Source organism: Allorhizobium borbori, from assembly GCF_014196535.1.
GTDB classification, from domain to species: Bacteria; Pseudomonadota; Alphaproteobacteria; order Rhizobiales; family Rhizobiaceae; genus Ectorhizobium; species Ectorhizobium borbori.
Map to the genome: position 1 here is coordinate 1 of NZ_JACIDU010000007.1, position 53870 is coordinate 53870.

The following is a 53870-nucleotide window of genomic DNA, read 5'->3' on the forward strand; positions in this document are numbered from 1 at the left end:
CGAGCGCACGTCTTTCGGACCGGTTGGCAGGTCCTTCACCGCCGTGCGCCGCTTCCACTTAGCTACTGTCTTCTGGTTAATCCCATAGCGCTTCGCCAGAACCCTCAGGCTCTCTTGACTATGTTGTATCGCTCGACGGACTGCCTCTGTCGTGCGGGCGCTCCCGTGTAGAATTTGACCCATAGCGCATCCCTCCATTCATGGCTGAATAATGCACCATCAAATGCCGGGACTAAACACCTAGCAGGGGAATGCCCCTGGGTGCGTCAAGCAGCGTCACGCGCAAGGCTGAGGTCCATACGAAAGCCATGGCGGTGAGGCAAAGGCCGACGGCGATAGCCAGGCTGAGGCCGTATTTCCGGTAAAGCCGCAGTGTTTCCGGTGCGACGAGGACCACGGCTCCAAGGAGCGGCAGGCCGAAATGGAGAAGCTGGGCGGCAGTGTGCCCGGTGTCCATACAATCGCCTTCCTTCTAACCCTGACGGTTCCCTTGAGCTCAGTCTGACGTGGGAGCGCCTTTTCGTCGTTTCAACCATGCTTTACGCGTTATCGCGTAGAAGACGTGACGTTTCAGGTGCGGGTGTGTGTCGGGCACGCGGGGATGGTCGAAATCCATGGCCGGCATGCGTGTGAGGCCAAGGCGTTCCATGACCGCCGTCGAGCGGCGATTTGCCGGAACGGCGAAGGAAACGACGGCGTCGAGCTTCTTCACATCGAAGGCGTAATCCAGAAGGGTGCGGGCTGCTTCGGTCACATAGCCCTTGCCCCAGAAGCGGACGGCCAGCCGCCAGCCGATTTCGATGGTTTCTTCCGGAAAAAGGCCGGGCATGGCGGCGGGCATCAGCGCGCAGAAGCCGATGGGCTCGTCGGTATCCTTTAGCGCCAGTGCATAGGCGCCATAACCGGTGGTAGCGATCTCGCTTGCCACCTTGCCCATGAAGGCATCGGCCTCTTCTACGGAGCGCCGATGCGGGAAGAATTCCATCACCTTCGGATCGCTGTTGATTTCGTAAAACAGCGGCCTATCGCTTTCCTGCCAGTTTCGAACCCGCAGACGCTCGGTCTCCAGGATGTCACCGGTGTTGCTCATGCCGTCGCGAAATCGGACTTGCGGTAGCCCTGGATGTAAAGGAGTGCGGTGAGGTCGCCGTGATCGACGCGGATCTTCGCCTGGGCGGCGACAGAGGGCTTGGCATGCAGCGCCACACCGGAGCCGGCCAGATGCAGCATGCCGAGGTCGTTGGCGCCGTCGCCCACCGCAATCGCTTCGTCCGGAGAAATGCCGAGGGTGGCTGCAATATCGTTCAGCGCATCGACCTTGGCTTCGCGCCCCAGAATGGGGTCGGCGACGATGCCGGCCAGCTTGCCGTCATCCTCGATCAACAGATTGGCGCGGTTTTCATGGAAGCCGAGGATTTCCGCCACGCGGCTGGTGAAGGCGGTGAAGCCGCCGGAGACCAGTGCGGTGTAATGACCCTTCGCCTTCATGGTAGCGATGAGTTCGCGGCCGCCCGGCGTCAGTGTGATGCGCTTTTCGATAACCTCGCCGATGACGGAGACCGGCAGCCCCTTTAGAAGGGCGACGCGCTCGCGCAGCGCCGGTTCAAAGGCGATTTCACCGTTCATGGCCCGGGCGGTGATTTCCGACACCTTTTCCTTGAGACCGGCTTCGGCGGCCAGTTCATCGATGCATTCCTGCTCGATCATGGTCGAATCCATATCGGCGATCAGGAGCTTCTTGCGGCGGGTTTCCGCCTGCTGGATGACGAGGTCGACAGGGTCGGTGCCGATCAGCGCCCGGATGGCGGCCTCGGCCTTGTCCGGATCAATGAAATCGGGCAGGGGAATATCGCAGGCCACACCATTGGCCAGCCAGTAAAGCGATTTCGAACCGGCGGTCTCCGCAGCCTTCTCACCGAATGCCGGCGTAAGAACGGGATTTGACGGATTGGCGATCAGCGTGGCAACTAGGCCCATGACGATAAACCTTGACGACGATTTGGATGCCGTTCTGATAACCGGGCCGACGGCCAGCGGCAAGTCCGCTTTGGCGCTTGATCTGGCCTGTCGGTATAATGGCACGGTCATCAATGCAGACAGCATGCAGGTCTACGATACATTGCGGGTGTTGACGGCCCGCCCCCCCGTGGAGGAAGAGGCCGCCGCACCGCACCGGCTTTACGGCCATGTATCCGCCAGCCGTTCCTATTCCACAGGTGAATGGTTGCGTGATGTGGAGACGTTGCTGCGCGCATTGAAAGCCGAAGGCCGGTTGCCGGTCTTTGTCGGCGGCACCGGACTTTACTTCAGGGCGTTGACCGGCGGACTTTCGGACATGCCGGAGATCGATCAGGACATTCGCTGCCGGGTGCGGCTTCGCCTGAAGGAAGAAGGGCCGGAGGCTCTTCATGCCGAACTTGGCGCCCGCGACGCAGAAACGGCAGCGGTGCTTCAGCCGGCGGACGGTCAGCGTATCGTGCGGGCGCTGGAGGTGCTGGAGGCAACGGGTCGTTCGATCCGTACCTTTCAGGGCAAGGCCGGGCCGATGCTGGTCGATCCGGCGCGGGCGGCGAAATTCGTGGTTCTTCCGGAGCGAGAGGTGCTGCACGAGCGGATCAACCGGCGCTTCGGCCTGATGCTCGATCAGGGCGCGCAAGACGAGGTGCAGGCGCTTCTGGCGCTGAAGCTCGCTGACGATCTGCCGGTGATGAAGGCCATTGGCGTGCGAGACATTGCCGCCCTCATCGATGGCACGATGAGCCGCGCCGAGGTCGAGGAGCGCGGCGCGGCCGCTACTCGGCAATACGCCAAGCGGCAGATGACCTGGTTCCGCAACCAGATGGACGAGAGCTGGCAGCGGATCGCGCCCCCGCCGTAAACCCGTCAGTCGGGATCGCGCAGGCTGCTGAGCGGCTTCTTGAGAATGCTTTCGCGCAGCGAGGGGCGTGGTGCATCCCTGCGCAGCGACGACGCGCCGCCCATCGAGGGATCGAGTGGCGGTGACGCGCGATAGAGCGATGACGGGGGCGTCTTGAAATCATCACGCGGGGCAACCGGCTCGCGGCGTAGTTCATCCTGCCAGGCAGTCACATCGCGTTCGCTGTTGGCGCTGAAGATATCGCCTTCGCTTCGGGTATCGGCGGCACCCTGTTCGCGTTCGCTCATATATTGGGAATAGGAGGCCTGGAAGGCGCTGATATCCGGGCCGGACGATACGCCGCGCATGCGACCGACGATCCGGCGCAGATCGACCTGATCGGACATTTCCTCGATGTCGCGATGGACGGCGCTGTTGGCCTTGGGCAGATTGTCTTCCTTCACGCGCTCGAAGCGCATGCGCATGGGAATGGCGATGGCCTCCCCGAAGGCGATGGCTTCACCGTTGCCGATGGAGGAGAGGAAGTTCGTGGTCGAGATGGAGGAGTTCGGGATGGCCGAACGGATGATGTCCTTGTCGAGATCGTTGGCCAGCCGCATGGCAAACAGCGTCGAACACTGGGAAAGAATCGTCTGGTCCAGTTCGTTCGGGCGCTGGGTGATGACACCGAGCGACACGCCGTATTTGCGGCCTTCCTTGGCAATGCGGGCAATGGCCTGACGCGTGGGGAAGAAGCCGAGATTGGGATCGGCGGGCACATAGCGGTGCGCTTCCTCGCACACAACCAGCATGTGGATTGCGCCATTCGACCAGAGCGCCAGTTCAAACGCCATGCGGCACAGAACGGAAGCCACCGAGTTCACGACTTCGGAGGGAATGCCGGCGAGCTGGAAGGTGGAGATCGGGCGGTCATCGCCGGGAATACGGAAGATCTGCGCGATGGTCTCCATGATCGTGTCGCTGATCGTGTTGTTGGAGAACATGAAGTGGTAGCGCGGATCGTTGATCGCGGAGATGATGCGCATCTTCAGCGAACGCAGGAACGGCTTTTCGCTGCGGCCTTCGAGGCGGCCAATGCGATCATCGATCAACGCCAGCAGGTCCGCCATGCGATATGGTACCGGCGTATCGGCGGAGATGGTCGCGGTCTTTTCGCTCTGGCGGCGCATGAGTGCGGAATCGCCGCCCCGGAAAGCCTTCTTGGCCTCGGGCAGCAGATCGCGCAGGAAGTCGAGTTCTTCCGGCACGGCCGGCCGGCCACGGAACAGAACTTCGGCGAATTCCTCAAGCCGCATCAGCCAGAAGGGCAGGTCGAGATTGTCCGTGTCGATGACGACGGAATGGTTGGGAAAGGCGGCAGCAAATTCATTGTGCGGATCAAGAATGAGGACACGCAGCTTGGGGTCGGACTGGATGGCCTTGTGCAGCAGAAGCGAGACGGCGGTGGACTTGCCGACACCTGTGGAGCCAACAATGGCGAAGTGTTTGGATAGCATCGAGGGGATATGAATGGTCGCCTCGATGGATTCGTCCTGCGACAGGCGACCCACGCAACAGTTTTCGCGTTTGTTGGCGTCGTAGATGCAGCGCAGATCGGCCGCGCGAATGCGATGGGCGACAGCACCGAGATAGGGATAGCGCGAAATGCCGGTCGAGAAGGTGGACTGCCCATCCGGACCCGGACGGATCTCGCCCAGAATTTCGACTTCGATCTCGAAGGGAATGTCGACGGCTTCCTCCCATCCGCCCTGTTGGGTGCGCATGGAATAGGCCAGCGCCACGACGCGGTTGTCGCCAACGGAAATGGAAATCAAACGACCGACGGACCAGAGTTCGGTCAGATCCGTGCCGCCCTTTTCCGCAATGGCGGCGATCGTTGCCCGCGCGCCGTTGCATGAGACGATGCGCCCCAGAAGCCGATTGCCCGGTCGGTCAACACGGCGCTCTGAGTCGTCGTTAGGTGCGGGCATATCGTAGCCGTCTCCGAACAATTGAATGCTCCTCATCATGAGAAATGCTGGGCGGGCTTCATGCAACCGTCCAAACCCAATGTTGCGAGATCATTACCCCGGCTCATTTAATAACTGGTGTAGCTATTGCGCGCTTGTGGCGAAAACGGTGGCAGATAATGCTTTGGTCGCCTGTTTTTCAGGCTGGCAGGCGTTGACGGAAGCGGTGTTTGCGTCTAACAAAACACCCATGAAAAATTTCGCAAACCTTATCGTAGTGGGACGGCGCATGGGCAGGATGGTGTAACCATCCGGCGGTAGCCACCCATGCGCTAAACGAGGCTCCTCCAGGGGGCCTTTTTTTATGCCCGCAACGATCCCAAACTTCGAGAAGAAACGGACAAAGGCATGACAGCGACAGAGAACCAGATGACGGGCGCGGAAATCGTCCTGCAGGCGCTGAAGGACAACGGCGTCGAACATATCTTCGGCTATCCGGGCGGCGCCGTGCTGCCGATCTATGACGAGATCTTCCAGCAGGAAGAAATCCAGCACATTCTCGTTCGCCACGAACAGGGCGCGGGTCATGCGGCGGAAGGTTATGCCCGCTCCACCGGCAAGGTTGGGGTGTTGCTGGTCACGTCTGGTCCGGGTGCGACGAATGCCGTCACCCCGTTGCAGGATGCGCTGATGGATTCGATCCCGCTCGTCTGCATTTCCGGCCAGGTTCCCACGACGCTGATCGGTTCCGACGCCTTCCAGGAATGCGATACGGTCGGCATCACGCGCCCCTGCACCAAGCACAACTGGCTGGTCAAGGACGTCAACGATCTCGCCCGCATCATTCATGAGGCATTCCGCATTGCCCAGTCCGGTCGTCCGGGTCCGGTCGTCGTCGATATTCCGAAGGACGTCCAGTTCGCCAAGGGCACCTATGTTCCGCCGGAAAAGCACAAGATCCAGACCAGCTACCAGCCGAAGACGGAAGGCAACCCGCACGCCATTGCCGCCGCCGTCGAGCTGATGGCGAATGCCCGTCGCCCGATCCTCTATACCGGCGGTGGCGTCGTCAACTCCGGCCCTGAGGCCACCAGGCTGCTGCGCGAACTCGCCGCGCTGACCGGATTTCCGGTGACCTCGACGCTGATGGGGCTCGGTTGCTATCCGGCATCGGGCGAGGCATGGCTCGGAATGCTGGGCATGCATGGCACCTATGAAGCCAACATGGCGATGCACGATTGCGACGTCATGGTTTGCATCGGCGCGCGTTTCGATGACCGTATCACCGGCCGCCTCGACGCCTTCTCACCGAATTCCAAGAAGATCCACATCGATATCGATCCGTCTTCGGTTAACAAGACCGTTCGCGTCGATGTTCCGGTGATCGGCGACATCACCAAGGTGCTGGCCGAAATGGTCAGCCAGTGGAAGGGGCTCGTGACGACGCCGGACAAGGCCCGCCTTGCCGAATGGTGGCAGGGGATCGCCCGCTGGCGTGCGCGCAATTCGCTGGCCTACACCCCCAGCAACGATGTCATCATGCCGCAATATGCCATCCAGAGGCTCTATGAGGCCTCCAAGGGCAAGGACACCTACATCACCACCGAAGTCGGTCAGCACCAGATGTGGGCGGCCCAGTATTTCGGTTTCGAGGCGCCGAACCGCTGGATGACTTCGGGCGGTCTCGGCACGATGGGTTACGGTTTCCCGGCGGCTATCGGCGTGCAGATCGCGCATCCGGATGCGCTGGTCATCGATATCGCCGGTGATGCTTCGATCCAGATGTGCATTCAGGAAATGTCCTGCGCGGTGCAGTACAATGCACCGGTCAAGATCTTCATCCTGAACAACCAGTACATGGGCATGGTGCGCCAGTGGCAGCAGCTTCTGCACGGCAATCGCCTGTCGAATTCCTACACGGAAGCGATGCCGGACTTCGTGAAGCTGGCGGAAGCCTATGGCGCCGTTGGCCTGCGCTGTGAAAAGCCGGAGGACCTGGACGGTGCGCTGGCAGAGATGATTGCCGTCAAGAAGCCGGTCATCTTCGATTGCCGCGTCGCCAATCTGGCCAACTGCTTCCCGATGATTCCCTCGGGCCGCGCCCATAACGACATGCTGCTGCCCGACGAAGCAACCGACGAGGCAGTCGCTAACGCCATCGACGCCAAGGGCCGCCAGCTCGTTTAAGCCGGAACGTGGAGAAACCATCATGAACGCACAGCATCAGCCGACCGGCTCCGCCTACTTCATCGCCAAGGAGAAGCAGGCCATCGAATCCCGCACCCTATCGATTCTCGTCGATAACGAACCGGGCGTCCTTGCCCGTGTTATCGGCCTGTTCTCGGGACGCGGCTACAACATCGAAAGCCTGACCGTTTCGGAGACGGAGCATGAAGCGCACCTATCGCGCATCACCATCGTCACGCGCGGCACCTCCACGGTGCTGGAGCAGATCAAGGCGCAACTCGAACGCATCATTCCGGTTCACCGGGTGGTGGACCTGACGACCCGCGCCATCGAACTCGGTCAGGAGCGCCCCATCGAGCGTGAAGTGGCGCTGCTGAAGGTCGCCGGCACGGGTGAGGCCCGCTCGGAGACGCTTCGTCTGGCCGATTCCTTCGGCGCCAAGGTGGTGGATGCGACCGTGGAGCATTTCGTCTTCGAAATCACCGGTAAGTCTGCCAAGATCGACCAGTTCGTGGCGATCATGAGGCCGCTCGGCCTCATTGAAATCTGCCGGAGCGGTATCGCGGCCGTGAACCGCGGCCCGCAGGGCATGTAAGGTCCGAAGCCGGACAGACAAACGGGAGTGGCGGCGGTGCGGGACAAGGACTGGATACCTTCATCCGGAACCCGCATCGGTGCGACCCGCTTCGTCCGGCAGGATTTTCCCTGGCTTCACCATTATTTCGGGGGGAAGCCGCTTCGATCCACGCTGTCGTCGGGTATAGGCGGCATCGTTTTGTGGGGTGGGCGTGTGCCGGCACAGATCGCCCGCGCCGTTGCCCGGCTGCGCGGCATACCGTTCTGGAACCTTGAGGACGGGTTCCTGCGCTCCGTCGGCCTCGGCAAGGAAAAGTCCTTGCCGATTTCCATTTCGATCGATGATCTCGGCATGGCGGTCAATGCCTTTGCCCCTTCGCGGCTGGAGCGCTTGATCGCCGGTGCTGCCGGAGGACCGGAGGGCGATTTCGGGCGCGCTATTCGCGAGGCGATCATTGCCAACCGGCTGTCCAAATACAACAATCTGCCGCATCGCACCGTTGCGTTCGAGCGCACGGGCAAGCGGCGCATCCTTTTGGTCGATCAGGTGTTCGGCGATGTATCGGTGCCGTCGGCTGGCGGATCGCCCGCTGCCTTCGACAGGATGCTGGCGGACGCGGTGGCGAGCGGCGCGCAGTGTATCGTGCGAACCCATCCGGATGTGATGGCCGGCTTCCGCAAGGGTTATTTGACCGAAAAGGCAGCGACGATGCCGGGCGTTTTGCTGCACGCCGAGCCCGTATCCGCGGCCTCCATTCTTGATGTAGTGGACGAGGTCTGGACCATGTCCAGCCAGTTCGGGCTCGATGCGTTGTTGCGCGGCCTGCCGGTGCGTTGCTATGCGGCGCCGTTCTATTCCGGCTGGGGACTGACGGATGACCGCTTCGATGAGCCGGTCCGGTCCGTGGTGGCCACGCGCCGACAGGCACGCCCGAGCCTCGATCAACTCGTGGCTGCTGCCTTCGGACATTTCCCGATTTATCGGGAAACCACGGGCTGGCGGGAAATCGACGTGTTCCAGGCGATCGAAACGCTGGCTGCCGAGCGCGCACGGCTTGGCATCGACTAAAACAGGGTCAGCGACGGCCGGTTCAGCATCAGCCAGAGAATGCCGACCACCGCGAGGAAGGCCGGAAAGCCGCAGGCAAACCAGACGGCGTAGAGACGATGCCAGCGGGCGGGCAGTTCGGTTTTGGCGCAGGCGGCCTCGCGGGCCATGTTCCGCAGCTTGATCTGTATCCAGACCACCGGCAGCCAGAACAGGCCCGTCAGCACATAAAGCGCCAGCGACAGCACGATCCAGCCCTCCGTCAGCGGCCAGCCGATTTCGAGCGCCAGCAGCGCACCGGTGATCGGCTGGAGCAGAACGGCGGTGGCGGTGAACAGCGTATCGGCGATCACCACGGTTTCCGAGACATGGGCAATCAGCGCCGGATTACCTGTGCGCCGGGCCATCACCATGAAGAAGGCGATGCCCGCGCCGGTGCCGAAGAGTACCGTGGCGCCGATGACGTGCAGAAGCCGTAGTATGTCCTCATAGACCATCAGCGTTCATCCAGAATGGCAAGTGTCGCAAGCGTCAGGGCGAGCGAGGGCAGGACCTTGACATAGGGGCCGAGCGGATCGAGCCAGAGGCCGGGTTCGAGCAGTGTGCCGCCGCCGAGATAGGCGAGCGAGACGGTGAGCATTCCCAGAAGCGCGCGCCGGGCATAGGGGCGGTACAGCACGGCAAGACCCAATGCGACATCGAGGGCACAGGTCAGAAGCACTACGGACATGGCCGCGTAAGTCGACATGAAGGGCGCGAAATGTGCGGCGGCGACCGACGGGCCGAGTAGTGGAATGAGGCCCGACAGGAGCCAGAACAGCGAAAGGACGAGGATGGCCATGGGCTTCAGCAGATAGAGCCGGGCAAACCAGAGATCCTGAACGCCGGAGGGCTTTTCCGCGAGCGCACGGGCTATGGGTGCGAAGGCAAACGGGGTGGGGAGGAACCCGTCGCCGATAACTCCCTCCGACATCACCGCCATGGCGGTGGAGCGTAGCGGCGAGCGCCAGCCGAGCCTTCCGGCAAGATCGGCCATGCCGCTCACCGGGCGGGCGATGAAGGCGGGCAGGGGCATGACCCGGGCCTTGGGCAGGCCGAGCCAGCCACGATGCAGTGCAACGAGATCGGCGAGTGTGGCCGTCTCGCCGCTTGCAAGGCCGAGGTCGCTGCCGGAGCGAATGTCGCCTGAAAGCGCCATGCTGACGGCCTTCGTCACATCCTCCATTGCCACCGCTTCGACTGGCTGGTGGGCATGAACGAGCGGCTGGATGAGGGGGAGTGCGGCCAGAGCCCGCAGCAGCGCGGTGCCGCCATGGGCGTTTCGTCCGATGACGAGTGCCGGACGCAGGATGACATGTGGCAGGCCACTGGCTTTCAGCGCTTCATCGGCCTGACGGCGGGTTTTCAGGAAGGGCAGTTCGGCGGCCGCGCCTTCGGTGCGGGCGGAAACCTGCACGATGAGGGGGCTGCCGCGCCGTTTCGCTTCCTCATAAAGCGCAATCATGGCGCGCTGCTGGGTCGCATGGAGATCGTCGGCCTGACCGTCCTGAAGCGCGCCGGCGCAATTGATGATGGCATCCATACCTTCGAGCAGTGGAGTGAAATCTTCCGGCTTGGCCAGCCGTGCGAGATCGGCGGCGATCCAGCGGGCGCCGGGAAAGCGTTGTCTGGCCTTTGCGGGGTCGCGGCCGAGCCCGGTCACCGTATGACCTTCCGCCAGAAGGCGGGCGAGAATGGCCGAGCCGATAAAGCCTGTGGCGCCGAGAATCAGGATTTTCATGATTTCGAGACTAGGCAGCAAAGCCGGGGCTGAAAAGCGGCTTCGGATTACACGGGCAATTGCCGGTAAACGGCGTCGGCCACCTGACGGAGCATATCGCGGGAGATTTCGCCGCTGACGGCGCAGCCGATGTCCTGATCGAGCCAATAGAAGGTTTCGACGCCATCGGCGGAGGCAAAGCGGAAGCTGGTTTCCTTGTTTTCCCGGTTGCGTCCGATCAGCACTGTCAGTCGTTCACCTGTCTGATCCTCGTACATGAACATCGCGCCGGGCTGCCCGCCGACCGGCAGCAGGCGACCGCCCACGAGCCTGAAGCCGAGCGGCTGGAGGTTCGGCACCTTTAGGTCGGTCATCGCGAGACGTTTGCCCAGCCAGGCGGCCAGATGCGCCTCGTCATCGGCGAAAACCTCGACGGGATGACGGACCTCGCTGGCATAGACGAGGAAGGCGTTGCGCGCCTCGGTCGGCAGCAGGTCGGTGGAGGCGAGCCGTTCCGAAGGTGTGGTGGGAAAGCGCGGCGTGGCATAACCACCAAGGGCGCCGGCAGCAAAGATCAGTACGGCGGCCGCAGCGAGGGTCAGGCGGCGCGGTTGCCAATAGCCGGGTGCTGGGCGTGGGACGAGGAGGTTGATGTCACCGGGTCTCGACTGTTCGAACGAACCGAAGGCGGCGCGCAGGTCGTCGTTCTGGGCCTGCCAGTCGGCCACCAGTGCGGCATCCTCGGGATGATCGGCAAGATAAAGGGCCACACGGGCACGGGCTTCCGCGTCGAGCTGTCCGTCGACATAGGCGTTGAGTTCCGCATCGGTGGGGCGGGTCTGTTCGTTCATTGCGTTCTCCGCAGCGGGATAATGTTCTCCTCCCGCATCTTTTCGCGCAAAGCCTGCCGCGCGCGCGACAGGCGGGACATGACCGTGCCTTCGGGAATGCCGAGTATTTCGGCAACCTCCCTGTAGGCATAGCCTTCGACGACGACGAGCATCAGCACGGCGCGCGCATCGGGCGGCAGCGCCTGCACGGCCTGTTGCAGCCGGCCTTTCTCAAGCGGGTCTTCGGTGGAAGGCGCAGGCAGCGTTTCCGCCTCCTCGATGCTGACGGCGGGGCGGCGGCGCAGCGTGCGGCGGGCGTTGAAATGCAGGTTTGTCATGATGCGGCAGGCCCAGGCCTTGAGGTTGGAGCCATGCCATTGCGCCCGGTTCACCAGCGCCTTTTCGACGCAATCCTGCAGCAGATCCTCGCTCTCCTCCCCGGAGCGCGTCAGGCTGCGGGAATAGCGTCTAAGCTGCGGCAGAAGCGCCAGCATTTCGGCCTCGAAAGAGAGCGGCGCTCTGGCCGCTCCCTCGCGGACGGGGTTCGTCGGGTCAGGGTTTTGCGACATTCCAGACGCCGTTCATGCCATCGCCGGTCGTATCGCCTGCCTTCATGTCCTTCACCCAGAAATAGAGCGGCATGCCATCCTTGGCCCACTGCTTGGACCCGTCTTTGCGGGTGACGAGCGAGTATGCCCCATCGGCCTTCGCACCGGAAGCGGCCATCAGCGGCGGCCAGTTCTTGGCGCACATGTCGTAGCAGACGGACTCACCCTTCTTGTCGTTCTTGAAGGTGTAGAGCGTCATGCCGTTTTCACCGGCAAGAACTTCACCCTTGTCGGTTTTCATGGTCTTCACGGGGGCAGCGAAAGCCGCGGTGGCGCCAAGCAGAAGCGCCAGCGGCGCAAGATAAAGGGTCTTCATGGGAATCTCCCGGATCGAGGCGGTCATCGGCAACCGCATGGATCAAGACACCGCAGGGCGCCGATTTATTCCCGAGCGTGGGAAAAAAGTTGCTTGAGACAAGATAAATCGTGTTTGATCTGGTTTCGTTCTATTTTCAGGTTGCGATTTGGGCTCGAATCCTGCCAAACCCTTTTCATGCAATTCGCTCCGCAACAGGATGAGGCCCTGAAGGCCGTTTCGCAATGGCTGAAGGACGGCAAGACGCCCGTGTTCCGGCTGTTCGGCTATGCCGGGACCGGCAAGACGACGCTTGCCCGCTATTTTGCCGAGCATGTGGATGGCGACGTGCTGTTTGCCGCCTTTACCGGCAAGGCGGCGCAGGTTTTGCGCTCGCGCGGCGCATCGAATGCCCGCACCATCCATTCGCTGATCTATCGCCCCAAGGGCGAGGAAGAGGTGGAGGACGAGGTGACGGGCAAGACATCGGTCACGCCGATGTTTTCCATCAACCGCCAGAGCCCGCTCGCCAAGGCGGCGCTCATCGTCATTGATGAATGCTCGATGGTGGACGAGGCGCTGGGGCGCGATCTCATGAGCTTCGGGCGGCCGATCCTCGTGCTCGGCGATCCCGGGCAGTTGCCCCCGGTTTCGGGCGGCGGTTTCTTCACCGATCACGAGCCCGATTTTCTGCTGACCGAAATCCACCGTCAGGCGCGCGACAATCCGATCATTCAGCTTGCCATGCGGGTGCGTGAGGGGCAGGACCTTGCCTATGGCGATTACGGCGCGGCCAAGGTCATTTCCAAGCGAGATGTGACGCAGGAACTGGTGCTCGATGCCGATCAGGTTCTCGTCGGCACCAACCGCACGCGCCGACGGTATAACCAGAGGCTTCGCGAACTCAAGGGCTTTACCGCCGCCTATCCGCAATCCGGCGACAAGCTGGTGTGCCTGCGCAACGACCCGGCCAAGGGGCTGCTCAACGGTTCGCTGTGGCAGGTCATGAGTTCGTCGCGGGAAACGGTCAAGCCTGGTATCAATCTGCTGATCCGCCCCGAAGACGACGACATGGATCGTGGATCCGCCAAGATCAAGTTGCTGAAGGCCGTGTTCGAAGACCCGGAGGGCGAAATTCCCTGGCAGACGCGTCGCCGTTATGACGAGTTCGACTACGGCTATGCCCTGACCGTCCACAAGGCACAGGGTTCCCAGTGGAACAATGTTGTTTTGTTCGATGAGAGTTTTGCTTTCCGCGACAGTCGTGAGCGCTGGCTCTACACAGCCGTGACGCGGGCAGCCGAGACTCTGACCATCGTTCAGTGACTTGGTCCGACCGGACAAGCGCCGGGATGTCGTGCGACGCCTGCATCACCCCTTCTTGCTGGCGTTCGATCAGTCTGAAATCATGCCGGCGATCAGGGCCTTGGCGATCGCCTGGGAGCGATTGGCGGCACCGAAGCGGGCAATAATCTCCCGTTCCAGGTTGGCCGCTTCCGGCAGGGCAATGTCGAAGGCCGCCGCGATGCGATCGAGGGCAAAGCCCCGCGCCATCATTTGCAGGCATTGCGTTTCGCGTTCGCCCAATGCCGGGCGGGATCGATCTTCGTCGGGATAGTCCGGCACCACCTGATTGAGCAGGTTTTCCAGTTGCTGCATCTGCCTGCGGATCGTGGAAATGCCGGCGGTCAGTTCCCGCTTGCAGGACAGGAGCGCGTTGCGGAAAATCGCGTCGGCTTCCTCCGGCGTTTCCGCCTCGCTCATGGCCCCGAGCATTTCCTGAATGATGGCGACGGGCATGCCGCCTTCGCGGCAGGCACTGACCACGGCCATGCGCGTGATGTCGTCATGGGTGTAAACCCGCATCGCGCCGGCCCGGCTCGCCGTGATCAGCCCCTTTTCCTCGTAGAAATGCAGGGTGCGGTGTGTGACGCCGAACAGTTCAGCCATGTCGGCAATCGACAGGGGAGCAGGCGGCAGAGGTGTCGGCAGACCAATATGTGGCATTTTGCGACTGGAGGGTGTATCGCTTTGGCCCGACGTCGTATGTCCGGTATGCTGGGCGGCATTCTCCATGTGTCCCCCTTTTCAAGCAAAAGCCCAAAACCATTCAACAAATTCAGGTTAACACGATTCGGACAGCCGCCCCGACCCCAAGTTGTCGCGGGTCGGAATCTGTCAAGGGAAGAATGCTGCGGTTGCGAAAATTATGCGTTGGAGCGCTTCAGCGCGTCGCGGCTTGCATCCCGAAGCATGCGGAGGTTGGAGTAGATGTTTCCCGGCCGCCCGGTGGGAACGAGCTTCCTCTGGCAGGCTTTTGCGTTGATGAAAGCGAGGCGGGCATTGGTGTTGTTGTAGAGTTCCGTCAGCGACATGCACTGCATCAGATCGCTGGAAATGCCCTGTTGTGCGGCAAAGCGGTAGATTTCACCTGAGACCGGCAGGGTTGATGACGCGAGGTCGAGAGCAATGGTTTCCAGTCGCGTGGTGGCGTCGCTGTCGTAGAGATCGTAGGACGCCTGGTAGATAATGTCGCCGGTGGCATCGTGCACAAGGCTCATTTCCAGACTGCCGGCGATGGCGCCGGGTTTCACCGCAATGCGAAATCGAAGCCGTGAATCCATGTTTTCGGCGGAGGCGAGGTCATCGGAGACCGACATGATGTCGATTGTTGCTTCCCGGTTTCCAGCTTCGCGAATTGTATCCTCGAGCTTTTTCGCCAGATTGGAATCCAGCCCGGTATTATCGATGACGACACGGGGGATCTGGGTGCTCGGCGGGGGGCTTCCTGAGAGGAGGGGCGCGGGTGGCGCGGGCGGGGTGGTGGCGAGTGCGTTCAGATTGAAGGCGGCAAGCGCCAGATTCAGCGCCGTGAGCCCTGCGTAGGCGAAAAGGCGCATCCGCAGCGGTTTTTGGGCGAAAACTTCGATCGGCTGCGGATCGATGATCAGTTGCCGGAGAACGGCCGGCGGCGGGCATTCCTGCCGGTTCATCTTGTACTGGGGAACATAACCGCCGGTCGGGATACTGATGCGGATGGGATCATCCAGCCCTTCCGTATCGTAATAGCGCTCAAGAAGCTTGCGCAGCTTGCCGGCCTGGACACGCACGAGCGGATCGCTCGAAGGATCGAATTCCTCCGGTCGGCCGAAAACATCAACGCCAATGGAATAGCCCTTGAGGGCTTGCGCTGCACCGCTCTGTTCCTTCTGGACAACATACCGGAGAAAGCTGCGGAGCTTTTCCGAGCGAGCGAAAGTCTGGCTGGCGAGGACTTTCTCCACGCTCACTTCCACTGCCTCCGCATTGATGTACAACGAATGTGTCATGCTGCTTTCTTGAACTGCTTTTAAGGAGAGACATTCTCTCGCGAAAGCGTGTCGCACGGTACGCCCCCGCGTTTTTATAGGCCTAGCTTAAATATATGCAATCCATGCCGGGTGACTGATTTAAGGCAAATGTTGCGGGGGTTGGCTTTCGTCATGCGAAGACCTTGCAATCACGATATTTTTAGCGTTGTTTGCAGGCCGGTACCGCCAAATTTTTTTACCATATGGACAAAACCATCATGTCAGTGTCGCTTTCCGTGAACGTCAACGCTATCGCCATGCTTCGAAACCGCCGCGATCTGCCCTGGCCGGATCTGCGTGCGCTTGGCCGGATCGCGCTTGAGGCGGGGGCGGCGGGTCTGACGGTCCATCCTCGCCCCGATCAGCGCCACATTCGCTTCAGCGACCTTCCCGTGCTGCGCGCCCTGATCGATGACGAATTTCCGCACGCCGAGTTCAATATCGAGGGTTATCCCTCTGACGATTTCATCGAATTGTGCCGGATCAACCAGCCGGAGCAGGTGACGCTGGTGCCGGACGATCCACGTCAGGCGACGTCCGATCATGGCTGGGATTTTCTGGCGAACCGCGCTTTGCTGAAGGATACGGTCGGGCGATTGAAGGCCGATGGCGCTCGTGTCTCGCTGTTTGCCGATGGCGACACCAGCCTCGAGGCGCTGGAAGTGGCGCGTGAGGTGGGAGCTGAGCGTATCGAGCTTTACACGGGGCCCTATGGTGGCTGTTATGACGATGCCGACCGGGCAAAGCGCATTGCCGAGGCGCTTGGCCAGACCGCGGAGCGTGCCCGTTCGCTCGGTCTCGGCGTCAATGCGGGCCACGATCTGACGGTCGAGAACCTGCCGATGCTGGTGAAGCGCATTCCCTTCATCGAGGAGGTCTCCATTGGCCATGGGCTGACGGCGGATGCGCTTATTTACGGCATGGCGGAGACAGTGCGCCGCTTCCGTCGCGCCTGCGGCCAGACGGTCTGAACCTTTCGGATTGCCGACACAAAAAGACCCGCCGGTGAGGCGGGTCTTGTCGTTTCAATCTTCGATCGTTCAACCGGCGAGGGCGGCCTTGGCCGAGGCCACATAGGCCTTGAACGGCACGGGATCGCGGCCCGTCAGCGCCTTGAAGTCGTCCGTCACCGGCTCGAACAGGCCCTTGCGCTGGTTGGCGTCGAAGGAGGCGAAGGTGAGCGCGACCGGTACAGGGAAGCCGGCGCCCTTCAGGCCTTCGACAAGCTGCTCATTGGTAATCTGGATCGCGGTGAGGGGCTTGCCGGTCGCTTCGCTGACGATTGATGCGACTTCTTCCGCGGTGAAGGCTTGCGCACCCGTGAGCGTGTAGACGGCATTTTCGATCGACGTCCTGGCAAGGCCGGCGGCGATGGCGCGGGCCACGTCCTCGCGGGCGATATAGGGAATGCGACCTTCACCGGTGGCAACGAACCACTGGCCGGTGGTGAGCGCATGGGGCAGGGCGAAGAGAATGTTTTCCTGATACCAGTTGTTGCGGAAGAAGGTGTAGGAGAGGCCGCTTTCCTTGATCGCGACTTCGGTGCCGAGATGATCGGGCGCGAAGAGGACGGCGGATTCGTCCGGACGCGGCAGCGAGGTGTAGAAGATGCGACCGACGCCGGCGGCCTTGGCAGCGGCAACGGCCGCCTTGTGCTGCTTCAGGCGGGTGCCTTCGCCATCCAGAGCATCGGTGGATATGATGAGAAGTTTATCGACCCCGGCGAAGGCTGCGGCCAGTGCATCCGCCTCGTTGAAATCGACCTTGCGGGTTTCGATACCTTTGGCGGCGAGGTCTGCGAGCTTTTCCGGGGTGCGGCTGGCGGCGATGATATCGCCCGCCGGAACCTTTTCCGTTTCCAACAGATGCTTGATGACGAGGGAGCCGAGTTTGCCGGCGGCGCCGCTGACGAGGATCTTGCCCATGACGTTTCCTTTTTTGACCCGAGCACCGGGATTGGCGCTCTCAAAATGAGACTAGGTGCAAAATAGGAATTGACGACGGCTTGTAAAGGAGGCAGTTTTTTAGCCCAAGGTTACAAAAAGGGAACTGCCATGGACGCGCGCGTGTCGTCGCAGGCCATCCGGTTGGACATACTGGAAACGCTGGATTTCAACAATTGTCCTGTGCGCGACGTGATGGGCCAGATTGGCGGCAAGTGGGCGCCGCTGCTTCTGATTTCGCTCTCGGAGCGGCCCTACAGGTTCAGCGATTTGCGCCGGTCGGTACCGGATATTTCGCAGCGGATGCTGACGCAGACCCTGCGCGATCTGGAGCGGGACGGGTTTGTGGCGCGAACCGTTTATCCCACCAAGCCGCCGAGTGTGGAATATGCGCTGACGCCGCTGGGGCGCTCCCTTCTGGTTCCCCTTTCCGGCGTCATCAACTGGGCCGAGAGCAATCACGAGGCCGTTCGGGCAGCGCGGATTCGTTATGATGCTGCGTGAAGACGGCGGGCGTTGAGGCCCGCCGTTTCGATTGTCAGAGCGTGGCGATGTCGATGACGAAGCGATAACGCACGTCGCTTTTGAGAACGCGCTCATAGGCGTCGTTGATCTGGTCGGCCCGGATCGTCTCGATTTCGCAGACGATGCCGTGTTGACCGCAGAAATCCAGCATTTCCTGGGTTTCCTTGATCGAACCGATCATTGAGCCGGAGAGGCTGCGGCGGCCCATGACCAGCGGGAAGGCATGGACGGGGACCGGATGTTCCGGCACGCCGACCACGACCATCGAGCCGTCGACCTTGAGGAGACCGAGATAGGCGTTCCAGTCGATGGGCGCGCTGACGGTGCAGATCAGAAGATCGAACGAACCAGCCAGTGTCTTGAAGGTTTCCGGGTCGCTCGTGGCATAATATTCGTCCGCGCCGAGTTTCAGGCCATCTTCCTTCTTGGAAAGGGTCTGGCTGAGAACGGTCACATGGGCGCCCATGGCATGCGCCAGCTTGACGCCCATATGGCCGAGGCCGCCCATGCCGAGAATCGCGACCTTCTTGCCGGGACCGGCTTTCCAGTGACGAAGCGGCGAATAGAGCGTGATGCCGGCGCACAGAAGCGGGGCGGCGGCATCGAGCGGCAGGTTGCCGGGAATGGAGAGGACATAGCCCTCCTTGACGACGATGGAGTCCGAATAGCCGCCATGGGTCGGCGTCTTTCCATCGGCTTCAACGTCATTATAGGTCTGGACGAGGCCGGGCATATACTGCTCGTTGTCGAGATCGCGGGTGGCGCAGCCGACGCAGCTATCCACAAAGCAGCCGACGCCGACGTGATCGCCCACCTTGAACTTCGTGACGTTTTCGCCGACTGCCGTCACGACGCCGGCGATTTCATGGCCGGGCACCATGGGGTATTTCGAGAAGCCCCATTCGTTGCGGGCCTGATGAATGTCGGAATGGCAGATGCCGCTATACTTGATGGCAATCACGACATCGTCAGCATTGGGCTCGCGGCGTTCGAACGTAAAGGGCACGAGCGGCTGCGAGGCATCGGTTGCAGCATATCCTTTGGCGATGGGCATGGCGCATCTCCTTCTTTCTTGGGGGATTTGAAGACGATGCACCATGCCCGACAACGTTGGGCAATCGTAGCCCCGATCCTCCGAGCCTCTTGCACGATCCTGCAAAAATCGATCCGGGTGCTTGTTTCCTGCGAGCCATTTCGCCCTACATAGAGTTGGGTTCACGAGGATAGGCCATGACATTTCCCTTCAATCCGTTTCAGGAAATCGTTTCGATCGCCGCGCGCCATGTGAAGGGCAGTGGCGACACGCCGACGCCGATTGGCAACGTTATCCTGAGCCAGCGGACGCAGCCGAGCGAACCGTGTCATGGCAGCTACAGGCCCTGTCTGGCGCTGGTGCTGCAGGGCAAGAAAAGCGTCAGGCTTGGCGCCGAGACCATTCATTACGGTCGGGGCGATTATCTCGTAACCTCGCTGGACCTGCCGGTCGCCTGGCGGATTGCCGAGGCGAGCGAGGAAGCGCCGCATCTCTGTTTCTCGATGATTATCGACAATGCCATGCTGGCCGATCTTTTGAAGCGCGTCGATGCGCCGAGACCGGTGCGCGGTGACGACGGTCGCCGGGGCATGGCGGTCAATGCCGCGACGCCGGAAATCCTCGATGCGGCTGTCAGGCTGCTGCGACTTCTCGACAGACCGGAAGATATTGCCGCGATGGCACCGCTGTTGCAGCAGGAGATTCTCTATCGTGTACTGACCGGACCGGATGGCGGGCGGCTTCTCAACATCGCGATTGCCGACAGTCGCAGCAACCGGGTGGCGAAGGCGGTCGCCTGGCTCAGGGATAACTTTGCCGAGCCGCTGCGCATCGAGGATTTGGCCGAGCGGGTGAACATGAGCGTGTCCTCGTTCCATCACCACTTCAAGGAGGTCACGGCAATGACACCGGTGCAATACCAGAAGCGCCTGCGCCTGCATGAGGCGCGGCGACTGATGATGGTGGAGCGGCTGGATGTGGCAAGCGCCGGCTTCTGTGTCGGCTATCGCAGCCCGTCGCAGTTTACCCGCGAGTATGGCCGGCTTTACGGGCTGTCGCCCGCCCGCGATATGGAGGCGGGCGGGGTTTCCTGATGCGTGTCAGGCGGCCAGCGCGTTCTTTTCGCTGAGGGCGAAATCGACGGCGGCGCGCGCGTGGATCGTGGTGGAATCAAAGCCCGGCAGCGGCAGGGCGTCAGGGTCGAGGATCAGGCAGATTTCTGTGCAGCCGAGAATAACGCTGTCGGCGCCTGCGACCCTTGCCTTTTCGATGATGGCGAGAAGCTTGTCGCGGGAACTGTCCAGCACCTTTCCGGCGCAAAGTTCATCGAAGATCACCGAATGGACGGTGGCGCGATCGGTTTCGTCCGGCACCACAGGATCCAGGCCGGGGCGGCGCATGCGGTCGGTATAGAAACCGTGCTCCATCGTGTAACGGGTGGCGAGCAGAAGCGGGCGCTTCCTGCCGGCCGCTATCAGTGCAGTGCTCGTTTCATCGATGATGTTGATGAGCGGGGCGCGCAGCCGCGCGGCAACCTGATCGGCCACCAGATGCATGGTGTTGGTGCCGATGAGCACGCAGTTTGCACCGGCGGCACATAGACCTTCGCCGGCGCGGGCAAGGCGATCGGCTGCGGCATCCCAATCACCGGCCTTCTGCATGGCGACGATGTCGGCGAAGTTGACCGAATGCATGATGACTTCGGCGGAGGCGAGGCCACCAAGACGTTCGCGCACCATTTCATTGATGAGGCGATAATAGACCGCCGAGCTTTCGAAGCTCATGCCGCCGATAAGACCGATCGTGCGCATCCGGTTCTCCTTGCCGTGTTTTCACATGATTCATCATCGCAGCAGGTTGGCGATGTTTGTTTGCAATCTTGGCCTGCTCATGGAGAGTAAGCGCAATCACGTTGCGTCATTTGGGGCAATCGTGCAAATAATTTGCGCCAGACAAAGGGGGCACACCATGCTGGATGATCGCGACCGCAAGATTCTAGCGGCCCTGCAGGAGGATGCGGGTCTTTCCGTCGCGGATCTCGCCGAGCAGGTGGCGCTGTCGCTGTCAGCCTGCTCGCGGCGCATCCAGAAGCTGGAGGATGCGGGTTACGTGGCGCGGCGCATTGCCGTTCTCGATCGAGGAAGGATGGGGGTGCCGACGACTGTCTATGCGCTGGTGAAGACCGTGCATCATTCCGACGACTGGATCGAGCTGTTCCGCAAGGTCATTGCCGATATTCCGGAGATTGTCGAGGCGCATCGGCTGACGGGGCATTATGATTACATCCTCAAGCTGGTGCTGCCGCGGGTCGAGCATTACGACGTCATCTACAAGCAGCTTGTGCGCAAGGTGGAACTCTTCGACGTGTCGGCCTCCATCTCGATGGAGACGCTGAAAGCCGGGCTTTCCGTCCCGGTCAATTACGCAGAGTAAATCAGTATTGCCGGTCCCATGGCGCATAAAGTCGCCGATGCCTGCTTTTTTGCCATTCCCGCAAGAAACCTGCTGCCAAACCGCTTGACGGGAGCAATCCGTTTCGGCATATAAACATCAAGAACCGTACCGTACAGTACGACTGTGAGGGAAGCCTTGTCAGAAGATGCGATGCCGATGCCGGAATTTTCGCCGCGCCAGAGCGCTGTTCTGGGCGAGGCGTTGCAATTGCTCGTCGATGGTGGCGAAAAGGCGCTGACGACGGCCGGCGTTGCGCGGGCGGCCAACTGCTCCAAGGAAAGCCTCTACAAGTGGTTCGGCGATCGCGACGGCATGCTGGCGGCGATGATTTCCTTCCAGCAGAGCAAGGTCCGCACCTTCGAACGGGACGGCGAGCGCCTGACGGCCCAAAATCTCCGCGAGCATCTGGAAATCTTCGCCCGTGATCTGCTCAAGGTTCTGGCCGGCGATGTTTCTCTGGCGTTGAACCGTCTGGCCATCGGGCAGGCGAGCCGTGAGGGTTCCAAGCTCGGCAGTCTTCTGCTAGAGCGCGGCCGCCGGCAGATCGACCGGCGGGCGCGGGCGTTGCTTGAGGCGGGTCGCCGCGCCGGTTTCCTGCGCTTCGACGATGCGGCGGAAGCCTATCGCACGCTTTACGGTCTCGTCGTTTCCGACAGCCATGTGCGGATGCTTCTCGGCGAGGCGGCTGAAATCGATGCGGAAGACCGTTCGATCAAGGCCGTCGCCGCCTTTTTGAGACTCTATGGCCGCAATATCGGCGCGGGGGAGGATGGCCTCGCCTGAGGCCTTGCAGATACCGCAGTTCCAGCCCTCGTGGGCGGGCTGCATTCGAACCTAACTATCAAGACCAACCCAAGGGAAGGACCAACCAATGCGCGTTTATTACGATCGTGATGCCGATCTCAACCTCATCAAGTCCAAGAAGGTCGCCATCGTCGGCTATGGCTCGCAGGGCCGTGCCCATGCGCTGAACCTGAAGGATTCGGGCGCCACCAACCTCGTCATCGCCCTCAAGGCCGGCTCGCCGACCGCAAAGAAGGTCGAGGCCGATGGCCTCAAGGTCATGACCGTTGCCGAAGCCGCTGCCTGGGCCGACGTCATCATGATGGCCACCCCGGACGAACTGCAGGCAGATATCTACAAGAACGAGATCGCCGGCAACATCCGTGACGGCGCTGCCATCGCGTTCGCCCACGGCCTCAACGTTCACTTCGGCCTCATCGAGCCGAAGGCTTCGCTCGACGTCATCATGATCGCGCCGAAGGGCCCCGGCCACACGGTTCGCGGCGAATACCAGAAGGGCGGCGGCGTGCCGTGCCTGGTCGCCGTTGAGCAGAACGCTTCGGGCAACGCCCTTGAAGTCGCTCTCTCCTACGCCTGTGGCGTTGGCGGCGGCCGTTCGGGCATCATCGAAACCAACTTCAAGGAAGAGTGCGAAACCGACCTCTTCGGCGAACAGGTCGTTCTCTGCGGCGGTCTCGTGGAACTCATCCGCGCCGGCTTCGAAACGCTGGTCGAAGGCGGTTACGCTCCGGAAATGGCCTATTTCGAGTGCCTGCACGAAGTGAAGCTCATCGTCGACCTGATCTATGAAGGCGGTATCGCCAACATGAACTACTCGATCTCCAACACGGCCGAGTGGGGCGAATACGTCACGGGTCCGCGCATCATCACCGCCGAAACCAAGGAAGAGATGAAGCGCGTCCTCAAGGACATCCAGACCGGCAAGTTCACCTCGGACTGGATGCAGGAATGGAAGGCCGGTGCTGCCCGCTTCAAGGGTATCCGCCGCGTCAACGATGCTCACCAGATCGAAGAAGTCGGCGCCAAGCTGCGCGGCATGATGCCGTGGATCGGCAAGAACAAGCTGGTCGACAAGGCCGTCAACTAATCGTTACGCGCAAACCCGGATGGGTTTCACATCCGGGTTTGACCGAAATCTCGAAAGCCGGGGCGAAAATCCCGGCTTTCTTCAGCTTCGAGTCGATAGGTCAGCATTGTTGACTTATCGACTCGCCTGTGGTCATCTCGCGTATTCAAAAAAATCCGAGGAAACGCCCATGCTCGATTGGGAAAAAATCTTTGCCACGCGCTCTGCCCGTATGCGCGCCTCCGAAATCCGCGAACTCCTGAAGCTTCTGGAGCAGCCCGATATCATCTCCTTCGCGGGCGGTATTCCGGACCCGGCGCTGTTTCCGGCGGAGGATTTCAAGGCGGCCTATGCCGACATCATGAGCGGCCCGCAGGTGGGGGCAGCCCTTCAGTATTCGGTGAGCGAGGGCTTCCTGCCACTGCGCGAATGGCTGCGCGGCGAGATGGCCAAGATCGGCATCGAATGTGGCACGGAGAACATTTTCATCGTGTCCGGTTCGCAGCAGGGCCTTGACTATCTCGGCAAGCTTTTCCTGTCGCCGGGCGATACGGCGCTCGTGAACTGGCCGACCTATCTCGGCGCGTTGCAGGCTTTCAACGCCTATGAGCCCAACTATGACCAGTTGACGCCGAACGGCAACCGCACGCCTGCATCTTATCTGGAGACCGCTGCCGCCAAGGGCGGCCGGCCGAAATTTGCCTATCTTTCCGTGGATTTCGCCAACCCGACCGGCGAGACCGTCGATTTCGAGGGGCGCAAGAAGGTTCTGGAGCTGGCCGAGGAACTGGACATCGCCGTGATCGAGGACGCCGCCTATCAGTCGCTGCGTTTCGATGGCACGCCGGTTCCGCCGATCCTTTCTCTGGAAATCGCCCAGAAGGGCGGCATCGACGAGACACGCACGATCTATTGCGGCAGCTTTTCCAAGACGCTCGCTCCCGGCCTGCGCGTCGGTTGGGTCGTTGCCAATTCCGCCGTCATCCGCAAGCTGGTGTTGATGAAGCAGGCCGCCGATCTTCATTCCTCCACCATCAACCAGATGGCGATCGCCCATGTGGCAGCGCGTGGTTTCGATGCACAGGTGGCGAAGATCAAGGCCGCCTACAGCGCGCGGCGCGATGCCATGCTGGCGGCGCTCTCCCGCTACATGCCGGAAGGCACGAGCTGGACCAAGCCGGAAGGCGGCATGTTCATCTGGATCACCTTGCCTGAAGGGGCTGATGGCGCCGATCTTCTCGCCAAGGCCATCGTACAGGAAAAGATTGCCTTTGTGCCGGGCAAGGCGTTCTACGCCGATGGCAGCGGCGCCAATCACATCCGCCTCAGCTTCTCCTGCGCCAACGAGGCGACCATCGAGGAGGGCATCAAGCGGCTCGGTCGCCTGGTGTCCAGCGAAATGAAGGCTGCCGCCTGATTTCAAACAAGGGCCGCGCGAAAGCGCGGCCCTTTCGTTTCAGGGGTTTCCCGTTTCCTTCCGTGCTTATAGGTTCGAGGGAACGGGAAAGGTCTGATTCATGTCCGTGCGCATCGCCACCTTCAATGTCGAGAACCTGATGGCCCGCTTCGATTTCAGCGGGTTTCGCAACCAGTTGCGGCGTGACAGGGTGCTGCAGTTGTTCGAGGTGAAGAAGGAAGGTCAGTACGAGGCGCTGGAGCAGGCACGCGTAATCGCCGCCACCGACGACACCCGCCAGCTTTCCGCGCTGGCTATCGCCGATGCCGACGCCGATATCCTGTGCCTTCAGGAAGTGGACAGCATGGCCGCCCTTGCGGCCTTCGAATACGGTTATCTCTTCCGCATGGTCGGTAATGGCTATCGCCATAAGTATCTCGTTGAAGGCAATGATAGCCGGGGCATCGACGTTGCGGTGATGATGCGCGAGGAAACCCGGGATGGTCAGCGCATCGATGTCATCGACGTCAAGAGCCACGCGGCGCTGACCTATCGTGACCTTGCCTTGTTTGCTCCGGATTTCGTGTTGCCCGGCAGCCCTGACGACAAGATCTTCAAGCGCGATTGCCTGGAGATCGACCTCAGGATCGGTGGCAAGCCGCTGACGCTGTTCGTGGTGCATTTCAAGTCGATGACCAATGGCCGCGAAGGTCTCGATGGCCGAACCTCCACCATGCCGGTGCGCGAAGCGGAGGCGAGGGCGGTGCGCCATATCATTGAAAACCGCTTCGGCGAACGGGCGGCCGCGATGAATTTTGTCATCTGCGGCGACATGAACGATTATCAGGAGCGTGTGGAGATTTCCGGGGACCGGCGCAATGGCTATGTCTTCACGCCGAGGAAGGAAGATCGCAGTGCGCTCGATGTCTTCAGCCATGACGGTTTCGTTATCAACCCGATGCAGCGTCGCGACCCGCTGGATCGCTGGACGCTGTATCACGCGCGGGGGCCGGAGGAGCGGCATCTGTGCCAACTCGACTATGTCTGGCTGTCGCCGCACCTGGCTGAAACCAATGCCACCCGCGCGCCGGAGGTGATCCGCGCCGGGCAGCCCTTCCGGACAATCTTTCCGCCGGGGCAGGAGGTGGAGCGGTTCCCGCGCGTTGGCTGGGATCGACCCAAGGCCTCCGACCATTGCCCCGTTGTCATGACCCTCGATCTGATATGACCGTTTCATCGCACACGCCTTTTTCCGGCTGGCCGCCCGCGAACACCGTTTTTCCCGTTGAAGGCGTGATTCTGCGCGTGGTGGAAGGCGAGCATCCGTTTCACCGTGCCAGGCAGGCCGCAGCGGCGGCAAACTGGGACGTGGAAGTGGCGCGCAATCCCGCCCTCTTCAATGGACGGATGGTCTTTCAGAGCCGCGTTTCCTTCACGAATGGCGTGTTGAACGGCGAGGGACATATCATTCCCTATTCGACCTTTCTCTGGTGGCGCAAGCAGCCGGGCGGTGCTGGCGGTATGCACATCTTCGCCTTTCCGGTGCTGGTTGCCAGCGATGGTGCGCTGGTCGCGATCCGCATGTCGGCGCAGACCGCCAATCCCGGTCAGGTATATTGCGCGGCAGGGTCGCTGGATGAGAACGACATTGTTGACGGCTATTGTGATATCGAAGCCAATATGCGCCGCGAGGTGCTGGAGGAAACGGGCTTCGATCTTGACAGGGACGCCGTTGCCGACCGGCAACTCTATGCGGCTCACAACGATGGACGGATCGTTCTTTATCGTCTCTTCCACTTTCCCATGACCGGTGAGGAAATGGCGCAGGCCATTCGGGGAAGGGGCGACAGGGATGAGGAGGTCGAAGACGCGGTGGTGATCCGCAGCGCTGACCCCAGTCTCCACAATTACGCCGCGCCCATGCTGCCACTTCTGGCCTGGTTTTTCGACCGACAGGCCTGAAAGGCGTGAATTCCGTGCATGCGATCTTGCCGGGATTTTCAGCGGGCGTAGTCTCGGGTGCTGTTGATTTGAAAGGGAGGCTTTCATGGCGCGCGATTATGCGATCTATGACGTGTTCACCGGTACGCGGCTTGAGGGGAACCCGCTGGCGGTGGTGTTTGATGCGGAGGGGCTGAGCGGCGAGGTCATGCAGGCCATCGCACGGGAAATGAACCTGTCGGAAACCGTCTTCGTGTTGCCGCCGGACAATCCGGCCCATGCCCACCGGCTGCGCATCTTTACCCCCGTGACCGAACTGCCCTTTGCCGGCCATCCGACGGTCGGCTCAGCGGTGGCGCTGGCCGAGCGCCAGTATGGTGAGATTGAAGGCGATCTCGATCTGGTGACGATGCTGGAAGAGAATGTCGGCCCGGTGCGCGCCGCCGTGCGCCTGCGGGCCAACCTGCCGACCTTCGCCGAGTTCGACCTTCCAAAGCTCTCGGAGCGGCTGGCTTACGAGCCCGATATCGACGGCCTTTCGGCCATGCTCGGACTTGATCCGCGCGATATAGGTTTCGAAAACCATCGCCCGAGCCTGTGGAGTGCTGGTGTGCCGTTCCTGGCTGTACCTCTGCACGATCTCGCGGCCGTCGCCCGTATCTCCTTCGATCGGCAGATATGGGCGAAGGTCTCGCCGATAGGCAGCCTGCGTCGTGCGCCGGTTTACGTCTATTGCCGCGGCGGCGTACACCATGACGCGAGCTTTCATGCCCGCATGTTTTCGCCGTCGCTGGGGATTCTCGAAGATCCGGCCACCGGTGCGGCAGTGGCAGCGCTCTCGGGCGCAATCCACCACTTCGATGCCCTGCCTGACGGTCTTCATCGCCTGATGATCGAGCAGGGCGTGGAAATGGGGCGGCCTTCACATATTCATCTTCACATCGAAGTCAACAGCGACCGGGTTTCCCGTGCGCGGATCGGTGGCGAAGCCGTGCCCGTTTCCTCGGGCTCGCTCTACATCTGATTGGCTTCGGACGCGGGCAGGTTTATTGGGGCTTGTCCCACGGACTACCGGCGAGATTGAGGGCTAATTGCTGACCGCCATATTTCTTCAGAATGTAAACCGGCGGGCGGCTGGTGATCGCTTCGGCGCGGCGTTGCATCTCCGCGCGTTGCGCCATTTGCCGTTCGCGGGCGGCGCGAACCTTGGCGACTTCCGCCAGCGCATTTTCGATTGCATGATCTGTTGAGGTCATTTCCGCCTCCTGTTTTCTTGATGTTCTTATTTTGTTCTATTTCGAATCATATGTCAAGCGGCGGCAAACGGCCGCGCGAATTGCAAGCGCCTTGCCACCGGGTAATCGATATTTCTGCTGTGGGAGAGAATGGACGGCCTGCGTGATCTCGCGGCAGCCGCCTGACGTCAATCAGCAGCCCGGCCCCGTTCTATAATAACGGCAGCCGCGTCCTGCGTTCCTTGTGACAGGACGGAATGATTTCGTCCACCGGTCTGTCATAAAATTATGTGGGTGATATGCGCAGGATGGTACGCACGCACGCATTATCTGCGGACGATCGCATTTGTGTTTTGCAAATGGAAATGTTTGGTGGGTGATGTAGGGCTCGAACCTACGACCCGCTGATTAAGAGTCAGCTGCTCTACCAACTGAGCTAATCACCCACTTTACACGTCGCCGGCGGATCAAGGCTTGCCTTGAGAAGAGGATGGTGGGTGATGTAGGGCTCGAACCTACGACCCGCTGATTAAGAGTCAGCTGCTCTACCAACTGAGCTAATCACCCGTTACCCCGCCCGCTTGCGGTGTGAGAGGGCGTATAAAAGGCTTCGTCCGTAATGTCCAGCGCTTGTTTGAAATTTTTTCGACGGCTCGTGTATGACGCCTGTGGCCGTGCAGGAGAAGCGGACGCGGTTGCGGGAACCTTTCCGAAAATGATGTATTTGTGAGGCGGAGATGGGCGTTGCTCGAAGGGCGCGATTTAATCAGCAGTTGACCTTCATTCGGTGGAGGAGGAAAATAAGACCGCATAGCGCCGCATCGAAGAGATTGATTTTCTTGGATGGGCGATATTTTGGTGCCGGATTGCAATTCAGTTTCGCGGCTTCCCGCTACAGTGATCACTATAGAAAACGGAGGCAATCATGAATTCCAACCGCAGATCGCTTATCGCCGCGACGCTTCTGGTCGCCGGCATGCAGTTCGCTCCTCTCGGCGCAGCTTATGCGGATACGTCACTCATCAACGTCTCCTATGATCCGACCCGCGAACTTTATCGCGCCTTCAATGCTGCCTTCGCAAAATACTGGAAGGACACGAAGGGCGAGACCGTGAGGATCCAGAATACGCATAGCGGTTCCGGCCAGCAGGCGCGTGCGGTCATCGACGGACTGGATGCCGATGTCGTTACACTGGCGCTCGAAGCCGATATCAATGCCATTGCCGAAAAGAGCGGCAAGATCCGCAAGGACTGGCGTGGCACGCTGGCGCACAATAACGCCCCCTACACCTCCACCATCGTTTTCCTGGTACGCAAGGGCAATCCGAAAGGGTTGAAGGACTGGGGTGATCTGACCAAGGATGGCGTTGAAGTCATTACCCCCAACCCGAAGTCGTCCGGCGGCGCCCGCTGGAACCTGCTGGCGGCCTGGGCCTGGGGCCTGAAGAACTACGGCGGTGATGTCGAGAAGACCAAGGCTTTCGTGGGCGATATCTACCGTCATGTTCCCGTCCTTGATTCCGGCGCGCGGGGCTCCACCACCACCTTCGTCCAGCGCGGTATCGGTGACGTTCTGTTGGCCTGGGAAAACGAAGCCTTCCTTGCCATCGAGGAACTGGGGCCGGACGCCTTTGAAATCGTGGTGCCGTCGCTGTCGATCCTGGCGGAGCCGCCGGTGGCTGTCGTCGATCAGGTGGTCGACAAGAAGGGAACGCGCGAAGTTGCGACCGCCTATCTGCAATACCTCTACTCCAAGGAGGGGCAGAATATCGCAGCCAAGAATTATTATCGTCCGTCGGAGCCCGAGCTGGTCGATCCCGACCTTCTGAAGCGCTTCCCCAAGCTCGAACTCGCCACGATCGACCAACTGGGCGGCTGGGCGAAGGTGCAGCCGGAATTCTTCGGTGACGGTGGCGTCTTCGATCAGATCTACAAGCCCGGGAAATAATTCATGGCTCTTGCCAACGCTTCTTCAGAGCGATGGAAATGGCGTCAACCGAGTGTCATACCGGGTTTCGGTCTAACGCTCGGTTTTACCCTTTTCTATCTCAGTGCAATCGTTCTCATTCCGCTGGCCGGTCTCGGTATCCGCTCGGCCTCCATGGGCTGGGGCGCCTTCTGGTCGCTGGTGACGGATGAGCGCCTGATTGCGGCCTTGCGTGTCAGTTTCTCCACCTCGCTGTTTGCCGCGCTCGTCAATGTTGTTTTCGGCGTTCTGGTAGCGTGGGTACTGGTGCGCTATCGTTTTCCGGGCCGCCGCATCATCGATGCCGCGGTCGACCTGCCGTTTGCCCTGCCGACGGCCGTGGCAGGCATTGCGCTGACGGCCATCTATGCGCCGCGCGGCATTATCGGACAGTATTTCCAGCCGCTTGGCATCAAGATCGCCTATACGCCGATCGGTATCGTCATCGCGCTCATCTTCGTCAGTCTGCCGTTTGTGGTGCGTACGGTGCAGCCGGTGATGGAGGAGATCAACCGCGAAGTGGAGGAGGCGGCAGCAACGCTTGGGGCCTCTCGCTTCCAGACCGTGTTCCGGGTCATCCTGCCGGGACTGGCGCCCGCTATTCTCACAGGTTTCGCGCTCGCCTTCGGGCGGTCCTTCGGAGAATATGGTTCGGTCATCTTCATTGCCGGAAATCTGCCCTACAAATCCGAGATTGCGCCCTTGCTGATCTTCATGCGGCTCGAGGAATTCAATTATCCGGCAGCGACCGCCATCGGTGCGATCATGCTGGTCATTGCATTCAGCGTTCTTCTGAGCATCAATCTCATTCAGGCTTGGAGCCGGCGGAGGTTTGGCTATGGCAGTTGATGCAGCGATGAAGCCATCCGCCCTGGCTCTGTCTGCGGCGAAGGAGGAACGTGTGCGACCATTTCGCGACCCGACGTCGGAGAGCTTGCCTGTAAAGATCTTGCTGATTGCACTGGCCGCCGCATTTCTGGCGCTTGTGCTGTTCCTGCCGCTTTATGCGGTGTTCAGCGAAGCTTTACGCAAGGGGCTCGATGCCGCGCTCCTGGCGATCGCCGATCACGACGCCCTGTCGGCCGTTAGCCTGACGCTTCTGGTCGCGGTCATTGCCGTGCCTTTCAATCTGGTGTTCGGCGTTGCCGCCGCGTGGGCGATCGCCAAGTTCGAATTCAAGGGCAAGGCCTTCCTCACGACGCTGATCGACTTACCATTTTCGGTATCTCCGGTCATCGCCGGCCTCGTCTATATCCTGCTGTTCGGCGCGGGCTCGTTTCTTGGGCCGGTTCTGGAAAGCTGGGGGGCGCAGGTGCTCTTTGCCGTTCCGGGCGTGGTGCTTGCCACCATCTTCGTGACCTTCCCCTTCGTGGCGCGTGAGCTTATTCCGCTCATGCAGCATCAGGGCACGGGTGATGAGGAGGCCGCCCTTTCGCTGGGAGCGAGCGGCTGGCAAACCTTCTGGTATGTGACGCTGCCGAACATCAAGTGGGGCCTGCTTTACGGCGTTCTGCTGTGCAATGCCCGCGCCATGGGTGAGTTCGGGGCGGTGTCGGTGGTGTCGGGCCGTTTGCGCGGGGAAACCGTCACCATGCCGCTGCAGGTCGAGATCCTCTACAATGAATATAATTACGTGGCTGCTTTCGCCGTTGCCGCGCTGCTGGCTCTGCTTGCCCTCGTGACGCTGGTGCTGAAAGCCCTGCTGGAACGGGTCTATAGCCGCGACCACGCGCTCACGCCCGGCCATTGATCGAACAGGAACATAAAATGGAACTTCGCGTCGCCAATGTCCGCAAGGAATTCGAGCGCTTTCCCGCCCTGAATGACGTCTCGCTGGACATTCGTTCCGGTGAGCTCATTGCGTTGCTCGGGCCTTCCGGCTCCGGGAAAACGACCCTGCTGCGGTTGATCGCCGGGCTGGAGCGCCCGTCTGCCGGAAGTATCTTCTTCGGGGACGAAGACGCCTCCCACAAGAGCGTGCAGGACCGCAATATCGGTTTCGTTTTCCAGCACTATGCGCTTTTCCGCCACATGACCGTGCTCGACAACATCACATTCGGGCTTCGTATCCGCAAGAGCAGCCGCCGCCCGGAAAAGGCGGAAATCCGCCGGCGGGCGCTGGAACTGCTTGATCTCGTGCAGCTCTCCGGGCTTGAAAAGCGCTATCCTACCCAGCTTTCCGGTGGCCAGCGTCAGCGCGTGGCGCTGGCGCGCGCCATGGCGGTGGAGCCGAACGTGCTGCTGCTGGACGAACCCTTCGGTGCGCTCGATGCGCAGGTGCGCAAGGAGTTGCGCCGCTGGCTGCGCGATATTCACGACCGCACTGGCCATACCACCGTGTTCGTGACCCACGATCAGGAAGAGGCGCTGGAACTGGCCGACCGCGTGGTGGTGATGAGCAAGGGCAATATCGAGCAGGTGGGCACTGCCGATGAGATCTACGACAAGCCGGTCTCTCCCTTTGTCTTCGGCTTTATCGGTCAGTCCAGCCACCTGAAGGTTCGCATCGAGAATGGCGAAGTCTGGTTCCATGATCGTGTGATCGGCATCAAGGCGTCCGATTTGCCCGATGGGCCGGCGACGCTCTACTTCCGTCCGCACGACATCGAACTGACCGACGGATGCAGCGGTTGTATTGCCGGGCTCGTGACGGTCAGCCGTCGTATCGCGGGCACCTGGCACACGGAAGTCGACGTGGGCGCCGGTCATGAGAAGATCGAGGTCAGCCTCAATGCCGATCAGTCGGCAGCGCTGAAGGGCGGGCGGATTGCCTTCCGGCCACGCCACTACCGGATTTTCCCGACAAACTGAACTCCTCGGGCATTGGACGTTTGATAGAAAGGGGCGGCGGAAGCTGCCCCTTTTCGTTATGTTCTTTTCTTTGCCAAGAAGCTGCCCTATCTCTCGCAGCGACTCGAATTTTCATGGGGTGCCGCCCATGTCTCATCCGGAAACGGCTTGTCGGGCGGCGCGCACATTGAACCCACTGCCTGAGGATTACCCATTGCGAAACAATTGTTTCCGCTTCCGCCTTCTGCTTGTCGCTCTCCTGTCCGTGGTTGCCGTGCAACCGGCGCCGGTTCTGGCGCAAATTCCGGCCGTAGCCGATGATAGCAAGCCGGCGTCACCGGCCGCGCAGGCTCATGCGACCGTGCAGACGCAGTCCGCCAAGCTCGATGGCTTCAGGGCAAAGGCCAAGGTGGATGAGAACGACGACGAGAAGTTGGCTACGCTGAATTCGCAGGTCGATGATCTTGCGCGTGAAGTCGGCAAGACGTCGGATGATCTGCGCGCTCGTACCGACGCGATCAAGGCGCGACTGACCGAACTTGGCGATCCGCCGGGCGAGGGGCAGCCACCCGAAGCTTCCATCGTTTCCGACGAGCGCCAGCGCCTGAACGCCGAGCGCGCGGAAATCACCGCGATTATCGGGGAAGCGGATGCTCTGGTTGCGGCTGCGCGAGGGCTCAGCAACGATATTACCGCCCAGCGCCGCAGCCTGTTTTCCGAAATGCTGTTCAAGCGCACGGAGGTTTCCGGCAACGTGTTTGCGGAGGCGAGCAGTGCGTTTGCGGAAGAGGCTCAGGTACTTGGCGATACGTTCGGAAGCTGGCTGACATTCTCCTGGAAGGCCAAGAAACTGCAACTCCTGGCGGCGATCACGCTGTCGATTGCTGCGGCGCTGATCTTTTTCGCCGGCGGCTATCGCCTGCTCGGGCGTCACATCAATCGCGATCCCGCCCGGGTCGATGTGCCTTATATCAGCCGCCTCTCCACGGCCTTCTTCCAGACGGTTCTGCAATCGGCATCGCTGGCGGCGTTCCTCGGGTCCAGCTACTTCTTTCTGGATGCGTTCAACGTCCTGCGGCCCGACGTTGCACCAATCCTGATCGCGACGATCAACTGCATCGGCCTCGTCTATTTCGTGGGCCGGCTTTCGCAGTATGCCTTCTCATCGAACGCCTCGAACTGGCGTCTGGCGCCGCTGTCCGATACCGGCGCAAAGGCGTTGTCGACGGCTGTGGTGCTGATGGCGATCATCAACGGCTTCGACTATCTCCTGTCGACGGTCAGTACGGAACTTGCTTCACCCGTTGTTCTGACCGTGGCGCGCAGTTTTGTGGCGGCGATCCTGATCGGCCTGATCCTGATTGCCCTTTCCTTCCTCCGCCCCCGGATCGCGGAGGATGGTGATCCGGCGGCAGTCGGTCGGGCCTGGCCGCGTTGGGGCAGCGTGTTTCTACGGATTTCCGGCGTCGTCCTGATTTTCGCAGCGCTGACCGGTTATGTCGGGCTGGCGCGCTTCATTTCCACCCAGATCGTGCTGACCGGCGCCGTGCTGGCAACGATGTATATCGGCATTCTCTCGGGGCGCGCGATCTCGCATCGCGACAATTTTTCCCAGACCGCTGCCGGACGTTATCTGGAAGAACGCTACAAGCTCGGAGCGGTGGCGCTGGACCAGATCGGGTTGGCCGCAGGGCTTGGCGTCTATATCCTGGCTGTCCTGACCGGACTGCCGCTCATTCTCCTGTCATGGGGCTTCCGTCCGGAAGATCTGGAGCAATGGGCCTATACGCTGGCCACGGAGATTACCGTCGGTAATATCACGATTTCGCTGGTCGCGATTTTCGGCGGCATCGTGCTTTTCATTGCAGGGCTGGCGCTGACGCGCTGGTTGCAGCGGTGGATCGACGGCAACATCATGGAGCGCTCGCATGTGGAGGCGGGCCTGCGCAACTCCATTCGCACCGGTATCGGATATCTCGGCGTTGGCCTGGCCGGTCTGATCGGCGTGTCTGCTGCGGGCATCAACCTTTCCAGCCTCGCGCTCGTTGCCGGTGCTCTTTCCCTCGGTGTCGGTTTCGGCCTCCAGAACATCGTGTCGAACTTCGTGTCGGGCCTCATCCTTCTCGCCGAGCGCCCGTTCAAGGTGGGTGACTGGGTGGTGACCGGAACGACGGAAGGCTTCGTGAAGCGCATTTCGGTTCGCGCCACGGAAATCGAGACCTTCCCGCGCCAGACGATCATCGTGCCCAACTCCGACCTCATCAACGGTCGCGTCGGCAACTGGACCCACCGTAACAAGCTGGGCCGCGCCGATATTGCCATCGGTGTGGATTACAGTGCCGATCCGCGCCGGGTGATGGAGATCCTGCAGGAGATTGGCAAGGCGCATCCCAAGGTGCTGCGCAATCCGGAACCGGTTGTTCTGTTCCAGAACTTCGGCGAATCCTCGCTCGATTTCGAGCTGCGTGTGTTTCTGGGCGATGTGCTGAACGGCTCTATGGTGAAGAACGACATCCGGCTGGCTATCTTCGAGCGTTTTCGTGACGAGGGGATCGGCATTCCCTATCCGCAGCGCAATGTGACGGTCCATATGCAGGGCGATGTTCCGCCTCCGGCAACCGGCACAGAACCGGGAGAAAAAAAGACGAGTTGATGGATCAGCGCGGGGTAGGCGAAAACAAGTCGTCTCCCGAAATGAGACGTTTCCGCAAGTTACCGATGAATATTCGCGTGTGTGATTAACGCTTCTGAAAAGTGTTGAGGCAATTCTGCCATTGCTATTGACAGTTTCTCTCATTGAAGGTTTTCACATGTCTTTCCTCGGTATTTCCGGAATGCAGTACACGGGAGAGACATTGCGTCCCGCCCGCATCGTCGTCGCCGAGGACTCGCATATGTTCACGTCGATGATCAGCGCATCGCTGCGGGAGACCCTGGGTATCGAAGTCGAGATTTGCCGGAATTTCGAGGAGCTTCAGCTTCTCTACGAAAAGACGTCCGAGCCGATCACGCTTGCTATTTCCAACATCAATCTGCCCGGTGCCGAAAACGGCGAGGCGCTGGATTACCTCATCGATCTTTCGGTTCCGGTGATCGTGTTCACAGGCACGATGCAGGATGGCATGCGCGAGAAAATCCTGTCGATGGATATCGTCGATTACGTGCTGAAGGATAATGTCTTCGCCGTCGATATGCTGGTGGAAGCCGTCTGCCGCTTCCTGACCAATCATCGTCATCACGTCCTCATCGTCGATGACAGCCCGACGGCGCGTGCGCTGCTCTCCAGCCGCCTCAAGCGTTACAATTTCCGCGTTTCCGTCGCCGAGAACGGCACGAAGGCGCTCAGCATCCTGAAAAGCAATCCCGATATCGGCCTCGTTATTACCGACTACAACATGCCGGATATCGATGGCTTTGAACTGACGCGACGTATTCGCGGTGCCCGCGGGCACCACGAACTTCGTATCATCGGTGTTTCCTCGTCCACGGACCGGCTGCTGTCGGCCAAGTTCCTGAAGGCGGGCGGTAACGACTTCATGCTGCGCCCGTTCATCGACGAGGAATTCTACTGCCGCGTGAACCAGAACCTCGACACGCTGATGCAGATTCGGTCGCACTCCTCCCGCAAGCCAGTGGCTCGCGCTTCCTGAGTTGTTCGGTCTCCGGTTAATGCCGGTCCGGTCCTGGCCAGCCGAAGTCCTTGCGCATATCCATGGGCAGGGACGCAAGCTCGCGCGCCTGTGCCCGCTCTTCCCGCCATTGTTCAAAGTATCGGTAGCGACTGATGGCAAACGCGGCAAGGCGCAGCGAAAGCCGCATGACATTGCGCGGACCCTGCCGTGGGGTTGCGAGGTCCTGCTCTATCACGATGATCGCCATGGTATCCTCCATCCGACGCTTGTGTTCATGCGATGAGGATGCCCGGAAGCGTGCCATCAATCAATCGAATGATACTAATGCTATGCATCATTTGTTTTGATGTATTTTCCATGGCAGCCGTCGTGCTGGTTGGCGAATTGACATTCAATAAAATGCAATGATATTCTTTTCTCATTCAATTTCATTGAACGGTGATGCCATGACTGTGCCCTTTCGCCAGCCGCTGCCGCTTCTCGATAACGATGTGCTGAGAACCTTTGTCGCCATCGCCGAGACCGGAAATTTTTCCACGGCCGCCGAAGCCGTGTTCCGCACGCCGTCGGCCGTTTCCATGCAGATCAAGAAACTCGAGGAGCAGCTCGGCGCCACGTTGTTCATTCGCGATGCGCGATCCGTGACGCTGACGGTTCACGGGGAAATGCTCCTGACCTATGCGCGGCGGATGCTGGCGCTTTCCAACGAGGTGGTTGCCCGCTTCATCATGCCTGAGCTTTCCGGTGTGGTCAGGCTCGGCGCGCCGGAGGGTATTGGCGAACGCCTGCTGCCCAGCGTTCTCAAGGCTTTTGCCAGCCATTATCCCGGTGTCATGATCGATGTGACCATCGATACCAGTTCCGGCTTGCGGCGGCGGATGAATGAACAGCGGCTGGATCTCGCATTGTTCAACTCGTCATGCGGCATCGATCGGTATGAAGGCCGGGTCGTCTTCACGGAAAAGCTGGTCTGGGTGGGTGCGAAGTGTGGGACGGCACATCTGCGCACGCCGTTACCGCTGTCCATCTGGGAAGAGGGATGCGCCTGGCGCGGTGAGGCGCTGTCCAGGCTGGAAGCGGCGGGATTGCCGTATCGCGTTGCCTATCTGAGCGGCCACACCATGGCCCAGCACGCAGCAATTCTCGCAGATCTGGCGATTGCGCCGCTGCCGCGTTCCTTCGTTCGCCACGATATGGCGATCCTCGGCGAAAAAGAGGGATTGCCGGAACTCGGTGGTTTCGACATTCGCCTTGTGACCGCCGAGCGCCAGACCGGCCCGATCCGGGCGGTGGCGGAGTGCATCCGCGAAGCCTTCATCGAGATTGCGCCCGCATTGGTGTGACCGTCCTTACCAGATGCCACGCCTGATGCCTGTCCACAGCCACCGCCAAATCGTTGGCGGGTAGTGCAGTGCCGACGGCCCTGTCGTTTGAACAGGTTTTAGGTTGCCCGAAAGCGCATCGTCGACGGCCTGGATCAGCCTTTCAACGCCCGCCACCGCCAGCAGAAGCGGATAGGTTGCCATCGAATCCGCCGGATCGGGTTTCGGCCTTACCTCGTAGAGCGTTGCGCCGGTATCGATTCCTGCATCCACGAGATGGATCGTCGCGCCGAAATTATCAGGGTCTGCGAGGGCGAGCGCCCAGTAACCACCCATCTGCCCCCGATAGGCCGGGTTGATACCCGCGTGGAAATTGATGATCGGGCAGGGGGCCGCCGCCAGCGTTTCCCGCCCGATAAGCCGGCAGGCGATGGTGACGATGACGCCGGGTTTCAGGCGCGCAATCGCAGATCGGGTTTCCGCGTCATTGACCGAGGTCACGGACAGGCGTGGAACATCCAGGTTCAGTTCCGGCCTGCGTCCATGAGCGGCAAGGATTGCGTCCATTCGCGTGCGACTGGTCTTCTTCATCAACCGTGATGCGATGGCAGTGCCGAGTTGTCCGAGCGCCGTCACCGGCCCGAGGCGACGCGCCCGCCGCCGTGCAACGGCGAAAGGACCTTCGGGTCGCTCTTTGATGACGATCACGCGCCCGCGAAAGGCTTGGGCCAGAGCATTTGTCAGCACGGCAGGAATGAGACCCGGTGCGGCCAGAACCACGATGGCGGGCATATGATCCACCGGCGTCCGATTATCTCTCGGCATCGATAAGGGTTCCGTCCTGATTTTCGTCAAGGGCATCCTTGCCGGAGAGGGTTTGCGGAAAGTGAATCGCCCGGTCACACTCGCGTGAACCTTTTCCTCTCTCGCGCGTTACCCCCATGATAGTTCCAACAGGAGAAAATTCATGCGATCGATCGTTACCGGTGCGGTTCTGCTCACGGCTGCGGTGCTCACCCTGTCGTCTTGCGGCAATACACTTCGTGGTATGGGGCAGGATACGGCCAATACCATAAATGCGACACAGGATGCCGCTAAGAATGTTGGCAAGGCGGCTCGCCGCTAAGGAGATTCGCGTATCCGGTGGGGGCCGGATATACGCTCCAGTCCCGCGTAACCGGTAAATGCGTTTGCCCCTTTTGTATTCTTTCATACCCGCCTTGTGAGACGGAAAGGAGGAGCAGGATGACGCTAAACACGCTTGCGAAGATCAGTGCCGCCTATCTCGGCCTTATGGTGACGTTTGCGACGGCCTCTATGGTTTGGGAAAACGGGCGCGATCTGGCGACCCAGACCGGGCTGTTCACAGGTTTTGAAGTTGCCGAATCCAACACATCCGGTTGATGCGGCGCGAAGGGTGTGATCTTGGAGGGCCATGCCCGTTCGTTTTCGTTTCATGGCGGTGTTATGGGCCGCGTTGTCGATTTTTCCGGCTGCTGTTGAGGCGCGGGAGAACAACGAGGCTTGCCGCGCGCTCGAATTTCGTGATGCGCGCTACACCGTTTGCACCTTCGATCCCGCGCGCACGGATCTGCGTCTGTTCCATGCCGATGCGGCGGGAGAGACATATGGCGGGTTTGATGCATTGACGCGCGGCCTTTGGCGTCGTCACGCCTTTCTCGAATTCGCGATGAATGCGGGAATGTATCACGACGATCTTTCACCCGTTGGCCTGTTTATTGAAAACGGTGTTGAAAAGCGGCCGCTGGTGCTCTCCGGGGGGTATGGCAATTTCCATCTTCTGCCGAATGGCGTTTTCCATTTCGGCGACGGGAAAGCTGGCGTCACCGAGGCGGGGGCCTATGCCCGCAGCGGACTAAAGCCGCGCTTTGCCACGCAATCCGGGCCCATGCTGGTGATCGACAACGCAGTTCATCCCCGCTTCCTGCCCGATAGCGACAGCCTGAAGATCCGTAACGGTGTCGGCGTGGATGTCCACGGCCGCGTGCATTTCGCGATTTCGGATGACCGCGTGCGGTTCTATGATTTTGCGCTTCTGTTCCGCGACATGCTCAAATCGCCGAATGCGCTTTATTTCGACGGCACGATTTCCAGCGCGCTTATGCCGCGACTTGGCCGCAACGACCGGCTTTTCCCGATGGGACCAATCGTCGGCGTCGTGTCACGTCTGCCGGAGTGATGTGTCAGAGCGCCGATTTCGGATAGGCGCGTTCAAGGCCACCGGAACGGACGAGCCCCTGCCGGAAGGACTGGAAAGCGGCGTGCTGGCTGGAACGAGCGGCTTCCATCAGGCGAATCTGCAGGCGTCCGGGCGCGTTGTTGCCCAGCCATTCACCGGCCTTTTCCAGCTTCAGCGCGTTGAGAAAGCGGGCATTGGCGGCGATGTCGAGATAGAGGTGCAGGCCATCGAGCATAGCGTCGTCATGGCCGGCATGTTCAAGTGTTGCTGCCAGCCATTGCCTGTCCGTCTCTGAAAAGCCCGTCAGCCTCGTCGATACGGTTTCGCTCGTTACGTCCTTGCTCATGCGAATCTCCTGCTATTGCCGCGACAGATTCGGGGAGGCGAGGCTGTCGCGCAAGACAAAAACCGTGACCTGTGAGAATGGAAAGTCATCTGCAAATAAATCGGAAAATCTTGATCCCTCGCCGTGTTGCTAACGCTCCGGTAACGATGTCCGGGTAAGAGTGATCTCGCGGCGGAGATACCGCCCTTCGCTTCCGGTTTTAGGTATTGCGTGCCGGAAGCGAGCCTATCAGGCTCTCCCTTGTTTTCCCCATCCACGACTTGACGCGGCGCCGGTTTCGGCGTCAGATTCCGGCGGTTATGCGATCAACCGGGCCGGACGCCTCTTTTTCTACGAATCGTCCACCTTTCGCATGCCAGGCGGGTGGCCGTGGTGGTCGCCCGCCTTTTTTATGGTCAGGGAGCATTCATCCGGTGTCGGAAAGCAAGAAAACGGGTCTCGTTCTGGTTCTGGGGGGCGCACGCTCCGGGAAGTCGCGGTTTTCGGAGACCATGCTGCGCGAAAGCGGCCTTGAGGTGCATTACATCGCCACAGCCGAAGCGCTCGACGGCGAGATGAACGCCCGCATTGCCCATCACCGCGCCTCGCGGCCGGCGGAATGGGCGACGCATGAGGAGCCATTGGACTTGCCCGGGACGCTTGCCGAGATCGCCCGGCCAGGTCGGGCGATCCTGGTCGATTGCCTGACGCTGTGGCTGACCAATCTGATGATGGCTGAGCGCGATATCGAAGCGGCGTTCGATGCGCTTGCCGCCGTCTGCCCGACGCTTGAGGGGCGGGTGGTCTTCGTTTCGAACGAAGTCGGGCTTGGCATCGTGCCCGAGCATCGCATGGCGCGCGATTTTCGCGACGATGCCGGACGGCTTCACCAACGCATCGCCGCACTTGCCGACGAAGTCTATTTCATTGCCGCCGGCCTGCCGTTGAAAATGAAGGGGTGATCAGAGGCCGAGCGCCAGCCGCAAGGGATTGGCGGGGTCGATCAACAGGCGCGCGGCCATGGCAAGGCAGGAGACCACGAGCAGCGGGCGAATGAGCTTTGCGCCGTTTTTCATGGCCAGTCGTGAACCGATCTGCGCGCCGATAATCTGGCCGATGGCCATCAGGACGCCGAGCTTCCACAGGATCGATCCCGTTACCACGAAGACGAGGAAGGCGCCAAAATTGGAGCCGAGGTTCAACAGCTTCGTGTGGGCAGTGGCCTTCAGCAGGCCGAAGCCGGCCAGAAGCACGAAGGCGAGCATGAAAAACGAACCGGTGCCGGGGCCGAAAATACCATCGTAGAAGCCGATCAGCGGCACGATGGACAGGCCGAATATGAAGGGCCGCATGCGGCGTTTGCTGTCCGCATCGCCGAGGCTTGGCTTGAATGCGAAGTAAAGGCCGATGGCAATCAGCATGACGGGCATGATGGCCCTGAGATAATCCGGCGGCACGAAGGCGGCGGCAAGCGCGCCAAGCGCCCCGCCGCCAACCGCCATCAGTGCCATCGGATATTGTTCGGATAATCGCACATGCCCCTTGCGGGCATAGGAGAGGGTGGCGGAGGCCGCGCCGAACTGGGCGCTGAGCTTGTTGGTACCGAGCGCTTCAAGCGGGGGAATGCCTGCCAGCAGCATGGCGGGAATGGCGATAAGCCCGCCACCGCCGGCGATGGAATCGATGAAGCCCGCCAGCACCGATGCGGCGAACAGCAGGATGACGATGTGCGGCAGAAGGTCGGTCATGGCGGAAACGATTCGGTTGAGACTGTGCCCTCTTGTGGCACCGGTCCGTTGTCCGCACAATCGCCATACGGATATATCGTCCGGAATTCAGCGCTTTGGCCTTGTTTTCATCCAGATTGATTCACGCGGTGCATGTGTTGTGTGAGCAAGCGCGCCCTTTGCCGAAAATCAGTTTTCCCGTCGCGCCGCCTCGTCTAAAGAGGAAGGATGATACAGTCCAGACAGGAGGCCCGGGGCCAATGGAGAAGGTGATTTTCGATACGGACCCCGGCGTGGACGATGCGATGGCGCTGCTCTTCCTGCATCGTCACCCCGGCATCGACCTCATCGGCATCACCACCGTTTTCGGTAACGCTTCCGTTGAGACCACGACGCGCAATGCGCTGTTTCTGACCGAGCGCTGGGGCATCGATGCGCCGGTTGCCAAGGGGGCGGCGTCGCCCTTCAATCCCGAGCGCACGCAACACGCTTTTCCGACCTTCATTCATGGCGAGAGCGGTCTCGGCGGGATCGATATTCCGCAGGCGGTTGCGCGCGAGGCCGATCCCCGTCCGGCACATCGCTTCATCATCGATACGGTGAAGGCCAATCCCGGCGAGGTGACGCTGATTGCGGTGGCGCCGCTCGCCAATCTGGCGCTGGCGCTGCAGGAGGCGCCGGAAATTGCCGGTCTGGTGAAGCGGGTTATCCTGATGGGCGGGGCCTTTGCCATGCCCGGCAATGCCAGCCTGGCGGCGGAAGCGAACATTCACAACGATCCGGAAGCGGCCGACCTCGTGTTCACCGCATCCTGGCCGGTGACAGCCATCGGTCTCGACGTGACCACGAAAACGGTGATGACGCGCGGCAAGCTTGCGGAGATTGCCGAGGAGGGCGGCGAAGCGCTGCACCTGCTGAACGATCTTTCGCAGTTTTACATGGATTTTTATCGCCACCGCGTTGGCGACGGCATGGTCGTTCACGATTCCTGCGCCTGCGTCTACGCGGTGGCGCCCGAATTATTCGAGACGATGAGTGGTGCGGTGCGCGTACTGACCGATGGGATTGCCGAGGGAAAGACCGTTCTGAAACCCGATGGCATGCGCTTTGGCCCCAGTGCCTGGGACGGACACCCGAGCCAGACGATCTGCACCCACATCAATGCTCCGGCTGTGCTGGAGTTGATCCGCACGACACTGCTTGGTCAGGTCTGAGCGAAAAGGCGAATCGATTCCGTCTCTTGCGGGGCTTTGCTCGCAAGCGGATTCCGGTTCTTCAGAAAGTGATTCAATCGTTTCCGGCTGCGGCGCTGAGGCGGTCGAGGCACGGCACGGTTACGTGGCGATTGTTCTCGACGAGGATGACGCCATCCTTGCGCAGCTTGGTCATCTGGCGGCTGACCGTTTCAATGGTCAGACCGAGGAAGTCGGCAATATCGGCGCGCGACAATGGTAGGTCGAAGGTATTCTGTTCGCCGTGATCGGGGTCGATGTGCGTTGCGATCATGTAGAGGAAGCTCGCAACCTTCTCCTGGGCGGTCTTGCGGCCGAGCGTCAGCATCCATTCACGCGCCTCGTCCAGTTCCTTGAGGGACTGGGTGTGAAGCTTGCGTTCAAGCCCCGGCGTTTCGTTCGCCATGCGCTCGATCAGTGACCTCGGGAAGCTGCAGATTTCCGTTTCGGTGGCTGCTTCCGCCGTCATCGTGCTTTCGCACAGATGCGGACGGCCGAGAAAATCGGGGGCGAATTGCAGGCCGACGATCTGCTGGCGGCCATCGGCCATCATCTTGGACAGCTTGATGACGCCCGAAAGAATGTTGCTGTAATGGGAAACGGATTCGCCCTGGCCGATCAGTTCGTTGCCTGCATCGACCTTGCGACGTGTGGAGTGGCGGTTCAGTTCGAAAAGCTGCGCGGGCGTCAACGTGGCGCAGACGCCGCCATGACGCGCGTCACAGACGCGGCATACGGCGGGCATTTCCGAGCTGTGAAGGTTCTTTTGTTGCGAATCCATATTTGCCCGCCTGAAAACCGCCAATTGGTGCCAAATCCGTTCGGACCGTGTGACCCTGACTACTTATACCCGAATTATCGGATTTTGCACCCTTGATTTCTGTCAACCCACACAAGGTTGTTCCCAATTTGATCGACGTCAAAGTTCTCGAGCCCGCCAGCCGCTATCACGATGGCCGAACGAGCGCGTGACGTGCGGACGAACGGAGGAACACATGAGCGAAAGAAGCCTTCTGGCCAAGTATTCCGGCGCCGTTCCGCGCTACACCAGTTATCCGACCGCACCCCATTTCCACGAGGGGGTGAACTGCGACATATATGCACAGTGGCTGGGTGAACTGAGCGAACGCGACACTTTATCGCTCTATGTCCACATCCCCTATTGCGACCGGCTCTGTTGGTTTTGTGCCTGCCACACCAAGCACACGCTGAAATATGAGCCGATTTCCAACTATCTGAAGCCACTGTTCAAGGAAATCGCGACAGTTGGCGCGCGGGTATCCAAAACAGCGAAGGTGACCGCCCTGCATTTTGGCGGCGGTTCACCGACCATGCTGACGCCTGAAGACATGATCGCCATCATGAATGCGTTCCGCGCCGCCTTCACCTTTGCGGCGGATGCGGAAATCAGTGTCGAAATGGACCCGAACGATCTGGATGAGGCACGCTATGACGGACTTGCCGCGATCGGCATGACGCGGGCGAGCCTTGGCGTTCAGGATTTCGATCCCAAGGTTCAGAAGACCATCAATCGTCTCCAGACCTTCGAGCAGACGAAGGGCGTGGCCGATGCGGTGCGGGCGAGGGGCGTTCACTCCGTCAATTGCGACATTCTCTACGGTTTGCCGTTCCAGACGCAGGAGACGCTGCGGGCCACCGTGCGCGATATCATCTCGCTTTCGCCGGATCGCATCGCGCTGTTCGGCTATGCGCATGTGCCGTGGATGAAGAAGCATCAGACGCTCATTCCCGAGCATGCGCTGCCGAATGTCGATGAGCGCTATGCCCAGATGAAGATGGCAGCCGCCATGCTTCTGGAGGCGGGTTACGAGGCAATCGGCATCGACCATTTCGCCAAGCCTGACGACAGGCTGGCGATTGCCGCCCGCACCGGCAAGCTGCGCCGCAATTTTCAGGGTTACACCGATGACCAGGCCACGGCGCTGATCGGTTTCGGCGCGTCTTCCATCGGTCAATTGCCGCAGGGTTACGTGCAGAATATGGTCGCGACCGGCGAATATGAACGCATGGCCAATCAGGATGGGCTGACGGTGGTGCGGGGCATCGCACTGACGGATGACGACCGGATGCGCGCCCATGTCATCGAACGGATCATGTGTGATTTCGCCTTCGACTTTGCGCCGCTTCGGGAACGGTTCCCCGCTCTGGCGGATACCGTCATTGCCGAGGCCCGGCATTTCGCCGCGTCCAATCCTGACGCGCTTTGTCGGGTCGATCCCCTAGGCTTCCGGTTGACCGAGCGCGGCCAGGCATTGGCTCGCAGCGTCGCGGCTGTCTTCGACGCCTATCTGGGCAACGGCAAGGGGCGTCATTCCATAGCTGTCTGATGGAACTTTGCCGGAGTCAAAACTTGCCTGCCGCGGGAAATGCGCGGGGAAAGGCATGGTCTTTCCCCTTCCTTTCGGCTAGAGCGATCCGAACGAAAGGATGGAGTGCGGATGGATTTCGCTCGTTTCAGGCAATGGATCATCGCACAGGTGGCGCTGGGGGCTCTTGGCGCTCTGAAACTCCTGCCGGCTGATGCCGCCCTGAATTTCGCCGCGCGTCAGGCCCGTCGATTCGGGCCGAAGCTTCGTCGCCACAAGCTCGTCTTGACGAACCTCCGCAATGCCTTCCCGGAAAAAAGCGCTGCCGAGATCGATGCGCTTGCGGTGGAGAGCTGGGAACATATCGGCCGCATGGCCGCAGAATATATCTTCTTCGACAAGCTGTTCAAACCGGAGGAACTGCGCGCGGGAACCGGACGTGTGGAACTCGTCGGTGCCGAGCATGTTGAGGAACTCTATGCCCGCCCGCGGGCCTATATCTGCATGACCGCCCATACGGGCAATTTCGAAGTCCTGCCGCATGTGGCGACGGCCTTTGGAAACCCGGTCGCCATCCTCTTCCGTCCGCCGAACAACCCCTACATTGCCGCGCATCTGGCCAAGCTGCGTGGCGCCGGTTCAGACCGGCTGGTGCCGTCGCATGCGGGGTCTTCCATGGCACTCGCCCGGCAACTGGCGTCTGGCAAGGGGGTCGGCATTCTGGTGGATCAGAAGTTCAAGCGCGGACTGGACACGCACTTCTTCGGCCTGCCCGTGAAAACCAATCCGCTCGTTCCGCGTCTCGCCCGGCAGTTCGATTGCGACGTGTTGCCGGTGCGTTCGGTTCGTCTGCCGAATAACCGCTTCCGGATCGAAGTCGAGGCGCCGATCACTCTGCCGCGCGATGCGGAGGGACTGGTCGATGTGGAGGCAGCGACGCAGGCGATCAACGACAAGGTCGAGGCGTGGGTGCGGGATTATCCACCGCAATGGTTGTGGTACCACGACCGCTGGGATATCAAGAAGTCAGTCCGACAAGGCTGAAGTCGGCCCTGTTCTCCGGTTCGGGAATCGTTTAGCTGTGGATTAAATTTACCTCACCCGCCATTCGGGTGGCGCAGCAGGCTTGCATGGTTACCGTGCAGGTGTATTTTTGCCGGGTTATTATTGACCCTTTTGCAGACTGCGCGTTGCGTTATTATAGTCGAAATGCGTTTGGCTCGGGCTCGTCGTTGGAGACGGCAGGTTCGTGCGGTTGGCTGATGAAGCAGCCAGGGACGTGTAACTGTCGGGAGATTCGTCTTGGAAGTGCTGATTGAACTGTTCTGGTCCAAATATACCGAACTCAATGCTGCAGTGGAGGCTAACGACAGTGCTCGGGTTGAAATGCTCGACCGCGAAATCAGCGATCTCCTTGGCACGATCTTCCAGACCAAGGCCAGGAATCTGGCCGACATCAACCGTCAATTCCGTCTGGCGATCGACCTTCTCAATGAGGAAGCCGATGATCTGTCCTGCGTGCATTACAACAGCCGTCTCATTCAGGGGCTGGTCGAGCGCTATATCGCTCTTGGCGAGGGCGAAGTTCTCGGCGCCGGTGGTGTGACTCAGGAAGACGGCTTCCCCGAAGATGTGCGCGATGCGCTGTTCAATACCTCCATGCTCGATAATATATCCGAGCGCGTGGCCGTGCTTGGCACCGGCTATCGCATGACCTACACCAACGCCGCCAACGCCAACCGCCTTCACACCCAGCCGGGCGGCCTCGTCGGCAAGCATTTCGCCGAAATCGTCGGTTTCCAGCGTTTCCAGAACGGCTTCAAGGAGCAGATCGATCGCTGTCTCTCGGGTGAGACCGTGACCTACACCTATGCGGAGCAGTATGACGGCAATACCGTCGTCGTGCGTTGCCGCATGTCGCCCTTCTACAATGGCGGTCTTGCACCGGCCGGCGTGATGCTGGTGATGCGCGAAACGGCGGACCGCCGCCGCTCGTCCAGCGCGGCCTGAACGGCTTTCGTTTTCTGATTCTGTTCAATGAAAAGGGCGGCGCCTGAAGGCGTCGCCCTTTTTCTCATGGTGCCAGCCGTTACTGAGGCCGCGCGACCCGGGTATCTTCGGGCAGGCCATGCAGAAGGTGATCGCGTTCGAAGGCAATATGGCGGCGCAGGCCTTCGAAAAAGCCGCGCAGCATGTAGCCGATAGCCTCCATGTTGACCGGTTGACCTGCGCCAAGCTTCAGCAGTGCATCCGTCAGTTCTTCAGCAAAGCACTCGTCTTCAAAGTGTTCGTATTTCAACCGGGACAGCGTTTCCTCCAGCGAATGCCCGGCGCCCGCCCGCTTGGTAAGCCATGGGAACAGGACCGTTTCCTCGCAAAGGTGCTGGTTACGGATGGCCGGACCAAGCGCCTTGGCGGCGTAAATACACTGTTGCCGGTTCACACTTGCTGGAAGCGAATCGGCAATCTCTTCCAGCGCATCGCAGAGCGCGAGCTGTTCCCGGTAGGACGCGTTCAGCCAGCGCAAAGTGAAACCGTCTTTTGAGTCGGTCTTGAAATCCGAGACGTTCTTGCTTCCACGGCCGAATTGGTGGAACTCGCCATTCGTTTGCATCCGAGGTACCTCCGGCACATTGTCGCATCGCGCTTGTTTATGCGATAAGGTATTTATCTCGCCGGTTTGTTCTGTCTCGCATTGATGTGGATCAAGGTTGAGGCAGGGAGCAAATGTCAATTCTGCATGCAGGGCAGGGGGAGTTGTCGTCAAGACGGCAACACGCCGGGGAAGCGTCCACCTCCCTAAGATCATCAAGCGTTGGGGGATACCAACAATGACACAAACTTTAGGCACTCTGACATTGGCGGTGCTCGCCTTTGTTGCGATGCTCGGGGCGGCTTTTGCCCATGACAATCTGTTCGCGACCCATATGTGGGTCATGTTCTTCGTGCTTTCCGCCGGTACGGTGGTGGCGCTCCGCAACTTTGCCTTCGCCCCCGCGCGTCCGAAGGAAGTCGTGAAGTCCGAATATTTCGATGAAGTCGTCAAGTACGGTGTCATCGCAACGACCTTCTGGGGCGTTGTCGGCTTCCTCGTCGGCGTTGTGGTTGCTCTCCAGCTTGCCTTTCCTGACCTCAACATCGAACCGTGGTTCAACTTCGGTCGCATGCGTCCGCTGCACACGTCGGCGGTCATCTTTGCCTTCGGCGGCAATGCGCTGATCTCGACCTCGTTCTACGTCGTTCAGCGCACTTCGCGCGCTCGCCTCTTCGGTGGCGGCCTCGGCTGGTTCGTGTTCTGGGGCTATAACATCTTCATCGTCATGGCCGCGACCGGCTATCTGCTGGGCATCACCCAGGGTCGTGAATATGCCGAGCCCGAGTGGTATACGGACCTGTTCCTGACGGTCGTCTGGGTTCTCTATCTGGTGACCTTCCTCGGCACCGTTCTGACCCGCAAGGAACCCCACATCTACGTCGCGAACTGGTTCTATCTGGCCTTTATCGTGACGATTGCCATGCTGCATATCGTCAACAACCTGGCGATTCCGGTTTCCTTCACCGGCGTCAAGAGCTACTCGGCCTTCTCGGGCGTTCAGGATGCTCTGACCCAGTGGTGGTACGGTCATAACGCCGTGGGCTTCTTCCTGACGGCTGGCTTCCTCGGCATGATGTACTACTTCGTTCCGAAGCAGGCAGGTCGCCCGGTTTATTCCTACCGTCTGTCGATCATCCACTTCTGGGCTCTGATCTTCCTCTACATCTGGGCTGGCCCTCACCACCTGCACTATACGGCTCTGCCGGACTGGGCGCAGACGCTCGGCATGGTCTTCTCCATCATGCTGTGGATGCCTTCCTGGGGTGGCATGATCAACGGTCTGATGACGCTCTCTGGCGCCTGGGACAAGATCCGTACCGACCCGATCATGCGCATGATGGTTATCGCCGTCGCCTTTTACGGCATGTCGACCTTTGAAGGTCCGATGATGTCGATCAAGACGGTCAACTCGCTTAGCCACTACACGGACTGGACCATCGGTCACGTTCACTCGGGTGCTCTGGGCTGGGTCGGCATGATCTCGTTCGGTGCCATCTACTACCTGACGCCGAAGCTGTGGAACCGTAACCGTCTGTACTCGCTGCGTCTGGTCAACTGGCACTTCTGGCTCGCAACGCTCGGTATCGTGGTCTACGCCGCCGTTCTGTGGGTTGCCGGTATCCAGCAGGGTCTGATGTGGCGCGAATACGACGAGCAGGGCTTCCTGGTCTATTCGTTCGCTGAATCGGTCAAGGCCATGTTCCCCTACTATCTGCTGCGTGCAGTCGGCGGTGGCATGTATCTCCTCGGCGGTATCATCATGGCGTACAACGTCTGGCGCACGATCCTCGGCCACGAACGCCAGGAAGCTCCGATTGCCGGTTCTGCCGCAATCGCTGCTGCCCAGCCCGCTGAATAAGGAGGGACACTCATGTCCATCATTGACAAACACGCGATTATCGAGCGCAACGGCACGCTCCTGCTCGTCGGTTCGCTGCTGGTCGTCTCCGTCGGCGGCATCGTGGAAATTGCACCGCTCTTCTACCTCGAAAACACCATCGAGAAGGTGGAAGGCATGCGTCCGTACTCGCCGCTGGAACTGGCGGGTCGCAACATCTACATCCGCGAAGGCTGCTACGTCTGTCACAGCCAGATGATCCGTCCGTTCCGCGACGAAGTGGAACGTTACGGTCATTACAGCCTCGCGGCTGAATCGATGTACGACCATCCGTTCCAGTGGGGTTCCAAGCGTACCGGTCCGGATCTGGCCCGCGTGGGCGGTCGCTACTCGAACGAGTGGCACGTCCAGCACCTGACCGAGCCGCGCGACGTGGTTCCGGAATCCATCATGCCCAGCTACTCCTTCCTGAAGACGACGCCGCTTGTGGTGGCCGATGTTCAGGCGGACATGAAGGCCCTGAAGCTGGTCGGCGTTCCCTATACCGACGAGCAGCTTGAAAACGCCAAGGCAGACCTTGCCGCTCAGGCCGATCCGGAAGCCGATTCCGCCGCCGTTCTTGCTCGCTACCCGAAGGCCAAGGTTGGTGACTTCGACGGCGATCCGAAGACGCTGACGGAAATGGATGCTCTGGTCTCCTACCTGCAGATGCTCGGCACGCTTGTCGACTTCTCGACCTATGACGACGCTGGCGGTTACCGCTAAGGAGGGCACATGGAAACCTATACGGCCATGCGCCATTTCGCTGACAGTTGGGGCCTGCTTGCCATGGCCATCTTCTTTGTTGGCGTCGTCCTTTTCACGCTGCGTCCGAGCGCCAAGGGTATGGCCAAGGATGCTGCCGAAATCCCTCTCAAGGAGGATTAAGAGATGTCGGAAAAACATATTGACGAACTCAGCGGCGTCGAAACAACAGGCCACTCCTGGGACGGCATTCGCGAACTGAACAACCCCATGCCCCGCTGGTGGGTATGGACCTTCTACGCCTGTATCGTGTGGGCGCTTGCCTACACGGTCGTGTATCCGTCCTGGCCGGGTCTGACGACCAACGTGAAGGGCTATTTCGGCTGGTCGAGCCGCGGTCAGCTCGCTACTGAACTGACCGAGGCTCAGGCGACCAAAGCCGTCTACCTTGAGAAGATTGCGGCCACCCCGGTTGCCGACATCCTCAAGGATGAAGAGTTGAACCGCTTTGCCACGGCCGGCGGCGCGGCTGCCTTCAAGGTCAACTGCACGCCCTGCCACGGCTCGGGCGCTGCCGGCGGCAACGGTTATCCGAACCTGAACGACGACGACTGGATGTGGGGCGGTTCCATCGACGAGATCTATACCACGATCACGCACGGTGTCCGTTACACGGATGACGCCGAGACACATGCATCGGAAATGCCGGTCTTCGGTGACATCCTGTCGCCTGAAGAAGTCAAGCAGGTCGCGGCCTATGTCTACAGCCTGTCCGGTGGTGCGCCGTCGGATGCGGCTCTGGTCGAGCCGGGCAAGGCGCTCTTCGCCGATAACTGCGCTTCCTGCCATGGCGAAGATGCCAAGGGCCTGAAGGACTTCGGCGCGCCGAACCTTACGGATGCGATCTGGCTGCGTGTCGATGGCAGCGAAGCCGGCATTGCCGGTCAGGTGACCAAGCCCACGCACGGCGTCATGCCCGCCTGGACCGCTCGCCTTGGCGACACCACGGTCAAGGAACTGGCCGTGTTCGTTCACTCGCTCGGCGGCGGTCAGTAAGATCGATGCACCCCGGCGTTTATGCCGGGGACCTTTCTACGGTTTTGTCTGGATAATCAGCCACGCCCTCCGGGCGTGGCTTTTTTTTAATTCGATCGGCTTTCAAGCGGCAAAGTATATTTGCTCCTGCGGCATAAAGCCCTGCGCGCAATTAACATATTTGTCCGATATATATGTTGTGATCTATGTGTGCGGCGTCCCGCCACTGCTTGATATAAGTCAAGGTGTGCTAGGCTGGACGGTGGCAAGGCTACTTTAGAGATTACAGGATCACTTCGATGACCACGAACATTCCTTCAGGCGGCGGAAGTACTCCGGCCGGTAATTCGGACCAGCCTCTGTATGAGGCCAAAAGGCGCGTCTTCGCCAAGAAGGTCGAAGGTCGTTTCCGAAACTTCAAGTGGCTCATTCTTGCGGTGACGATGGCGGTCTATTTCGTCACGCCTTGGCTGCGCTGGGATCGCGGTGAATATGCGCCCAATCAGGGTGTTCTGCTCGATCTCGCCAGCCGCCGCTTCTATTTCTTCCCGATCGAGATCTGGCCGCAGGAGTTCTATTATGTTGCCGGCCTGCTCGTCATGGCGGGATTCGGCCTGTTCCTCATCACGTCTGCTGTCGGCCGCGCATGGTGCGGTTACACCTGTCCGCAGACAGTGTGGGTTGACCTCTTCATTGCCGTCGAGCGTTTCTTCCAGGGCGACCGCAACGCCCGCATGAAGCTTGATTCATCGCCGTGGTCCTTCGACAAGATCTGGCGGATCGGCGCCACGCACCTGACCTGGCTGCTGATATCGGTTGCCACGGGTATGGGCTGGATTTTCTATTTCGGCAATGCGCCGAGCGTGTTCGTCAAGTTCTTCACCGGCGAACTCCCGTTCGTGGCCTATGGCACGGTGATGGTGCTGACGTTCACCACCTATGCCTTTGGTGGCCTGATGCGTGAACAGGTCTGTATCTACATGTGCCCCTGGCCGCGTATTCAGGCAGCCATGCTGGACGAGCAGTCGCTGGTCGTGACCTATAACGACTGGCGTGGCGAGCCGCGCACCCGTGGCGCCAAGAAGGCCGCTGCGGCCGGCCTGCCTGTCGGCGATTGCGTGGATTGCAACGCCTGCGTCGCCGTCTGTCCCATGGGCATCGACATTCGCGAAGGCCAGCAGCTCGGCTGCATCACCTGCGCGCTCTGCATCGATGCCTGCGACAGCGTGATGGACAAGATCGGCAAGGAACGCGGCCTGATCGCCTATGCGACGCTGGAAGAGTATGACAGCAACATGAACCTGGCGACCAGCAACCGCACGACGAGCATTCAGCCGGAGAAGGTTCGCAACGCCGACGGTTCGTTCTCGGACAAGATTCGTCACTTCGACTGGCGTATCATTTTCCGCCCGCGCACCCTGCTTTATATCGGTGCGTGGTCGGCGGTCGGTCTGGCAATGTTGTTCCTGCTGTTTACGCGCGAACGTCTCGATGTGAACGTGCTGCATGACCGCAATCCGCAATATGTGATGGAATCCGATGGTTCGATCCGCAACGGTTATACGGTCCGTATCCTCAACATGATGCCGCAGCCACGCACGATCCGCCTTTCGATTGACGGCCTGCCGAATGCCGTGATGAAGATCAACGGCTATCCGGAAAACAAGGGTCAGGTTTACGACATTCCGGTCAAGCCGGATGAAGCGACGGCGCTGAAAGTATTCGTCACCCTGCCCAAGGCTGATGTAAGCTCGCAAGCAGAGGAGATGCGCTTCATCGTGGAAGATCCGGAAAACGGTGAGCGCAGGGTCTACAAGGCAGTCTTCAATGGACCGGGAGTGAAAAAATGATTGATACGACGAGCAAGTCTTCCGGCTTTGTCTTTACCGGCAAGCACATGATTCTCACGATGGTTTCGTTCTTTGGCGTGGTCATCGCGGTCAACTTCTTCATGGCGTGGCAGGCGACGCGAAGCTGGAGCGGGCTCGTCGTACCGAACACCTATGTCGCCAGCCAGCAGTTCAATGCCAAGGTGGCGGCGCAGCGCGCCATTGCAGCTTCCGGCGTGACCGGCAAGCTTTCCGTGGAAGGCGATATGGTGAGTTTCACGATATCGCACCCGGAAAAGGGGCCTGTCGATGTCGAGAAGGTGACGGTGAACTTCCTTCGTCCGGTGGGCACGGAACAGGACTTCTCGATCGAACTGACCCGTTCGGCACCGGGAGTTTATTCCGCAAAGCATGAGGTTCGCTCCGGCCAG

Annotated in this window: 58 protein-coding genes and 2 tRNA genes (1 of these 60 running past the window's edge); 36 read left to right on the forward strand and 24 right to left on the reverse strand. The window is 60.4% G+C overall.

Annotation, left to right across the window (positions count from 1 at the left end; translation table 11 throughout):
* The 4 genes from GGQ66_RS09655 to serB form a co-directional block, all read right to left on the reverse strand.
* Positions 1–183 (reverse strand): helix-turn-helix domain-containing protein (locus GGQ66_RS09655; RefSeq protein WP_370686323.1); only part of this gene is annotated, 183 nt, incomplete at its 3' end.
* Positions 184–232: 49 nt separating this feature from the next.
* Positions 233–457 carry a hypothetical protein gene (locus GGQ66_RS09660; RefSeq protein WP_183791901.1) on the reverse strand — a complete coding sequence of 75 codons (225 nt, stop codon included), beginning with the start codon at positions 455–457 and terminating at the stop codon, positions 233–235.
* A gap of 39 nt (positions 458–496) precedes the next feature.
* Positions 497–1090, reverse strand: coding sequence for a GNAT family N-acetyltransferase (locus GGQ66_RS09665; protein WP_183791903.1), 594 nt, complete (start codon positions 1088–1090; stop codon positions 497–499).
* On the reverse strand, positions 1087–1977 hold the full coding sequence (gene serB, locus GGQ66_RS09670) for a phosphoserine phosphatase SerB (RefSeq protein ID WP_183791905.1): 891 nt from the start codon (positions 1975–1977) through the stop codon (positions 1087–1089). The genes GGQ66_RS09665 and serB overlap by 4 nt, the downstream gene beginning before the upstream one ends.
* Between serB and miaA the strand changes: the two genes are divergently transcribed.
* Positions 1976–2878 (forward strand): tRNA (adenosine(37)-N6)-dimethylallyltransferase MiaA, encoded by a 903-nt coding sequence (gene miaA / locus GGQ66_RS09675; RefSeq protein ID WP_183791907.1) that lies wholly within the window; start codon positions 1976–1978, stop codon positions 2876–2878. The genes serB and miaA overlap by 2 nt on opposite strands.
* 5 nt (positions 2879–2883) lie before the next feature.
* Here miaA and GGQ66_RS09680 read toward each other — a convergent pair whose 3' ends face one another.
* Positions 2884–4848, reverse strand: coding sequence for an ATP-binding protein (locus GGQ66_RS09680; protein ID WP_183791909.1), 1965 nt, complete (start codon positions 4846–4848; stop codon positions 2884–2886).
* Positions 4849–5235: 387 nt separating this feature from the next.
* Here GGQ66_RS09680 and GGQ66_RS09685 point away from each other — a divergent pair, with 387 nt between their 5' ends.
* The 3 genes from GGQ66_RS09685 to GGQ66_RS09695 are packed head-to-tail and all read left to right on the forward strand — an operon-like array spanning position 5236 to position 8659.
* Entirely contained in the window at positions 5236–7014 is a 1779-nt protein-coding gene (locus tag GGQ66_RS09685) for an acetolactate synthase 3 large subunit (RefSeq protein ID WP_183791911.1), read from the forward strand.
* A 22-nt stretch (positions 7015–7036) separates the two neighbouring features.
* Positions 7037–7609: an acetolactate synthase small subunit gene (ilvN, locus tag GGQ66_RS09690; protein WP_183791913.1), complete on the forward strand. Its 573-nt coding sequence runs from the start codon at positions 7037–7039 to the stop codon at positions 7607–7609.
* A gap of 36 nt (positions 7610–7645) precedes the next feature.
* Complete coding sequence (locus GGQ66_RS09695) at positions 7646–8659, forward strand: capsular polysaccharide export protein, LipB/KpsS family (RefSeq protein WP_370686324.1); 1014 nt, start codon at positions 7646–7648, stop codon at positions 8657–8659.
* Here the strand turns inward: GGQ66_RS09695 and GGQ66_RS09700 are convergent.
* Genes GGQ66_RS09700 through GGQ66_RS09720 form a run of 5 tightly spaced genes read right to left on the reverse strand, consistent with a single transcriptional unit; the run spans position 8656 to position 12151 of the window.
* The gene (locus tag GGQ66_RS09700; protein WP_183791917.1) at positions 8656–9135 is read right to left on the reverse strand and encodes a DUF2269 family protein; all 480 of its coding nucleotides are present in this window, start codon (positions 9133–9135) and stop codon (positions 8656–8658) included. The genes GGQ66_RS09695 and GGQ66_RS09700 overlap by 4 nt on opposite strands.
* Entirely contained in the window at positions 9135–10418 is a 1284-nt protein-coding gene (locus GGQ66_RS09705) for an SDR family oxidoreductase (protein ID WP_183791919.1), read from the reverse strand. The genes GGQ66_RS09700 and GGQ66_RS09705 overlap by 1 nt, the downstream gene beginning before the upstream one ends.
* A 47-nt stretch (positions 10419–10465) precedes the next feature.
* The gene (locus GGQ66_RS09710; RefSeq protein WP_183791921.1) at positions 10466–11248 is read right to left on the reverse strand and encodes an anti-sigma factor family protein; all 783 of its coding nucleotides are present in this window, start codon (positions 11246–11248) and stop codon (positions 10466–10468) included.
* On the reverse strand, positions 11245–11796 hold the full coding sequence (locus GGQ66_RS09715) for an RNA polymerase sigma factor (RefSeq protein ID WP_183791923.1): 552 nt from the start codon (positions 11794–11796) through the stop codon (positions 11245–11247). Before GGQ66_RS09715 ends, GGQ66_RS09710 begins: the two co-directional genes overlap by 4 nt.
* Positions 11780–12151, reverse strand: a complete 372-nt coding sequence (locus GGQ66_RS09720; protein WP_183791926.1) for a COG4315 family predicted lipoprotein — start codon at positions 12149–12151, stop codon at positions 11780–11782. Before GGQ66_RS09720 ends, GGQ66_RS09715 begins: the two co-directional genes overlap by 17 nt.
* Positions 12152–12328: 177 nt before the next feature.
* On the opposite strand from GGQ66_RS09720, the gene GGQ66_RS09725 reads away from it, so the two are divergent.
* The gene (locus tag GGQ66_RS09725; RefSeq protein ID WP_183791928.1) at positions 12329–13456 is read left to right on the forward strand and encodes an ATP-dependent DNA helicase; all 1128 of its coding nucleotides are present in this window, start codon (positions 12329–12331) and stop codon (positions 13454–13456) included.
* 69 nt (positions 13457–13525) lie between these two features.
* Here the strand turns inward: GGQ66_RS09725 and GGQ66_RS09730 are convergent, their stop codons facing one another.
* A complete protein-coding gene (locus GGQ66_RS09730) occupies positions 13526–14080 on the reverse strand; it encodes a MerR family transcriptional regulator (RefSeq protein WP_183791930.1) in 555 nt (184 codons plus the stop codon).
* A 257-nt stretch (positions 14081–14337) separates the two neighbouring features.
* Positions 14338–15459, reverse strand: a complete 1122-nt coding sequence (locus GGQ66_RS09735; protein WP_183791932.1) for a hypothetical protein — start codon at positions 15457–15459, stop codon at positions 14338–14340.
* Between the two features lie 239 nt (positions 15460–15698).
* Between GGQ66_RS09735 and GGQ66_RS09740 the strand changes: the two genes are divergently transcribed.
* Positions 15699–16451: a pyridoxine 5'-phosphate synthase gene (locus GGQ66_RS09740; RefSeq protein ID WP_183791934.1), complete on the forward strand. Its 753-nt coding sequence runs from the start codon at positions 15699–15701 to the stop codon at positions 16449–16451.
* Positions 16452–16520: 69 nt separating this feature from the next.
* Here GGQ66_RS09740 and GGQ66_RS09745 read toward each other — a convergent pair whose 3' ends face one another.
* Positions 16521–17405, reverse strand: a complete 885-nt coding sequence (locus GGQ66_RS09745; RefSeq protein WP_183791936.1) for an SDR family oxidoreductase — start codon at positions 17403–17405, stop codon at positions 16521–16523.
* 129 nt (positions 17406–17534) lie between these two features.
* Here GGQ66_RS09745 and GGQ66_RS09750 point away from each other — a divergent pair, with 129 nt between their 5' ends.
* Positions 17535–17927 carry a winged helix-turn-helix transcriptional regulator gene (locus tag GGQ66_RS09750; protein WP_183791938.1) on the forward strand — a complete coding sequence of 131 codons (393 nt, stop codon included), beginning with the start codon at positions 17535–17537 and terminating at the stop codon, positions 17925–17927.
* A 34-nt stretch (positions 17928–17961) separates the two neighbouring features.
* On the opposite strand, the gene GGQ66_RS09755 is transcribed toward GGQ66_RS09750, so the two are convergent.
* Positions 17962–19002 carry an NAD(P)-dependent alcohol dehydrogenase gene (locus GGQ66_RS09755; RefSeq protein WP_183791941.1) on the reverse strand — a complete coding sequence of 347 codons (1041 nt, stop codon included), beginning with the start codon at positions 19000–19002 and terminating at the stop codon, positions 17962–17964.
* Between the two features lie 176 nt (positions 19003–19178).
* Between GGQ66_RS09755 and GGQ66_RS09760 the strand changes: the two genes are divergently transcribed.
* Complete coding sequence (locus tag GGQ66_RS09760; protein ID WP_183791943.1) at positions 19179–20075, forward strand: AraC family transcriptional regulator; 897 nt, start codon at positions 19179–19181, stop codon at positions 20073–20075.
* A 6-nt stretch (positions 20076–20081) separates the two neighbouring features.
* Here GGQ66_RS09760 and GGQ66_RS09765 read toward each other — a convergent pair whose 3' ends face one another.
* The gene (locus tag GGQ66_RS09765; RefSeq protein ID WP_183791945.1) at positions 20082–20792 is read right to left on the reverse strand and encodes an aspartate/glutamate racemase family protein; all 711 of its coding nucleotides are present in this window, start codon (positions 20790–20792) and stop codon (positions 20082–20084) included.
* A gap of 157 nt (positions 20793–20949) precedes the next feature.
* On the opposite strand from GGQ66_RS09765, the gene GGQ66_RS09770 reads away from it, so the two are divergent.
* The 7 genes from GGQ66_RS09770 to GGQ66_RS09800 all read left to right on the forward strand — a co-directional run bounded on the left by GGQ66_RS09770 (position 20950) and on the right by GGQ66_RS09800 (position 27666).
* The gene (locus tag GGQ66_RS09770; RefSeq protein ID WP_183791947.1) at positions 20950–21414 is read left to right on the forward strand and encodes an Lrp/AsnC family transcriptional regulator; all 465 of its coding nucleotides are present in this window, start codon (positions 20950–20952) and stop codon (positions 21412–21414) included.
* Between the two features lie 171 nt (positions 21415–21585).
* Positions 21586–22218, forward strand: a complete 633-nt coding sequence (locus tag GGQ66_RS09775) for a TetR/AcrR family transcriptional regulator C-terminal domain-containing protein (protein WP_183791949.1) — start codon at positions 21586–21588, stop codon at positions 22216–22218.
* An 88-nt stretch (positions 22219–22306) separates the two neighbouring features.
* A complete protein-coding gene (ilvC, locus tag GGQ66_RS09780; protein ID WP_183791951.1) occupies positions 22307–23326 on the forward strand; it encodes a ketol-acid reductoisomerase in 1020 nt (339 codons plus the stop codon).
* Positions 23327–23495: 169 nt separating this feature from the next.
* Positions 23496–24722 (forward strand): aminotransferase-like domain-containing protein, encoded by a 1227-nt coding sequence (locus GGQ66_RS09785; protein WP_183791953.1) that lies wholly within the window; start codon positions 23496–23498, stop codon positions 24720–24722.
* A 100-nt stretch (positions 24723–24822) separates the two neighbouring features.
* Positions 24823–25929: an endonuclease/exonuclease/phosphatase family protein gene (locus tag GGQ66_RS09790; protein WP_183791955.1), complete on the forward strand. Its 1107-nt coding sequence runs from the start codon at positions 24823–24825 to the stop codon at positions 25927–25929.
* Positions 25926–26663 (forward strand): NUDIX hydrolase, encoded by a 738-nt coding sequence (locus GGQ66_RS09795; RefSeq protein ID WP_183791957.1) that lies wholly within the window; start codon positions 25926–25928, stop codon positions 26661–26663. The genes GGQ66_RS09790 and GGQ66_RS09795 overlap by 4 nt, the downstream gene beginning before the upstream one ends.
* 85 nt (positions 26664–26748) lie before the next feature.
* Positions 26749–27666 carry a PhzF family phenazine biosynthesis protein gene (locus tag GGQ66_RS09800; protein ID WP_183791959.1) on the forward strand — a complete coding sequence of 306 codons (918 nt, stop codon included), beginning with the start codon at positions 26749–26751 and terminating at the stop codon, positions 27664–27666.
* 22 nt (positions 27667–27688) lie between these two features.
* Here GGQ66_RS09800 and GGQ66_RS09805 read toward each other — a convergent pair whose 3' ends face one another.
* The 3 genes from GGQ66_RS09805 to GGQ66_RS09815 form a co-directional block, all read right to left on the reverse strand.
* Positions 27689–27898: a hypothetical protein gene (locus GGQ66_RS09805; RefSeq protein WP_183791961.1), complete on the reverse strand. Its 210-nt coding sequence runs from the start codon at positions 27896–27898 to the stop codon at positions 27689–27691.
* Positions 27899–28247: 349 nt separating this feature from the next.
* Positions 28248–28323: transfer RNA gene (locus GGQ66_RS09810), tRNA-Lys, on the reverse strand.
* 45 nt (positions 28324–28368) lie between these two features.
* Positions 28369–28444: transfer RNA gene (locus tag GGQ66_RS09815), tRNA-Lys, on the reverse strand.
* 358 nt (positions 28445–28802) lie between these two features.
* On the opposite strand from GGQ66_RS09815, the gene GGQ66_RS09820 reads away from it, so the two are divergent.
* The 6 genes from GGQ66_RS09820 to GGQ66_RS09845 all read left to right on the forward strand — a co-directional run bounded on the left by GGQ66_RS09820 (position 28803) and on the right by GGQ66_RS09845 (position 36283).
* A complete protein-coding gene (locus GGQ66_RS09820; protein ID WP_183791963.1) occupies positions 28803–29825 on the forward strand; it encodes a sulfate ABC transporter substrate-binding protein in 1023 nt (340 codons plus the stop codon).
* Between the two features lie 3 nt (positions 29826–29828).
* The gene (cysT, locus tag GGQ66_RS09825) at positions 29829–30692 is read left to right on the forward strand and encodes a sulfate ABC transporter permease subunit CysT (protein WP_183791965.1); all 864 of its coding nucleotides are present in this window, start codon (positions 29829–29831) and stop codon (positions 30690–30692) included.
* Positions 30682–31593, forward strand: coding sequence for a sulfate ABC transporter permease subunit CysW (gene cysW, locus GGQ66_RS09830; RefSeq protein WP_183791967.1), 912 nt, complete (start codon positions 30682–30684; stop codon positions 31591–31593). The genes cysT and cysW overlap by 11 nt, the downstream gene beginning before the upstream one ends.
* A gap of 17 nt (positions 31594–31610) precedes the next feature.
* Positions 31611–32654 (forward strand): sulfate/molybdate ABC transporter ATP-binding protein, encoded by a 1044-nt coding sequence (locus tag GGQ66_RS09835; RefSeq protein WP_183791969.1) that lies wholly within the window; start codon positions 31611–31613, stop codon positions 32652–32654.
* 193 nt (positions 32655–32847) lie between these two features.
* The gene (locus GGQ66_RS09840) at positions 32848–35286 is read left to right on the forward strand and encodes a mechanosensitive ion channel family protein (protein ID WP_183791971.1); all 2439 of its coding nucleotides are present in this window, start codon (positions 32848–32850) and stop codon (positions 35284–35286) included.
* Between the two features lie 157 nt (positions 35287–35443).
* Positions 35444–36283 (forward strand): response regulator, encoded by an 840-nt coding sequence (locus tag GGQ66_RS09845; protein ID WP_183791973.1) that lies wholly within the window; start codon positions 35444–35446, stop codon positions 36281–36283.
* 16 nt (positions 36284–36299) lie between these two features.
* On the opposite strand, the gene GGQ66_RS09850 is transcribed toward GGQ66_RS09845, so the two are convergent.
* Positions 36300–36512, reverse strand: coding sequence for a hypothetical protein (locus GGQ66_RS09850; protein ID WP_183791975.1), 213 nt, complete (start codon positions 36510–36512; stop codon positions 36300–36302).
* Positions 36513–36711: 199 nt separating this feature from the next.
* Here GGQ66_RS09850 and GGQ66_RS09855 point away from each other — a divergent pair, with 199 nt between their 5' ends.
* On the forward strand, positions 36712–37608 hold the full coding sequence (locus GGQ66_RS09855; RefSeq protein WP_183791977.1) for a LysR substrate-binding domain-containing protein: 897 nt from the start codon (positions 36712–36714) through the stop codon (positions 37606–37608).
* 6 nt (positions 37609–37614) lie between these two features.
* Here GGQ66_RS09855 and GGQ66_RS09860 read toward each other — a convergent pair whose 3' ends face one another.
* Positions 37615–38412, reverse strand: a complete 798-nt coding sequence (locus GGQ66_RS09860) for a formyl transferase (protein ID WP_183791979.1) — start codon at positions 38410–38412, stop codon at positions 37615–37617.
* Between the two features lie 142 nt (positions 38413–38554).
* Here GGQ66_RS09860 and GGQ66_RS09865 point away from each other — a divergent pair, with 142 nt between their 5' ends.
* The 3 genes from GGQ66_RS09865 (at position 38555) to GGQ66_RS09875 (ending at position 39787) form a co-directional block, all read left to right on the forward strand.
* Positions 38555–38713, forward strand: a complete 159-nt coding sequence (locus GGQ66_RS09865) for an entericidin domain-containing protein (RefSeq protein ID WP_183791981.1) — start codon at positions 38555–38557, stop codon at positions 38711–38713.
* A gap of 119 nt (positions 38714–38832) precedes the next feature.
* A complete protein-coding gene (locus GGQ66_RS09870) occupies positions 38833–38991 on the forward strand; it encodes a hypothetical protein (protein ID WP_183791983.1) in 159 nt (52 codons plus the stop codon).
* A 31-nt stretch (positions 38992–39022) separates the two neighbouring features.
* Positions 39023–39787: a phosphodiester glycosidase family protein gene (locus GGQ66_RS09875; protein WP_237358863.1), complete on the forward strand. Its 765-nt coding sequence runs from the start codon at positions 39023–39025 to the stop codon at positions 39785–39787.
* A 4-nt stretch (positions 39788–39791) separates the two neighbouring features.
* On the opposite strand, the gene GGQ66_RS09880 is transcribed toward GGQ66_RS09875, so the two are convergent.
* Positions 39792–40133 (reverse strand): hypothetical protein, encoded by a 342-nt coding sequence (locus tag GGQ66_RS09880; RefSeq protein WP_183791985.1) that lies wholly within the window; start codon positions 40131–40133, stop codon positions 39792–39794.
* Between the two features lie 413 nt (positions 40134–40546).
* Here GGQ66_RS09880 and cobU point away from each other — a divergent pair, with 413 nt between their 5' ends.
* Positions 40547–41074, forward strand: a complete 528-nt coding sequence (gene cobU / locus GGQ66_RS09885; RefSeq protein WP_370686325.1) for a bifunctional adenosylcobinamide kinase/adenosylcobinamide-phosphate guanylyltransferase — start codon at positions 40547–40549, stop codon at positions 41072–41074.
* Here the strand turns inward: cobU and GGQ66_RS09890 are convergent, their stop codons facing one another.
* Positions 41075–41860: a TSUP family transporter gene (locus tag GGQ66_RS09890; RefSeq protein WP_183791989.1), complete on the reverse strand. Its 786-nt coding sequence runs from the start codon at positions 41858–41860 to the stop codon at positions 41075–41077.
* A 239-nt stretch (positions 41861–42099) separates the two neighbouring features.
* Here GGQ66_RS09890 and GGQ66_RS09895 point away from each other — a divergent pair, with 239 nt between their 5' ends.
* The gene (locus GGQ66_RS09895; protein ID WP_183791991.1) at positions 42100–43053 is read left to right on the forward strand and encodes a nucleoside hydrolase; all 954 of its coding nucleotides are present in this window, start codon (positions 42100–42102) and stop codon (positions 43051–43053) included.
* Between the two features lie 73 nt (positions 43054–43126).
* On the opposite strand, the gene GGQ66_RS09900 is transcribed toward GGQ66_RS09895, so the two are convergent.
* Positions 43127–43852, reverse strand: a complete 726-nt coding sequence (locus tag GGQ66_RS09900) for a Crp/Fnr family transcriptional regulator (RefSeq protein ID WP_183791993.1) — start codon at positions 43850–43852, stop codon at positions 43127–43129.
* A 214-nt stretch (positions 43853–44066) separates the two neighbouring features.
* Here GGQ66_RS09900 and hemN point away from each other — a divergent pair, with 214 nt between their 5' ends.
* From hemN to GGQ66_RS09915, 3 genes are all read left to right on the forward strand, one after another.
* Positions 44067–45419, forward strand: coding sequence for an oxygen-independent coproporphyrinogen III oxidase (hemN, locus tag GGQ66_RS09905; RefSeq protein ID WP_183791995.1), 1353 nt, complete (start codon positions 44067–44069; stop codon positions 45417–45419).
* 111 nt (positions 45420–45530) lie between these two features.
* Entirely contained in the window at positions 45531–46442 is a 912-nt protein-coding gene (locus GGQ66_RS09910; protein ID WP_183791997.1) for a lipid A biosynthesis lauroyl acyltransferase, read from the forward strand.
* A 264-nt stretch (positions 46443–46706) separates the two neighbouring features.
* Positions 46707–47408, forward strand: a complete 702-nt coding sequence (locus tag GGQ66_RS09915; protein ID WP_370686331.1) for a PAS domain-containing protein — start codon at positions 46707–46709, stop codon at positions 47406–47408.
* A 79-nt stretch (positions 47409–47487) separates the two neighbouring features.
* Here GGQ66_RS09915 and GGQ66_RS09920 read toward each other — a convergent pair whose 3' ends face one another.
* Complete coding sequence (locus GGQ66_RS09920; protein WP_237358864.1) at positions 47488–48165, reverse strand: hemerythrin domain-containing protein; 678 nt, start codon at positions 48163–48165, stop codon at positions 47488–47490.
* Between the two features lie 64 nt (positions 48166–48229).
* Between GGQ66_RS09920 and ccoN the strand changes: the two genes are divergently transcribed.
* The 6 genes from ccoN to GGQ66_RS09950 form a co-directional block, all read left to right on the forward strand.
* Entirely contained in the window at positions 48230–49852 is a 1623-nt protein-coding gene (gene ccoN, locus GGQ66_RS09925; RefSeq protein WP_183792001.1) for a cytochrome-c oxidase, cbb3-type subunit I, read from the forward strand.
* Positions 49853–49864: 12 nt separating this feature from the next.
* Positions 49865–50596 (forward strand): cytochrome-c oxidase, cbb3-type subunit II, encoded by a 732-nt coding sequence (gene ccoO, locus GGQ66_RS09930; RefSeq protein WP_183792003.1) that lies wholly within the window; start codon positions 49865–49867, stop codon positions 50594–50596.
* Between the two features lie 9 nt (positions 50597–50605).
* The gene (locus GGQ66_RS09935) at positions 50606–50758 is read left to right on the forward strand and encodes a cbb3-type cytochrome c oxidase subunit 3 (protein ID WP_183792005.1); all 153 of its coding nucleotides are present in this window, start codon (positions 50606–50608) and stop codon (positions 50756–50758) included.
* A 3-nt stretch (positions 50759–50761) separates the two neighbouring features.
* The gene (ccoP, locus tag GGQ66_RS09940) at positions 50762–51631 is read left to right on the forward strand and encodes a cytochrome-c oxidase, cbb3-type subunit III (RefSeq protein ID WP_183792007.1); all 870 of its coding nucleotides are present in this window, start codon (positions 50762–50764) and stop codon (positions 51629–51631) included.
* Positions 51632–51909: 278 nt separating this feature from the next.
* Positions 51910–53460 (forward strand): cytochrome c oxidase accessory protein CcoG, encoded by a 1551-nt coding sequence (gene ccoG, locus GGQ66_RS09945; RefSeq protein ID WP_183792009.1) that lies wholly within the window; start codon positions 51910–51912, stop codon positions 53458–53460.
* Positions 53457–53870, forward strand: partial view of a FixH family protein gene (locus GGQ66_RS09950; RefSeq protein WP_183792012.1) — the 5' portion only. The gene runs 87 nt beyond the window's last position; only the first 414 of its 501 coding nucleotides appear in the window; it begins with the start codon at positions 53457–53459; the stop codon falls past the right edge of the window. Before ccoG ends, GGQ66_RS09950 begins: the two co-directional genes overlap by 4 nt.

Excerpts from the sequence above, each read along its gene's own strand:
- GGQ66_RS09660 (WP_183791901.1), bottom strand. The coding sequence starts at position 457 with ATGGACACCGGGCACACTGCCGCCCAGCTTCTCCATTTCGGCCTGCCG.
- GGQ66_RS09665 (WP_183791903.1), bottom strand. The coding sequence starts at position 1,090 with ATGAGCAACACCGGTGACATCCTGGAGACCGAGCGTCTGCGGGTTCGA.
- miaA (WP_183791907.1), top strand. The coding sequence starts at position 1,976 with ATGACGATAAACCTTGACGACGATTTGGATGCCGTTCTGATAACCGGG.
- serB (WP_183791905.1), bottom strand. The coding sequence starts at position 1,977 with ATGGGCCTAGTTGCCACGCTGATCGCCAATCCGTCAAATCCCGTTCTT.
- GGQ66_RS09680 (WP_183791909.1), bottom strand. The coding sequence starts at position 4,848 with ATGCCCGCACCTAACGACGACTCAGAGCGCCGTGTTGACCGACCGGGC.
- GGQ66_RS09685 (WP_183791911.1), top strand. The coding sequence starts at position 5,236 with ATGACAGCGACAGAGAACCAGATGACGGGCGCGGAAATCGTCCTGCAG.
- ilvN (WP_183791913.1), top strand. The coding sequence starts at position 7,037 with ATGAACGCACAGCATCAGCCGACCGGCTCCGCCTACTTCATCGCCAAG.
- GGQ66_RS09700 (WP_183791917.1), bottom strand. The coding sequence starts at position 9,135 with ATGGTCTATGAGGACATACTACGGCTTCTGCACGTCATCGGCGCCACG.
- GGQ66_RS09705 (WP_183791919.1), bottom strand. The coding sequence starts at position 10,418 with ATGAAAATCCTGATTCTCGGCGCCACAGGCTTTATCGGCTCGGCCATT.
- GGQ66_RS09710 (WP_183791921.1), bottom strand. The coding sequence starts at position 11,248 with ATGAACGAACAGACCCGCCCCACCGATGCGGAACTCAACGCCTATGTC.
- GGQ66_RS09715 (WP_183791923.1), bottom strand. The coding sequence starts at position 11,796 with ATGTCGCAAAACCCTGACCCGACGAACCCCGTCCGCGAGGGAGCGGCC.
- GGQ66_RS09720 (WP_183791926.1), bottom strand. The coding sequence starts at position 12,151 with ATGAAGACCCTTTATCTTGCGCCGCTGGCGCTTCTGCTTGGCGCCACC.
- GGQ66_RS09725 (WP_183791928.1), top strand. The coding sequence starts at position 12,329 with ATGCAATTCGCTCCGCAACAGGATGAGGCCCTGAAGGCCGTTTCGCAA.
- GGQ66_RS09730 (WP_183791930.1), bottom strand. The coding sequence starts at position 14,080 with ATGGCTGAACTGTTCGGCGTCACACACCGCACCCTGCATTTCTACGAG.
- GGQ66_RS09735 (WP_183791932.1), bottom strand. The coding sequence starts at position 15,459 with ATGACACATTCGTTGTACATCAATGCGGAGGCAGTGGAAGTGAGCGTG.
- GGQ66_RS09740 (WP_183791934.1), top strand. The coding sequence starts at position 15,699 with ATGTCAGTGTCGCTTTCCGTGAACGTCAACGCTATCGCCATGCTTCGA.
- GGQ66_RS09745 (WP_183791936.1), bottom strand. The coding sequence starts at position 17,405 with ATGGGCAAGATCCTCGTCAGCGGCGCCGCCGGCAAACTCGGCTCCCTC.
- GGQ66_RS09750 (WP_183791938.1), top strand. The coding sequence starts at position 17,535 with ATGGACGCGCGCGTGTCGTCGCAGGCCATCCGGTTGGACATACTGGAA.
- GGQ66_RS09755 (WP_183791941.1), bottom strand. The coding sequence starts at position 19,002 with ATGCCCATCGCCAAAGGATATGCTGCAACCGATGCCTCGCAGCCGCTC.
- GGQ66_RS09760 (WP_183791943.1), top strand. The coding sequence starts at position 19,179 with ATGACATTTCCCTTCAATCCGTTTCAGGAAATCGTTTCGATCGCCGCG.
- GGQ66_RS09765 (WP_183791945.1), bottom strand. The coding sequence starts at position 20,792 with ATGCGCACGATCGGTCTTATCGGCGGCATGAGCTTCGAAAGCTCGGCG.
- GGQ66_RS09770 (WP_183791947.1), top strand. The coding sequence starts at position 20,950 with ATGCTGGATGATCGCGACCGCAAGATTCTAGCGGCCCTGCAGGAGGAT.
- GGQ66_RS09775 (WP_183791949.1), top strand. The coding sequence starts at position 21,586 with ATGCCGATGCCGGAATTTTCGCCGCGCCAGAGCGCTGTTCTGGGCGAG.
- ilvC (WP_183791951.1), top strand. The coding sequence starts at position 22,307 with ATGCGCGTTTATTACGATCGTGATGCCGATCTCAACCTCATCAAGTCC.
- GGQ66_RS09785 (WP_183791953.1), top strand. The coding sequence starts at position 23,496 with ATGCTCGATTGGGAAAAAATCTTTGCCACGCGCTCTGCCCGTATGCGC.
- GGQ66_RS09790 (WP_183791955.1), top strand. The coding sequence starts at position 24,823 with ATGTCCGTGCGCATCGCCACCTTCAATGTCGAGAACCTGATGGCCCGC.
- GGQ66_RS09795 (WP_183791957.1), top strand. The coding sequence starts at position 25,926 with ATGACCGTTTCATCGCACACGCCTTTTTCCGGCTGGCCGCCCGCGAAC.
- GGQ66_RS09800 (WP_183791959.1), top strand. The coding sequence starts at position 26,749 with ATGGCGCGCGATTATGCGATCTATGACGTGTTCACCGGTACGCGGCTT.
- GGQ66_RS09805 (WP_183791961.1), bottom strand. The coding sequence starts at position 27,898 with ATGACCTCAACAGATCATGCAATCGAAAATGCGCTGGCGGAAGTCGCC.
- GGQ66_RS09820 (WP_183791963.1), top strand. The coding sequence starts at position 28,803 with ATGAATTCCAACCGCAGATCGCTTATCGCCGCGACGCTTCTGGTCGCC.
- cysT (WP_183791965.1), top strand. The coding sequence starts at position 29,829 with ATGGCTCTTGCCAACGCTTCTTCAGAGCGATGGAAATGGCGTCAACCG.
- cysW (WP_183791967.1), top strand. The coding sequence starts at position 30,682 with ATGGCAGTTGATGCAGCGATGAAGCCATCCGCCCTGGCTCTGTCTGCG.
- GGQ66_RS09835 (WP_183791969.1), top strand. The coding sequence starts at position 31,611 with ATGGAACTTCGCGTCGCCAATGTCCGCAAGGAATTCGAGCGCTTTCCC.
- GGQ66_RS09845 (WP_183791973.1), top strand. The coding sequence starts at position 35,444 with ATGTCTTTCCTCGGTATTTCCGGAATGCAGTACACGGGAGAGACATTG.
- GGQ66_RS09850 (WP_183791975.1), bottom strand. The coding sequence starts at position 36,512 with ATGGCGATCATCGTGATAGAGCAGGACCTCGCAACCCCACGGCAGGGT.
- GGQ66_RS09855 (WP_183791977.1), top strand. The coding sequence starts at position 36,712 with ATGACTGTGCCCTTTCGCCAGCCGCTGCCGCTTCTCGATAACGATGTG.
- GGQ66_RS09860 (WP_183791979.1), bottom strand. The coding sequence starts at position 38,412 with ATGCCGAGAGATAATCGGACGCCGGTGGATCATATGCCCGCCATCGTG.
- GGQ66_RS09865 (WP_183791981.1), top strand. The coding sequence starts at position 38,555 with ATGCGATCGATCGTTACCGGTGCGGTTCTGCTCACGGCTGCGGTGCTC.
- GGQ66_RS09870 (WP_183791983.1), top strand. The coding sequence starts at position 38,833 with ATGACGCTAAACACGCTTGCGAAGATCAGTGCCGCCTATCTCGGCCTT.
- GGQ66_RS09875 (WP_237358863.1), top strand. The coding sequence starts at position 39,023 with ATGCCCGTTCGTTTTCGTTTCATGGCGGTGTTATGGGCCGCGTTGTCG.
- GGQ66_RS09880 (WP_183791985.1), bottom strand. The coding sequence starts at position 40,133 with ATGAGCAAGGACGTAACGAGCGAAACCGTATCGACGAGGCTGACGGGC.
- GGQ66_RS09890 (WP_183791989.1), bottom strand. The coding sequence starts at position 41,860 with ATGACCGACCTTCTGCCGCACATCGTCATCCTGCTGTTCGCCGCATCG.
- GGQ66_RS09895 (WP_183791991.1), top strand. The coding sequence starts at position 42,100 with ATGGAGAAGGTGATTTTCGATACGGACCCCGGCGTGGACGATGCGATG.
- GGQ66_RS09900 (WP_183791993.1), bottom strand. The coding sequence starts at position 43,852 with ATGGATTCGCAACAAAAGAACCTTCACAGCTCGGAAATGCCCGCCGTA.
- hemN (WP_183791995.1), top strand. The coding sequence starts at position 44,067 with ATGAGCGAAAGAAGCCTTCTGGCCAAGTATTCCGGCGCCGTTCCGCGC.
- GGQ66_RS09910 (WP_183791997.1), top strand. The coding sequence starts at position 45,531 with ATGGATTTCGCTCGTTTCAGGCAATGGATCATCGCACAGGTGGCGCTG.
- ccoN (WP_183792001.1), top strand. The coding sequence starts at position 48,230 with ATGACACAAACTTTAGGCACTCTGACATTGGCGGTGCTCGCCTTTGTT.
- ccoO (WP_183792003.1), top strand. The coding sequence starts at position 49,865 with ATGTCCATCATTGACAAACACGCGATTATCGAGCGCAACGGCACGCTC.
- GGQ66_RS09935 (WP_183792005.1), top strand. The coding sequence starts at position 50,606 with ATGGAAACCTATACGGCCATGCGCCATTTCGCTGACAGTTGGGGCCTG.
- ccoP (WP_183792007.1), top strand. The coding sequence starts at position 50,762 with ATGTCGGAAAAACATATTGACGAACTCAGCGGCGTCGAAACAACAGGC.
- ccoG (WP_183792009.1), top strand. The coding sequence starts at position 51,910 with ATGACCACGAACATTCCTTCAGGCGGCGGAAGTACTCCGGCCGGTAAT.